Genomic DNA, 57,671 nt, shown 5'->3' with positions numbered 1-57,671 from the left:
CCAGCGGCGCGAAGGCATCGCGCCCGAAGCTCGATCTCGTCCTCGAGCTGCTGCGCGAGGGCGACACGCTCAAGGTCACCCGGCTCGACCGGCTCTCCCGCTCCGTACTGCACCTGGTCACCCTCGGCGCTGACCTGCGCGAGCGCGGCATCGAGCTGCACGTCATCGAGCAGGGCATCGACACCTCCACCATGGAGGGCCGGGCGATGTTCGGGATGCTGTCCGTGCTCGCCGAGCTGCAGCGCGAGCTGATCGTGGCGAACACCAACGACGGGCTCGCCGCCGCGCGAGCCTGCGGCCGCGTCGGCGGGCGCCGGCCCAAGCTCACCCCGGACCAGGCCGCGCTCGCCCAGCGGCTCCACGACGAGCGGGAGAAGACCGTCCAGCAGATCGCCGACATGTTCGGCGTCCCCCGCTCCACGGTGTACGGCCACCTCGACCGCGAGAAGACCCTGCCCCGACAGCCGAAGAAGACCACCGCCAGCAAGCCCATTAGCTACCAGCGGGTTACTTGTCCCCTGGTGTCTCAGTAGCCCGGACGCGCCATGGAGGAAAAGGCGTCGTGCATCCCTCTTGTTCAGGTCGTCGGTGAGCATAAGGGTCGCGGGCGGTGCTCGGTGCTGGTGGAGGATATTTAGGAGGAGAATGGATTCACCGACGCTGGGCAGAAAGGCGAGTACGGTGTCGGGGCGAGTTATCTGAGTGCATGTAGCGACTTGTCTGCCGTTGCTTCGGCAGCAACGCTGACTTCCGTGCAGGATTGCAGAGCAACCCAGGCTGAGTAATCTCAGCACCCTTTAGTTGGAACTTGGCGAGTTTTTCGGGCGCTTCGGCTCGCTAGTTGCCGAGTGGTCATGCCACGCGACGCCCTCCTCCGATCGAGGGAGGGCCCCTTGCGCCCACACCTTGTGGGGGTCTCCCGCAGTTGCACGGGATGGGAGGGTGTGAACGCCGGGTCGCCGAAGGAAACGGAGAACACATGAAGCGCGATGGAGTGTCGGTCGCCATCGAAACTGGATGAGTGTCAACCCGCGCCGGCACTATCAACCGGTCGCTGCCGAGTAAAAGCAAGTGCAAGTCCTTCTGGGTGCAGGGAACCCTCACCTATGTTGCGGTATCCGATTCTTACCAGCACTCGTGGCGGTGGGAACGGGGCAACTACCCGGCATGAGAGAGGAACGTAAACAACGATGAAGCGAAAGACGCTTACGGAGCCGGTCTCATGGCGCCGTCGGCAAGCGCCGAAAACTTCCGAGGTCTACCTTCGAATGCGAGTGGCCAGATAAATGTCTCGGGGAATGAAGTCCCACAAGTACACGGACAAGCAGTACCGCAGCACCTCGCTCCCGAATCTGCGTAAGCACTCCATTCGCGTCACTTACGCGGGCTGCGCGATCTGGAAGGCCCGTGCAGCGGTCAAGTGGGGAAGCAGCGTCGATACGGTCGAGCAGGACGTGGAGGGCTGCAACAAGTCCGTCCTGCTGACTCCCATAGGAGACATGAAGGCGTCCGTCACACTGACCATCCACCTGGAACCCTTGGACCGTACGGGGAGCAAGAGCATCAAGCCGGTCGGCTGATGACCTTTCGTGACTGCACATGACTGTGGCCCGCCGCTACTAGGCGGGCCACAGTCATGCAGGCACCTCGCATCAACTCCCGGACAGTGACGAAGGCTTCATCACGCGCTGGCGCTGGTCCCGTACGAGCCCCCGACCTCAGCCGCATTGAGGTCCTCGACCTCATCGGCACCGACGACGGCCCCGGTGCTCCGCTTGCTGCGCCGCAGCCTGCCCTCCAGCCAGGAGGCGAAGGAGGTGAGGATGAAGTTCAGGATGATGTAGATGACCGCCACCATGATGAAGCTGGGGATGACGTTCGCGTAGTTGGCCGCGAGTGTCTGGCGAGCGTTGAGCAACTCGGTGAACCCGAGCATCACGCCCCCCAGCGCGGTGTCCTTCACGATGACGACCAGCTGGCTGACGATGGCCGGCAGCATGGCGGTGACGGCTTGCGGCAGCAGGATGCTCGTCATCGTCTGGCCCTTGCGCAGGCCGACGGCGAACGCGGCTTCCGACTGGCCCTTGGGCAGGGAGAGGATGCCGGCGCGTACGATTTCGGCGAGGACCGAGGCGTTGTAGAGCACCAGGCCGGTGACGACCGCGTACAGGGGTCGCTCATCGCTCGGGATGCCCGTGGAGCGGACGTAAACCTCGTTGGCGAACAGCATCAGGAGCAGGACCGGAATCGCTCGGAAGAACTCGACCACCGCGCCGGCCGGGACCCTGACCCACCGGTGGTCGGACAGGCGAGCGATGCCGAAGATCGCGCCCAGCGGCAGGGCGATGACCATCGCCAGCGCTGCGGCCTTCAGGGTGTTGACGAGGCCCGGCAGTAGATACGTCGTCCAGGCCTCGGAGGTGGTGAACGGCTCCCACAGGGACCACTGCAGCTGGCCCTTGTCGTCCATCGTCTGCCAGATCCACCACAGCAGCAGGGCGAGCAGGACGAAGAAGACCACCGAGAACAGCAGGTTGCGCCGCTTGGCCTTCGGGCCCGGGGCGTCGTAGAGAACGGACGTCATCGCTTCACCGCCAGTCGCTTGCTCAGCCAGCCGAGGATGAGGCCGGTGGGCAGGGTCAGTACCACGAACCCGAAGGCGAAGATCCCGCCGATGAGCAGCGTCTGTGCCTCGTTCTCGATCATTTCCTTCATCAGGAGGGCGGCCTCCGCCACGCCGATCGCGGCCGCCACGGTCGTGTTCTTGGTCAGCGCGATCAGTACGCTGGCCAGCGGCCCGATGACCGAACGGAACGCCTGCGGCAGCACGATGAGCCGCAGAACCTGGCTGAAGCTCAGCCCGATGGCGCGGGCCGCCTCGGCCTGTCCGACGGGCACCGTGTTGATGCCGGAGCGGATCGCCTCGCAGACGAAGGCCGCGGTGTAGGCGACGAGGCCGAGGACCGCCAGGCGGAAGGCCTTGGCCTTGAAGTCGTCGGGCGCGCCCATCGTCACGCCGAAGATGTTGGCGAGGCCGAGCGAGGTGAAGACGATGATGACGGTCAGGGGGATGTTCCGGACGATGTTCACGTAGGCAGTGCCGAACCCGCGCATCAGCGGAACCGGGCTGACCCTCATGGCCGCCAGCAGAGTGCCCCAGATCAGGGAGCCGATGGCCGAGAAGGCGGTGAGCTGCACCGTGACCCAGAAGGCGCCCAGCAGGGTCGGGTTGTCATAGTCAGAAAGAAAGTCGAACACGATCTCCCGCGCTTCCGGGTGTGTGGCATACGTGGCGGACGTGGCGCGCCGCCGCCAGAGAAGCGGTGGGCGGCGGCGCGTCTGCGGAGTCCCGCGTTACTTGACGATCTGACCGATCTTCGGCGCGGGCTCGTACTTGTAGTTGGCCGGGCCGAAGTTGTCCTTGACGGCCTTGTCCCAGGACTTGTCGCTGACCATCTTCTCCAGCGCGTCGTTGATCTTGTTCACGGTCGCGGTGTCGCCCTTCTTGACACCGATGCCGTAGTTCTCGTTGCTCAGCTTGAGTCCGGCAAGCTTGAACTGCCCCTTGTACTGGTCCTGCGCCGCGAAGCCTGCGAGGATCGCGTCGTCCGTGGTCACGGCGTCGAGAGCGCCGCTCTGCAGACCCGCGATGCACTCCGAGTAACCGCCAAGCTCCTGCAACTGAGCCTTCGGCGCGATCTCGTTCTTGACGTTCTGCGCCGAGGTCGAGCCGGTCACCGAGCAGAGCTTCTTGCCGTTGAGGTCGGTGCCCTCCTTGATGTCGGAGTCCGCCTTGACCAGCAGGTCCTGGTGGGCCAGCAGGTACGGGCCGGCGAAGTCGACCTTCTGCTTGCGCTCGTCGGTGATCGAGTAGGTGGCCGCGATGAACTTCACGTCGCCACGGGCGAGCGCGTTCTCACGGTCGGCGCTCTGGGTCTCGACCCACTCGATTTGGTTCGGCTCGTAGCCCAGTTCCTTGGCCACGTACGTCGCCACGTCCACGTCGAAGCCGGTGAAGGATCCGTCCGGCTCCTTCAGGCCGAGACCGGGCTGGTCGTACTTGATGCCAATCTTGATCTTGTCGCCACCGCCGGAGCCCGAGCCGGTGTTGTTGCCACCGCCGTTGTCGCCGCCACAGGCTGTGGCGGTCACGGAGAGAACGAGGGCGGCGGCCGCGGCGGCGGTGACCTTACGGAGCTTCATGGTGAACATCCTTTGCCGGTGAAGAGAGAGCCGTTGTTGCGGGTGACGCAGATCGTCGCGGGCGCGACGTGCGCCGTCAGTGGTGCAGGATCTTCGACAGGAAGTCCTTGGCGCGGTCGCTGCGCGGATTGCTGAAGAACTGGTCGGGCGCAGCCTCCTCGACGATGCGGCCGTCCGCCATGAAAACCACGCGGTTTGCGGCCGATCGTGCGAAGCCCATCTCATGGGTGACGACGATCATGGTCATGCCGTCGCGGGCGAGTTGCTGCATGACCTCCAGGACCTCGTTGATCATCTCCGGGTCGAGGGCCGAGGTCGGCTCGTCGAAGAGCATGACCTTCGGGTCCATCGCCAGAGCCCGCGCGATGGCGACGCGCTGCTGCTGGCCGCCGGAGAGCTGCGCGGGGTACTTGTCCGCCTGGTTGGCCACGCCGACCCGGTCGAGCAGCTCGCACGCCTTCTCCTCGGCCTTCTTCTTGTCGGCCTTGCGCACCTTGACCTGGCCCAGGGTCACGTTTTCGAGCACCGTCTTGTGCGCGAACAGGTTGAAGGACTGGAAGACCATCCCGACGTCGGCACGCAGCCGGGCCAGTTCCTTGCCTTCGTGGGGCAGTGGCCGGCCGTCGATCGCGATCGCGCCCGAGTCGATCGTCTCCAGACGATTGATGGTGCGGCACAGCGTGGACTTACCGGACCCGGAGGGCCCGATGACCACGACGACCTCACCGCGGGCGATCGTCAGATCGATGTCCTGGAGCACGTGCAACGCGCCGAAGTGCTTGTTGACGCTCTTCAGGACGACCAGTTCGCCGGTCGCGGCCACGTCTTCCTTGGCCACCGATACTTCGGTCATCGCTCTCTGGCTCCGTCCTCCTCGGTTTCGGAGGACAGTAGTAACCCTCTACGACCTGCGTCATTACATCTGAGGGTAATCTGAGCATCACGATCCGGTAGCAATCGGACACGTGTCGTAGCACTTGTGAGCAGGGCTCATATCGGCCGGGTAACGGAAGCGGCGCACAACCGGAACCCTCTTGACGCCGTCCTCATCCATCAGCGTGACTGCACAAGGTGCACGCGCGGGGCGTGCACACGTTTTTGTACAAATCCAGATTGTACGGCCGATGAACCGGAGGGGGCCCGGATGAGACTGCTGCTCGTCGAGGACGACAACCACGTCGCCGCCGCCCTGTCGGCGGTCCTGGCGCGGCACGGCTTCGACGTCACGCACGCGCGCAGCGGTGAGGAGGCCCTCCAAGCACTCGTCCCCGAGGGTAACGGCTTCGGTGTCGTCCTCCTCGACCTGGGCCTGCCCGACCAGGACGGATACGAGGTGTGCGGCAAGATCCGCAAACGCTCCAGCACGCCGGTGATCATGGTCACCGCCCGCTCCGACGTACGCTCGCGCATCCACGGCCTCAACCTCGGCGCGGACGACTACGTGGTCAAGCCGTACGACACCGGGGAACTGCTCGCCCGGATCCACGCCGTCAGCCGGCGCACCGCCCACGAGGACGGCCAGGGCGGCGCCGACACCGAGCTGCGCCTCGGCCCCGTACACATCGAACTGCCCACCCGCCGGGTCAGTGTGGACGGTTCGACCATCCAACTCACCCGCAAGGAGTTCGACCTCCTCGCCCTGCTCGCCCAGCGACCCGGCGTCGTCTTCCGCCGCGAGCAGATCATCAGTGAGGTGTGGCGCACCAGCTGGGAGGGGACCGGGCGCACTCTCGAGGTGCACGTGGCGTCCCTGCGCGCCAAGCTGCGCATGCCGGCGCTCATCGAGACCGTACGCGGCGTCGGCTACCGGCTCGTCGCCCCCGGGTCGTAGCGGGTCCGGGTGCACACACGACTCCTCCCGCTGCTCATCGTCCTGATGGCGGCCGTGCTGCTCGCGCTCGGCATCCCGCTCGCCGCCAGCGTGGCCGGTGCCCAGCAGCAGAACGTCGTCGTCGACCGGATCGACGACACGGCGCGCTTCGCCGCCCTCGCCCAGTTCGTCGAGGACTCGCCCTCGGCCACGGACGAACGCCTGAAGATGCTCAGCGCCGAACTCACCAGCTACTACGAGGTCTACGGCATCCAGGCCGGGGTCTTCTACCGCAACCGTACGGTCATGGCCCATGCGCCGACGACCTTCTTCCTCCAGCAGACGGGCGAAGTCCGCGAGGCCTTCGACGAGGCCCTGCTCAGCCGCCGCAGCCACGACCCGAAGCAGGTGTGGCCCTGGCAGCGCAGCCGCCTCGTCGTCGCCTCGCCGGTGATCCGGGACGGCGACGTCGTCGCGGTCGTCGTCACCGACTCGCCCACCGGGCAGATGCGCTCGCGCACCCTGCACGGCTGGCTGGTCATCGGCGCGGGCGAGATCGCCGCGATGCTGCTCGCCGTCGGCGCCGCGCTGCGGCTGACCGGCTGGGTCCTCAGGCCCGTACGCGTCCTGGACACCACCACGCACGAGATCGCGAGCGGCCGCCTGAAGTCCCGGGTCGCCGTTGCGAGCGGACCACCGGAACTCAGGCGCCTGTCCCGGTCGTTCAACGAGATGGCGGACAACGTCGAGGACGTGCTGGAGCAGCAGCGCGCCTTCGTCGCCGACGCCTCGCACCAGCTGCGCAACCCGCTCTCGGCGCTGCTGCTGCGCATCGAGCTGCTCGCCCTCGAACTGTCCGAGGGCAACGAGGAGATTGCCTCCGTCCAGGCCGAGGGCAAGCGCCTGGCCCAGGTCCTGGACGACCTGCTCGACCTGGCCCTGGCCGAGCACACCGAGGCCGACCTCCGGCTCACCGACATCGGCGCGCTGACCGCCGAGCGCGTCGCCGCATGGTCGCCCACGGCCGAGGCCAAGGGCGTACGACTGAAGGGGGACTGCCCGCCCACCACCGCCTGGGCCGACCCGGTCGCGCTGTCCAGCGCCCTGGACGCGGTCATCGACAACGCGGTCAAGTTCACGCCGAAGGACGAGACCGTGACGGTGACCGTCGCCGCCGACGGCGACACCTCCACCGTCGTCGTCGCCGACCGCGGTCCCGGCCTCACCGACGAGGAACTCGCCCGCATCGGCGACCGCTTCTGGCGCAGCGGCCGGCACCAGAACATCAAGGGCTCCGGCCTCGGCCTGTCCATCACCCGCGCCCTGCTCGCCGCGGGCGGCGGCTCCATCGCGTACGGTCGCCACGAGCCGCACGGGCTGAAGGTGACGGTGTCGGTGCCCAGGTCGGGGGCGTGACACTGCCCTCGGCGCCGCCCGTGAGGTCCTATGGCTTGACGGACCGGTAGTAGCGTCGTGCGCCGTCGTGCAGGGTCAGCGGATCCGTGTAGATCGCGGTGCGTACGTCGACGAGCTGGGCGGAGTGGACGTGGGCGCCGATGCCGTCGCGGCTCCTTATCACGGTCCGGGTCAGCCACTCGGTGAGCCGGGGCTCCATGTCCGCCCGTGTGATCAGCAGGTTGGACACCGCCATCGTCGGGACGGGCGCGTCCTGGATGGTGGGGTAGGCCGACTCGGGCATCTTGGTGGCGCGGTAGTAGCGGGTGGCGCCGCCCTGGGCGTGCAGCTTGGCGACGAGGTCCGTGCCGATCGGCACGAACCTCAGCTTGGCCTGCTCGGTGAATGTCTTCAGCCCGTCCGTCGGCAGCCCGCCCGACCAGAAGAACGCGTCCAGACCGTGCCCCAGCTGCTCGGGACCGACGTCGATGCCGGCCGAGGAGGGCTTGATGTCCTTCTCCGGGTCGATGCCGGCCACCTTGAGCAGCCGGTTGGCGATCAGCCGTACGCCCGACTTGGGGGACCCTATGGCCACGCGCTTGCCCTTCAGGTCCGCGACGGAGCGGATGTCCGAGTCGGTCGGGACGACAAGCTGCACATAGTCGTCGTAGAGGCGGGCGACACCGCGCAGCTGCTCGGCGCCCGGGCTGCCGAGCAGCTTGTACGTCTCCACGGCGTCGGCCGCGGCGATCGCGAAGTCGGCCTGCCCGGTCGCCACGCGCCGCACGTTCTCCTGGGACCCGTCGCTGGAGAGCAGCGTCACCTTCAGGTCGGGCATGTCCTTGTCGAGCGCGTCGCGCAGCAGTACGCCGTACTCCTGGTAGACCCCGGCACGCGTCCCCGTGCTCAACGTGATCGTCCCGCCCGGCGGATCCTCCCCCAGGGGCAGCAGCCACCACAGCAGCAACCCGAGCACGACGACACCGGCGGCCGAGCACTCCAGTGCACGGCGCCTGCCGATACGGGACACGACGTTGAACATGCGCGCGATCCTGCCAGCCGGCATGCCGGCTGACCAGGGGCGGTGAGGGAGCGTGAGGGAGGCCGGGGGCGGGATGTCGGCCGTACGGCGGCCTGCGCGGGTCCGGATGTCGGGTGCCTTCACGGGGCGAGCTGTGGGGCATGGTGTCTTCACAGGGCGAGCCGTTGGCTGCGGGGGCTTGGACCGGGAGTCGGGGTGCGCGGGACGGCGGTTTGCGGCTCTCGGCGCCGGTCGCGACGAACTCCTCACTCGCACCGAGCGGCAGCAGCCCCGCCCTCCCAGTCCGCCCAGTCCGCCTTCCCGAACGGTCGTCACCCACTGCAACTGTCCGTGACGTCATGTGAATTGGGTGAGCGCTTCTCCTGCGCTTCCTCAGCCTTGTACGGGCGCTAACCGGCCTCTCGCAACAGTGGCATCACCGGTTCCCACCTGGGACAACGGACGCCCTCGAACGCAGGGGGCAAATCGGCGCACAACACCGGAAGGGGCACATCATCATGGGTAGTGCCGGACGACCACAGCGCAGGGCTCTCCTCACAGGAGGGCTGGCGGCCACCGCGGCCATGCTCACCGCCTGCTCGACGAAGTCGGACAGCAAGGGCGGCACGGCCACCGGTAATGCGCAGCCCGCCGCGGCGGCGACGACGCCCGCACCCTCGGCCGGCCTGCGGCCGGACTCGCCCTGGGAGGCGTTCGCCCGGCTGATGGACGGCAACAAGCGCTGGGTCGCCGGGAAGCTCCAGCACCCTGACCGGGACCCGGTCCGGCGTCAGTTCGTCTCCCAGGAGCAGAAGCCCTACGGCGTGATCCTCTCCTGCATCGACTCCCGGGTGCCGCCGGAGCTGTTGTTCGACACCGGACTCGGCGACCTGTTCGTGATGCGCACCGGCGGTCAGGTGGTGTCACCGGTGGTCGTCGGTTCCGCGGAATACGGGCCCCTGACGGCGGGCACCCCGCTGATCGTCGTGCTCGGGCACCAGCGCTGCGGCGCGGTCAAGGCCGCGCACAAGGCGCTGAAGGACAACAAGCCACTGCCCGGCAACCTCCAGTCCATTGCCGAGGCCCTGCGCCCCGCCTACCGGGAGATCGCCAATCAGAAGCACGCCGACCCGGTCGACGCCATGACCCGCGTCCACGTCAAGCAGACCGCCGCCGACCTGCGGTCCAACGCGGACCTCTCCCCGCTGGTGCGGAAGGGCGACCTGGGCGTGATCAGCGCCTACTACTCGCTCGACACCGGCCGGGTGGACGTCCTCTCGGGCGCGCCGTCCGCCTGACAGGGGCCACCCCTTGAGTGGCACCGGCGGCCCGGACGTGGTGCACGCGCGCGTGTGCACGTGAGCGACGACCCGCTCGCGCGCACCCGCGCGGCTACGGCTGCGCGGACCGGAGTGTCCGACGCACCGCCTACCCTTGGGGCATGACCACCATCGACCGGAGCCAAGCAGTGGGCGGCACGCGCACGTATGAGGTACGCACCTACGGGTGCCAGATGAACGTCCACGACTCCGAGCGATTGGCCGGGCTGCTGGAGGGCGCGGGCTATGTGCGCGCCCCCGAGGGTTCGGACGGCGACGCGGACGTCGTCGTCTTCAACACCTGCGCGGTCCGCGAGAACGCCGACAACAAGCTGTACGGCAACCTCGGTCACCTCGCCCCGAAGAAGGCGAAGCGCCCCGGCATGCAGATCGCGGTCGGCGGCTGCCTGGCGCAGAAGGACCGCGACACGATCGTGAAGAAGGCGCCCTGGGTGGACGTCGTCTTCGGTACGCACAACATCGGCAAGCTGCCGGTCCTGCTGGAACGCGCGCGCGTGCAGGAGGAGGCGCAGGTCGAGATCGCCGAGTCACTTGAGGCGTTCCCGTCGACGCTGCCGACCCGCCGCGAGAGCGCGTACGCGGCCTGGGTCTCCATCTCCGTCGGCTGCAACAACACCTGCACCTTCTGCATCGTCCCGGCGCTGCGTGGCAAGGAGAAGGACCGCCGCCCCGGCGACATCCTGGCCGAGGTCGAGGCCCTGGTCGCCGAGGGCGTCAGCGAGATCACGCTGCTCGGGCAGAACGTCAACGCGTACGGCTCCGACATCGGCGACCGCGAGGCCTTCAGCAAGCTGCTGCGGGCCTGCGGGAAGATCGAGGGCCTGGAGCGGGTCCGCTTCACCTCCCCGCACCCGCGCGACTTCACCGACGACGTCATCGCGGCGATGGCCGAGACGCCGAACGTGATGCCGCAGCTGCACATGCCGCTGCAGTCCGGCTCGGACACGGTCCTGAAGGCGATGCGCCGCTCCTACCGCCAGGAGCGCTACCTCGGGATCATCGAGAAGGTCCGGGCCGCCATTCCGCACGCGGCGATCACCACCGACATCATCGTGGGCTTCCCCGGCGAGACCGAGGCGGACTTCGAGCAGACCCTGCACGTCGTGCGCGAGGCCCGCTTCGCGCAGGCGTTCACCTTCCAGTACTCCAAGCGCCCGGGGACCCCGGCCGCCGAGATGGACGACCAGATCCCCAAGAGGGTCGTTCAGGAGCGCTACGAGCGTCTCGTCGCGCTCCAGGAGGAGATCTCCTGGGAAGAGAACAAGAGGCAGGTCGGCCGCACCCTGGAGCTGATGGCCGCCGAGGGCGAGGGCCGCAAGGACGACACCACCCACCGCCTCTCCGGCCGCGCCCCCGACAACCGCCTGGTGCACTTCACCAAGCCGCAGCAGGAGGTCCGCCCCGGCGACGTGGTGACGGTCGAGGTCACGTACGCCGCCCCGCACCACCTCCTCGCCGAAGGCTCCGTCCTGGACGTCCGCCGCACGCGCGCGGGTGACGCCTGGGAGAAGCGCAATGCGGAGAGGGCGGCCAAGCCGACGGGTGTGATGCTGGGCCTGCCGAAGATCGGCGCGCCGGAGCCGCTGCCGGTCGCCACGGGCAGCGGCTGCGGCTGCGACTGAGGGTCTGCCATACCGAAGAAGCCGCCCAAGTGCGCCACAGCCTGCCCGCCATCCGGCGTGACGTGCTGATCGAGGGCCGAGGCCCGTACGGTGCCCCGCCGCTGCTCGGCGGCGGGTTACCCTGCCGATCATGCTTGTCGCCGCCGCCGTCTGCCCCTGTCCGCCGTTGCTCGTGCCCGCGGTCGCCGCGGGCGCCGCGCCCGAGCTGGACACCGCGCGCGCCGCGTGCACGGACGCACTGCGCGTGCTCACCGCCGCCCGTCCGGGCCGGCTCGTGGTGGTCGGACCGGGCGAGCGGGCGGAGCCCGAGGCGTACCCGGAGGGCACGCCGGGGACGTTCCGCGGGTTCGGCGTCGATGCCGACGTACGGCTGGGTCCGGACCAGGGCGGCGCGGAGACCGGGCGCGAGCTGCCGTACGCGCTCGCCGTGGCCGCCTGGCTGCTGGAGCGGGCCGGATGGTCCGATGCCCCGATCGAGGGACTCGCCGTGGGGGAACCGATCGCCGTCGAGCGGTGTATCGATATAGGAAGGGAACTCGCCGGACGGGTCGAGCGGGTCGCGTTGCTGGTGATGGGCGACGCCAGCGCGTGCCGCACGCTCAAGGCCCCGGGCTACCTCGACGAGCGGGCGGCACCCTTCGACGAGCAGGTTGCGCGTGCGCTGGGCGAGGCGGACACGGCCGCGCTCAGGGCGATCGACGCCGACCTGGCACGCGAACTCAAGGTGTCGGGCCGGGTTCCCTGGCAGATCCTGGCGGGCGCGTCCGAGGGCACGCACCTCACCGGCGCGCTGCTGTACGAGGACGCGCCGTACGGCGTGGGGTACATCGTCGCGACCTGGTCGTAGCGGCCACGGGGCCCGGTCGGTCGCAGACGTCGTACGGGCGCCGGTTGCAGAGGCCGTACGGGCATGGAAACGGCGGACGGCCGGGAGCTGTCGTGTCCCGCGGCCGTCCGCCGTCGTGCCGGTCAGGAAGCCGGCGGTGGTGGGGTCGGCGGGGTGCCGCCGCCCGTGTCCGTTCCGGAGTCGCCCTTGTGCGCGAGTCGGTCCATGGCCTCCTTGGCCTTGCCCGTGCCCGTCTGGATCCTGTCGCTGTACTTGCCCTTGGTCTTCTCGTCGACCGTCTTCGCGGCCCGGTCGAGACCGTGCTGGACCTTGCCACCGTGCTGCTGCGCGAGGTCCGAGACCTTGCCCTTGGCCGGGGCCAGCTTGGCCTTCAAATTGTCCAGGAAACCCATGGTTCACCTTCCCTCGCGGGCAGTTTACGTGCGGGCGCCCTCGCCGGCCTCGCTGTCGGCCGCCTCCCCGGCGGACTGCTGCTTGGGGATCTCGACGCCGTTGCCGTCGGCGCCGTCGGTGCTCTTGGAACCGTCCTTGGCGTCCTTGGCAGCCGTGGCGTCCTCACCGGCTTCCTCGGCCGCGGGCTCCGCCGCCTCCGAGCTTTGGGCCGTTCCCTTCGCCTCCGCCGTCTCATCCGCCTCCGGCCCGGCTGACTCCGCGTCCCTCCGGTTCTCGGCGGCGCGCGCCTCCTCCGTGGCCTTCGACCTCCCGAGAAGTCGTGCAATAACGCCCATATCGGCTCCATATGTTACTCGTGCGGACGAATTCCCGCCTTGCCCGGTGCGTCCGTTTGCGCAGGCCGGGGCGCCGCCTCCAGTGATCCGGCAGCGGGAATCTCGCAACGGGCAACGACGCCGGGTGCGGGGTGTCACGTAACTCGTTCGAGAGCGGGGTGCGAGGTTTGCGAGACTGGGTCGGTGAGCAGTGCACCCCCCGCCCCCCTCGTCATCGCCGTCGTCGGACCGACCGCGGCCGGAAAGTCCGATCTGGGCGTCTTCCTGGCCCAGCAACTCGGAGGCGAGGTCGTCAACGCCGACTCCATGCAGCTCTACCGAGGGATGGACATCGGCACCGCCAAGCTGACGCCCGAGGAGCGCGGCGGCATCCCGCACCACCTGCTGGACATCTGGGACGTGACCGTCACCGCGTCCGTCGCCGAGTACCAACGGCTCGCCCGGGACCGGATCGACGCACTGCTTGCCGACGGGCGCTGGCCGATCCTGGTCGGTGGCTCCGGACTGTACGTCCGCGGCGCCGTCGACAACCTGGAGTTCCCCGGCACCGACCCCGAGGTCCGGGCCCGGCTGGAGGCGGAGCTCACGCTGCGCGGCTCCGGGGCGCTGCACGCACGCCTGGCCGCCGCCGATCCGGGGGCCGCGCGGGCCATCCTGCCCAGCAACGGCCGCCGTATCGTCCGGGCCCTGGAAGTCATCGAGATCACCGGCAGGCCGTTCACGGCCAACCTGCCCGGTCACGACTCCGTCTACGACACCCTCCAGATCGGTGTCGACGTGTCCCGTCCCGAACTCGACGAGCGGATCGCGCGCCGGGTCGACCGGATGTGGGAGGCGGGCCTGGTGGACGAGGTGCGCGCACTGGAGGCGCAGGGGTTGCGCGAGGGACGTACGGCCTCGCGTGCGCTCGGCTATCAGCAGGTGCTCGCGGCGCTCGCCGGGGAGAGCACGCTGCAGGAGGCGCGGGCCGAAACCGTACGCGCCACCAAGCGCTTCGCGCGCCGTCAGGATTCGTGGTTCAGACGCGATCCGCGGGTGCACTGGCTGAGTGGGGCTGCGGCGGATGTCACAGAGCTTCCGCAGGTCGCGCTGTCGTTGGTCGAACGACCGGTTACAGCCTGATCACGTCATGGCATCGGGACGCCCCGGCCGTCATCCGGGCCTCCGGGGCCGTGCCATCATCGAGCTTCGATCGACCAAGTGGAGTCCTAGTTGGGAGGGCGCGTGGCGATGGAGGCCGGCCCTCGCGACACCGCACAAGGCACCGAGCACGTCACCACTGACCAGGGTGAACGCGAACAGGACGGCGCCCGTCTGAGCCCCGACGGGCCCGACGAGACGCCGGACGGTGTCACAGGCGACGGCCCTGAGCCGGACGAGATGTACACGGGCGGCGACGAGGTCGAGGTCGAGCTGCGGCCGCAGCGCCGGCTCCGGATCTGGCAGCTCGCGCCCATCGTGAGCCTGGCCGCGATCGGCTCCCTGATGTTCGCCTTCCCGCTGGCCTTCGACTTCGGCGACAGCGGAGCCGTGATCGCCATGCTGGGGCTGCTGATCAGCTCGTGCGCGGCCGGCTGGGGCATGATGGCCGCCCGCCGGGTCGGCTACACCTGGCCCGGACTGCCGCAGCGGGGCTCCGGGCGCCGCCCGGACTGGCGGGTGGTGCTGGCGTACGTCGTGGTGGTCGCCGCGGTGGTCTTCCTGGCCGTCTGGCGCGTGGCCCGGCTGCGCTGATCCCCACGCGCGCGTGGGGACGCCGGCCTCCACACACACGTCGGGATGTCGTACCCACCCCGTACGATCGAGGAATGAGCACGCGGATCGCCTTCCTCAAGGGACACGGCACCGAGAACGACTTCGTGATCGTCCCGGACCCCGAGAACGCCATCGACCTGCCCCCGGCCGCCGTCGCCGCCCTGTGCGACCGCCGCGCGGGCATCGGCGGTGACGGCCTGCTGCACGTCGTGCGGTCCGCCGCGCACCCCGAGGCCCGGCACATGGCGGCCGAGGCGGAGTGGTTCATGGACTACCGCAACGGCGACGGCTCGGTCGCGGAGATGTGCGGCAACGGCGTGCGCGTGTTCGCGCGCTACCTCCAGCGCGCCGGGTACGTCGGCGAGGGTGACCTCGCGGTCGCCACGCGCGGGGGTGTGAAGACCGTGCACATCGCCAAGACCGTGTCGGACAGCGGCTCCGCCGCGGGTGATGTCACCGTCGGCATGGGCAGGGCCCGGCTCCCCGAAGGGGACGTCACGGTCGGCGTCGGCGAGCGCAGCTGGCCCGCGCGGAACGTGAACATGGGCAACCCGCACGCCGTGGCCTTCGTGTCCGACCTCGCACACGCCGGCGACCTGTTCTCCCCGCCGCCGTTCAGCCCGGCCTCCGCCTACCCGGACGGCGTGAACGTGGAGTTCGTCGTCGACCGCGGCCCCCGGCACGTCGCCCTGCGCGTGCACGAGCGCGGCGCCGGCGAGACGCGGTCGTGCGGCACGGGCGCGTGCGCGGTCGCCGTGGCCACGGCCCGCCGCGACGGCTTCGACCCGGCGGCCACCGGCACCCCGGCGACGTACACCGTGGACGTACCGGGCGGCACGCTGGTGATCACCGAACACCCCGACGGCGAGATCGAGATGACCGGCCCCGCGGTGATCGTCGCCGAGGGCGAGATCGACGGGGAGTGGCTGAAGGAGGCGGCGGCCCGGAGAGCGTGACCGCGCAGCAGCTGGGCTGACGGTGTGTGAGCCGTGGCACGCGACTGCGGCCGAGGCCGGCTACTTGGCGGGCAGTCACCATCTGTCGACGGGAGACCGGGCGTGATCTTGCCCACCTTCGCACCCGTCTCTCAGGTCACCCGGCGTTCCTCCGCACCCCATGCGCGGCGTCCCCGTGCGCGGTCCGTCGCACGTCAGCGGATCCGAAACCGTAAACCGCCGGACCGTCGCTCGAATGGGTGATCCGTTTCACGCTCGCTGAGAGGCGGTCAGCTGGGCGTGGTGGGCTCGATAGCATCAAGCACCGGCCCGGGCGGGGGACCGATGCCATCCCCTGAGCCGTGTCCGCCCTGGGGCACCCCGTCCGCCGGTCCACGCAGCCGGAGGTGCCCATGAATGCGGAGGCCACGAACCCTGCGACCCCAGGCCCGGTGACAGGCTCAGCGCCTGTGACGCCGACGGCGCCCCGCAGAAAGTCCCGCCCCCGCATCGACCTGCGCCGCCTGGGCCGCGCCGCGCTGCTCGGCCCCGCCGCCCGCCACCGGCTGCCCGACGCCATCAGCCACGTCGTCGAGGCCCACCGCGCCCACCACCCCGACGCCGACCTCGAACCGCTGCGCCGCGCCTACGTCCTGGCCGAGTCCTCGCACCGCGGCCAGACGCGCAAGAGCGGCGAGCCGTACATCACGCACCCCCTCGCCGTGACTCTGATCCTCGCCGAACTCGGCGCGGAGACCACCACCTTGACGGCCTCCCTGCTCCACGACACCGTCGAGGACACCGACGTTACGCTGGACCAGGTCGGCGAGCAGTTCGGCGAGGAGGTGCGCTACCTCGTCGACGGCGTGACCAAGCTGGAAAAGGTCGACTACGGAGCCGCCGCCGAGCCCGAGACCTTCCGCAAGATGCTCGTCGCCACCGGCAACGACGTCCGCGTGATGTCGATCAAACTCGCCGACCGGCTGCACAACATGCGCACCCTCGGCGTCATGCGCCCCGAGAAACAGCAGCGCATCGCCAGAGTGACCCGGGACGTCCTCATCCCGCTCGCCGAACGGCTCGGCGTCCAGGCGCTCAAGACCGAGCTGGAAGACCTCGTCTTCGCGATCACGCACCCCGAGGAGTACGCGCACACACGGGAGTTGATCGTCCGGAACGCCGGCCGCGCGGACGACCCGCTCGCCGAGCTCGCCGACGAGATGCGCACCGTCCTGCGCGACGCCGGCATCCCGGCCGAAGTCCTCATCCGGCCCCGCCACTTCGTCTCCGTGCACCGCGTCTCCCGCAAGCGTGGCCGGCTGCGTGGCGCCGACTTCGGCCGGCTGCTGGTGCTGGTCAACGAGGACGCCGACTGTTACGCCGTACTGGGTGAGCTGCACACTTGTATGACGCCCGTCGTCTCGGAGTTCAAGGACTTCATCGCCGTACCCAAGTTCAACCTGTACCAGTCGCTGCACACCGCCGTCGCCCTCCCCCAGGCTCGAACCGACTCGCCCGGGGGTACCCCCATGGACGGCCAGGTCGTCGAAGTCCTCATCCGCACCCACCAGATGCACAAGGTCGCCGAGGCCGGCGTCGTCGCCCTCGGCAACCCGTACGCGCCCGCGCCCGACGACCCGGCCGACGGCGAACGCGCCGACCCCACCCGCCCCGGCTGGCTCTCCCGCCTCCTCGACTGGCAGCGGGCCGCACCCGACCCCGACACGTTCTGGTCCACCCTGCGCGAGGACCTCGCCCAGGACCGCGAGATCACCGTCTTCCGGCCCCACGGCGGCACGCTCGGCCTGCCCGAGGGCGCCACCTGCGTGGACGCCGCCTACGCCCAGTACGGCGAGGACGCGCACGCGTGCATCGGCGCCCGCGTCAACGGCCGCCTCGCGACGCTGAGCACAGTCCTGAATGACGGCGACACCGTCCAGCTCCTGATGGGGCAGGACCCGGCGTCCGAGCCCTCCAGGGAGTGGCTGGAGCACGCGCACACGCCGGCCGCCCGGATCGCCATCCAGCGCTGGCTGGCCACGCACCCCTCGCAGGACGCCGCGCAGTCCCCGGCCGACGTCCAGGACGAGGCCGTGGCCGCCGCCGCACGCGGTGCCGAGGCGTCGCCCGCGTCCGCCCGGCCCGCCGTGGACGGCCCGGGCGCACGTCCTGCCGGGGCGGACGCCGTGGTCGTCGACCGGCCCGGCGCGACCGTACGGCTCGCCGGCTGCTGCACGCCCGTGCCGCCCGACGACGTCACCGGCTTCGCGGTGCGCGGGGGAGTGGTCACCGTCCACCGCGTCGAGTGCGCCGCTGTGGCGCGCATGACGAGCACGGGGCGCGCGGAGGTCGGCGTGCGCTGGGGCGACACCGCCGAGTGCCGGGTCACGCTGGTCGCCGAATCGTTCGTCCGCCCTCATCTGCTGGCCGACCTCACGGAAGCCATGGCCCTGGAGGGCGCCGAGATCGTCTCCGCGACGGTCGAACCCCCGACCCAGCAGCAGGTACGCCACACCTACACCGTCGAGCTCCCCGACGCGGCGCACCTCCCCAATCTGATGCGCGCCATGCGCAATGTGCCGGGCGTGTACGACGTGACTCGGGCGCAGCCGCAGACCCAGACAGCGCTGCCGGAAGCCTGAGCGGCCTCGGGCATGGCGCCCGCCGGGCGCATGGGGGTGGGGCCTCGGGCGTCACGGTGTGCGCGGGGTGGTGAGGTGAGCCCTGTGTGCCGAGCGCGTGGATCGAGCCTCGTGCGCTGGGCGTGGGGAAGAGCCTTGTGCGCCGGCCGCGCTCGTCACCGGCCGGGCATCCCTCCGTCTCGCCCGCCCGCCGTACCCGTTCGGGTGGGCCGATCGCGCGTCGTCGCCGTCCCGAACGAGCGCGCTGATAGCCGTGGGGCATGCTGCTCACCCCCCGCCCCAGAACCCCCCGCCGGCTGAAGGCGACGGCGCTGCTCTCCTCGGCGGTCACCCTCTGCCTCGTCGCCGCCGGTGGGCCCGCGGTCCCGCTGGGCGTCGGTGACCGCCTCTTCCCGCACCTGGGCAATCCGGGATACGACGTGGCGTCGTACGACATCTCCTTCACCTATCCCGGCAGCAACCGCAAGCCCCTCCAGGCCGTCACCACGATCGACGCCTGGACGACGACCCCGCTGGATCGCGTCAACCTGGACTTCGCCCATGGCGCCGTCGACTCAGTCGAGGTCGACGGCGAGCGCGCCGCGTTCAGCAGCGCCGGCGAGGACCTGGTGGTCACGCCGGAGGTGCCGCTGCCGGAGGGCAGCTGGACACGGATCACGGTGCGGCACACCAGTGACCCCGTGTCCGCGAAAGGCCGGGAGGGCGGGTGGGTGCGCACGGCGGACGGCCTGGCCATGGCCAACCAGGCCGACGCCGCCCATCTGGTGTTCCCGTGCAACGACCACCCCTCAGACAAGGCGATGTTCACCATCAGCGTCACCGCGCCGGACGGCTACACGGCCGTCGCCAACGGTCTGCCGGCCGGCATGGAAAAGACCGGCGCGGCGACCACCTGGACGTACCGCACCCAGCACCCCATGGCCACCGAACTCGCCCAGGTGTCCATCGGCCGCTCCACGGTCCTGCGCCGCACCGGCCCGCACGGACTCCCCGTGCGTGACGTCGTCCCCACCAAGCACCGCGCTGCGCTCGAACCCTGGCTGAGGAAGACCCCCGACCAGATCGCCTGGATGGAGAGCAAGGTCGGGCGCTACCCCTTCGAGACGTACGGCCTGCTCATGGCCGACGCCTCCACCGGCTTCGAACTGGAGACACAGACGCTCTCTCTCTTCGAGAGAGAGTTCTTCACCGAGCCCGCGTACCCCCGATGGTACGTCGAGTCGATCATGATCCACGAGCTGGCCCACCAGTGGTTCGGCAACAGCGTCAGCCCGCGCACCTGGTCCGACCTGTGGCTCAGCGAAGGCCACGCCACCTGGTACGAGGCCCTGTACGCGGAGGAGAAGGAGGACAAGCCGATGGCGAAGCGCATGAAGGCCGCGTACGGCGCTTCCGACCGCTGGCGCGCGGCCGGCGGACCGCCCGCGGCGCCCAAGGCACCCGAGCCCGGCCGGAAAACCGGCATCTTCCGGCCGAACGTCTACGACGGCGCCGCGCTCGTGCTGTACGCCCTGCGCGAGGAGATCGGCCGCCCCGCCTTCGAACGCCTGGAGCGGGCCTGGGTGGCCCGGCACCGGGACGGCACCGCGACCACGGAGGACTTCGTCCGGCTCGCCTCCGACATCTCCGGTCGCGACCTGACGGGGTTCTTCCAGGCATGGCTGTACGGCTCGAAGACCCCGCCGATGCCCGGCCACCCGGAGTGGAAGTCCGTAGCGCCCAAGAAGGCGCCCGCGCGGTAGCGGGTCAGGCTGTACGGTGCCGGGCCGCGCGCGGTGACCGGCGCCCGGACTGTGACCGGTGCCCGGCAATAAAACGGTGACGAGACGGGCCGTGCCGTGCGACCATCTTCGGGTCGGCGCAGCACGGGACACGGGAATCTCCCGGGGTGTTCGTGCGTTGAGAGCAATGACGGACAGGCCTCGCCGCCCGGCTCAGCTCCACTCCGTCGCCGCACAACGGTTTCCCAACAACGTAAGGATCCAATGACCTCCTCTTCTTCCCCTTCCCAGGACACCAAGCGCTTCGCGCACGCCGATCCCGAAGGTCTTCGGGCCGATGCCCTGATGGAAGAGGACGTCGCCTGGAGCCACGAGATCGACGGAGAGTGGGACGGCGACCAGCTCGACCGCTCCGAGCGCGCGGCTCTGCGCCGCGTGGCGGGCCTCTCCACCGAGCTCGAGGACATCACCGAGGTCGAGTACCGCCAGCTCCGCCTGGAGCGGGTCGTGCTCGTCGGGGTGTGGACCTCGGGAACCGTGCAGGACGCGGAGAACTCCCTCGCCGAGCTCGCCGCCCTCGCGGAGACGGCCGGCGCGCTCGTTCTCGACGGCGTGATCCAGCGCCGCGACAAGCCCGACGCGGCGACGTACATCGGTTCCGGCAAGGCCGAGGAGCTGCGGGACGTCGTGCGCGAAACGGGCGCGGACACCGTCATCTGCGACGGTGAGCTCAGCCCGGGCCAGCTGATCCACCTCGAGGACGTCGTCAAGGTCAAGGTCATCGACCGTACGGCCCTGATCCTGGACATCTTCGCCCAGCACGCCAAGTCCCGGGAGGGCAAGGCGCAGGTCGCGCTCGCGCAGATGCAGTACATGCTGCCGAGGCTGCGAGGCTGGGGTCAGTCGCTGTCCCGGCAGATGGGCGGCGGCAGCGGCGGCCTCGCCACGCGTGGTCCCGGTGAGACCAAGATCGAGACGGACCGGCGCCGGATCCGCGAGAAGATGGCGAAGATGCGCCGGCAGATCGCGGATATGAAGGCCGGCCGCGACATCCAGCGTCAGGAGCGCCGTCGCCACAAGGTGCCCTCGGTCGCCATCGCAGGCTACACCAACGCCGGCAAGTCCTCGCTGCTCAACCGCCTCACCGGAGCGGGCGTCCTGGTGGAGAACGCCCTGTTCGCGACCCTCGACCCGACCGTGCGCCGGGCCGAGACCCCGAGCGGACGGCTGTACACGCTGGCCGACACGGTCGGCTTTGTCCGCCACCTGCCCCACCACCTGGTCGAGGCGTTCCGCTCCACGATGGAGGAGGTCGGCGACTCCGACATGATCCTTCACGTGGTGGACGGTTCGCACCCGAACCCGGAGGAGCAGCTTGCCGCCGTGCGCGAGGTGATCAGGGACGTCGGCGCCACCGACGTACCCGAGATCGTCGTGATCAACAAGGCCGACGCGACCGACCCGCTGACACTTCAGCGACTGCTGCGGATCGAGAAGCGCTCCATCGCGGTCTCGGCCCGCACCGGTCGGGGTATCGACGAACTGCTCGCGCTGATCGACAACGAACTGCCGCACCCATCGGTCGAGATCGAGGCGCTCGTGCCGTACACGCACGGCAAGCTGGTCGCCCGTGCACACGACCATGGCGAGGTGATCTCCGAGGAGCACACCGCGGAGGGCACCCTGCTCAAGGTGCGGGTGCACGAGGAACTGGCGGCCGAGCTCGCGCCGTACGTGCCGGCACCGGTCGCCTGACGGCCCGCACACCGGTCGCCTGACGACCCACAGCGGAAAGGCCCGCCCTCTGTTGTCGCAGGGGGCGGGCCTGAACATCTTCAGGCCGTTGTAGGGCGGCGCGGCCGGGTAGCCCCCACGCGCCCATCTTCCCGGCCTCGGTCGCGGACGGGCCGGAGAAGTCCACGTCCAGCGCCGCGCCGACGGTCTCCTCCAGGGACTTGCGCCCTGCTCCGGCTTCACCTGCAGCACGGCGTAGTCGTACGCCGCCCCGTCACCGCCGGTGTCCGAGCCGTCCCGGATCCACTCGTTCGAGGTCGAGGCCCAGTCGGCCCACCAGTTGCCGTACGGGGCGACCTCCGAGGCGCCGGTGTTGCTCAGCTCCGCCTCGGACTTGCCGAGGTCGTTGCAGGCCGGGACGAAGACGATGTTGCGGTACCAGCCGCCGCTGCCACCGGCGTGCACGCAGTGGCCGGCCAACCACACCAGGTTGGACCTGCCCGGATGGTTGACGTCCTTGATGACCGTGCCGGAGCAGACGGCCGGGCCGTCGGGGGAGTCGAAGAAGACCTTGCCGACCGGGGCCGCGTTCTCGTGGTACGGCGTCTTCTGGGCCGTTGCCCGGACGGGCGCCGGCTGCCGGTCGCTGACGCCCTGGCCGGCCGGCGCGTCCTTCGTCGTGACCGTCTTGTCGGCCTCCTTCGCGGACTGCATGCGATGAACCGTGGGTGTGCGGTGAACCCGCGCGTCTACGACGCCGTCACTGACCGGCGGACTTCTCGCTGACCTTGTCGTACACGCCCCTGGCCTCCTCGCCCAGCCGCGGCCCGGCCAGCCAGCGTGTGGATCGCATGATCTTGACTCCCCCTGGTGTGCACTGCCGCGATGATTTCCGCCCGGACTCCAGCACACGGATCCGCCCGCACAGCCCGCTCCGCTGCGCACCACAACCAGAGCCCCGCTGCCCCCTCACGTCAGTCAAAACTCCGCACGCACCGCCCCGATCTCATCCGCCCGATCCAAGTCCCCCTCATCCCAGCCGATTCCACCCAACCGATCCGATCCCGTCCACACCGGACCGATCCGCATCCGAGCCGGCTCGATCCCCATCCGCCCCATTCCGGTCACGCGCAGAGGAGCCTCCCGTCTTGATCCAGCCCGTCGTCCCCGCCTTGATCGCCCGTTTGTCAGTGCTGGGCCGTAGGGTGGTCGCGCTATGACGAAGCCCTCACTCCCCGAACTCCTGCATGCTGCCGTCACTGCTGTCGGCGGTACGGAGCGCCCCGGCCAGGTGGCCATGGCCGAAGCCGTCGCCCAGGCGATCGACGACGGCTCCCATCTGCTGGTCCAGGCCGGCACCGGCACCGGCAAGTCGCTCGGCTACCTCGTGCCGGCCCTCGCTCACGGGGAGCGTGTCGTCGTGGCGACCGCCACCCTGGCCCTGCAGCGCCAGCTCGTGGAGCGCGACCTGCCGCGTACGGTCGACGCGTTGCACCCGCTGCTGCGCCGCCGCCCGGAGTTCGCGATGCTCAAGGGCCGGTCGAACTACCTGTGCCTGCACCGCCTGAACGAGGGTGTCCCGCAGGACGAGGAGGAGGGCCTCTTCGACCAGTTCGAGGCGGCGGCCCCCACCAGCAAGCTGGGCCAGGACCTGCTGCGGCTGCGAGACTGGGCGGACGAGACAGAGTCCGGCGACCGCGACGGCCTCTCGCCCGGCGTGTCCGACCGGGCCTGGTCCCAGGTGTCGGTGTCGTCGAGAGAGTGTCTGGGCGCGTCGAAGTGCGCCTACGGCGCCGAGTGCTTCGCGGAGATGGCCCGTGAGCGCGCCAAGCTCTCCGAGGTCGTCGTCACGAACCACGCGCTGCTCGCCATCGATGCCATCGAGGGCGCACCGGTCCTCCCCCAGCACGAGGTGCTGATCGTCGATGAGGCCCACGAGCTGGTCTCGCGGGTCACCGGAGTCGCCACCGGCGAGCTCACCTCCGGCCAGGTCAACCGCGCGGTGCGGCGCGCCGCGAAGCTCGTGAACGAGAAGGCCGCCGACCAGCTCCAGACCGCCGCCGAGGGCTTCGAACGGCTGATGGAGCTGGCCCTGCCGGGCCGCCTGGAGGAGATCCCGGAGGACCTCGGCTACGCGCTCATGGCGCTGCGCGACGCCTGCCGCACGGTGATCTCCGCGATCGGCGCGACCCGCGACAAGTCCGTCCAGGACGAGGACGCGGTCCGCAAGCAGGCCCTGGCCGCCGTGGAGAACATCCACGACGTGGCGGAGCGGATCACGAACGGTTCCGAGTGGGACGTCGTGTGGTATGAGCGCCACGACCGCTTCGGGGCCTCCCTGCGCGTCGCCCCCATGTCCGTGTCGGGCCTGCTCAGGGAGAAGCTTTTCGCGGACCGCTCCGTCGTCCTGACCTCCGCGACCCTGAAATTGGGCGGCGACTTCAACGGCGTCGGCGCCTCCCTGGGGCTGGCCCCCGAGGGCACGGAGGGCGAGGACCTCCCGCAGTGGAAGGGCGTCGACGTCGGCTCGCCCTTCGACTACCCCAAGCAGGGCATCCTCTACGTCGCCAAGCACTTGTCGCGTCCCGCGCGTGACGGCGACCGCGTCGACATGCTGGACGAGTTGACGGAGCTGATCCAGGCGGCGGGCGGCCGGACGCTGGGGCTGTTCTCCTCGATGCGGGCCGCCCAGCTCGCGGCCGAGGAACTGCGCAGCCGCATCCCCGAGTTCCCGATCCTCCTCCAGGGCGAGGAGACCCTCGGTGAGCTGATCAAGAATTTCTCCGCCGACCCGAAGACCTGCCTGTTCGGCACGCTCTCGCTGTGGCAGGGCGTCGACGTGCCCGGCCCCAGCTGCCAGCTTGTCGTCATGGACAAGATCCCGTTCCCGCGGCCCGACGACCCCTTGATGAGCGCCCGCCAGAAGGCGGTGGAGGACGCCGGCGGCAACGGCTTCATGGCGGTCGCCGCGACCCATGCGGCGCTGCTCATGGCCCAGGGCGCCGGCCGCCTCGTACGGGCGTCGGGGGACCGCGGCGTGGTCGCCGTACTGGATCAGCGGCTGGCGACAGCGCGGTACGGGAGCTATCTGAAGGCTTCACTGCCCGACTTCTGGTACACCACGGACCGTAACCAGGTACGGAAGTCACTGGCCGCGATCGACGCGGCCGCAAAAGCAGACGCCCAGTAAACCCTCGTGCCACGCACCGGAACCATCAATTGAGCAACCACAACGGCGATCAACCAGGTCCGCGAAAGCGGCGCCGGCTTAGGCGCAAAGACAGACCCCGGAACCGGCGCAGGGGTCCCGGGGCCCGGCCAGAGGGCGGGGCGGCGAGGCCCGCCCGGCGCCGGTCAGACGCGGCGCAGTACGGCCACCACCTTGCCGAGGATGGTCGCGTCGTCGCCGGGGATCGGCTCGTACGCCGCGTTGTGCGGGAGCAGCCAGACGTGGCCGTCCTCGCGCTTGAAGCGCTTCACGGTGGCCTCACCGTCGAGCATCGCGGCGACGATGTCGCCGTTCTCGGCGACCGGCTGGCGGCGGACCGTGACCCAGTCGCCGTCGCAGATCGCGGCCTCGATCATGGAGTCGCCGACGACCTTGAGGACAAACAGCTCACCGTCGCCGACCAGCTGACGGGGAAGAGGGAAGACGTCCTCGACCGACTCCTCGGCGAGGATCGGGCCACCGGCGGCGATCCGGCCGACCAGCGGGACATACGACGCGGCCGGCTTGCCGGCGGTGTCCGTGGGCTGCACGGAGGCGGCCTGGTCGGAGCCGCGTACCTCGTACGCGCGCGGGCGGTGCGGGTCGCGGCGCAGAAAGCCCTTGCGCTCCAGTGCCATCAGCTGGTGCGCGACGGAGGAGGTGCTGGAGAGGCCGACGGCCTGGCCGATCTCGCGCATCGACGGCGGGTAGCCGCGTCGCTGCACGGAGTCCCTGATGACCTCGATCACCCGGCGCTGGCGGTCGGTGAGCCCGGAGCTGTCCGCCCGGATGCCTGGAGGTCGGCCCGGCAGGGAGCGCTTGTGCCCCTCGGGATTCGTGGCTTGGTTCATCGCATGCACCGGCTCAAGTCGGCCCTGGGAGCGGTCCTGGGCAGTGATGGTGGCACTGTCTGCGGTGGTGGTCACGTCGGCCCCTCTCGATGGTCTCCCTGCTGGACAACGGTAGTTGCTTTCGAAAGGTTGCGCCAAACACACGTTCGAGTGAAAAAACGCGAATCGTCTGTCGCGATCATGTGTCTGGGTGTATGGCTACCGTGGTGCCTGGCGGACAAAAGGGCCCGTTGTTGTTCACCGCCGGGTGACGACCTCGTGGGTTGGTGCCCCAGTCTGCCACCCGGTATCCCGTCACCCGGGGGCAGGGCCCCATCTGCGCGGGAGTCCCACGTCCCCTCCTCCTGGCGCCCACGGTATCTCCGCATGTGCGGCAGCGATGCGGCCCTGCGCTGCGGATCGGGCGCGGCGCGGCGGGCCGTACGGCGCCTGCCTCTGTGGGTGCGACACGCGCGCACAGCGTGTGTGTATGAGCCAATCCCCACATCTAGTGGTTGGATTGCAGGAGTAGCCCAGAAGTTGTGGTCCCCCGGGTCTTCAGGCCCGAGACGATCGCCTATGCTTGGGGCTGCTTCGTGGGGCCCAAGTGGTCCGCGAGGCTATTGAGTCTGCTGTGAGGAGGGTTGGGAGTTCATGCACTGCCCCTTCTGCAGGCACCCCGACAGCCGTGTCGTCGACAGCCGGACGACCGACGACGGCACGTCGATCCGCAGGCGCCGCCAGTGCCCCGACTGCTCCCGTCGTTTCACGACCGTGGAGACGTGCTCGCTGATGGTGGTCAAGCGGTCCGGAGTCACCGAACCCTTCAGCCGTACCAAGGTCATCAACGGTGTGCGCAAGGCATGCCAGGGACGGCCAGTCACCGAGGACGCGCTCGCCCAGCTCGGCCAACGGGTCGAGGAGGCGGTGCGGGCCACTGGAAGCGCCGAGGTGGCCGCCCACGACGTGGGGCTGGCCATACTCGGCCCGTTGCAGGAGCTCGACCTCGTCGCCTTTCTGCGATTCGCCTCCGTCTACCGGGCGTTCGACTCGCTCGAGGACTTCGAGGCCGCCATCGCGGAGCTAAGGCAGCAGACGGGACACCCCGCCGCTGACGACGAGGACCGCGAGGACGAAGCTGACGCGGGGAGCCAGGAAGGCGACCGCGGGACCGGGGGGACTGCACAGGTCCCCGAGCCCGCAGGCGCCGCCGACTGACCGGCGGGCCGGACCCGGATGCACACTCCGGGCCCGGCCGGGCGGCGGCGAGAAAGACCTGTTGCGGGCAGCAGCGAGGATGCCAGCAACACCAGACAGAACACCGTGCCACGGGAACAACGGGGCACTTCAGGGCGTTTTAGCCCGTACAGGGAGGCGGCATGACAGAGACGGCGAGCGGTCCGGCACGGAGTTCCCGAGCCAAGGGCACCAAGGCGAACAAGGGCCTGCGTATCGAGCGCATCCACACCACCCCCGGCGTGCACCCGTACGACGAGGTGGCCTGGGAGCGCCGTGACGTCGTCATGACCAACTGGCGCGACGGCTCGGTCAACTTCGAGCAGCGTGGCGTCGAGTTCCCCGACTTCTGGTCGGTGAACGCGGTCAACATCGTCACCAGCAAGTACTTCCGCGGTGCCGTCGGCACTCCGCAGCGCGAGACCAGCCTCAAGCAGCTGATCGACCGCATCGTGAAGACGTACCGGAAGGCCGGCGAGGACCACAAGTACTTCGCCTCGCCCGCCGACGCCGAGATTTTCGAGCACGAGCTGGCTTACGCCCTCCTGCACCAGATCTTCAGCTTCAACAGCCCTGTCTGGTTCAACGTCGGCACCAAGCAGCCCCAGCAGGTCTCCGCCTGCTTCATCCTGTCCGTCGACGACTCCATGGAGTCGATCCTCGACTGGTACAAGGAAGAGGGCATGATCTTCAAGGGCGGCTCCGGCGCCGGCCTGAACCTCTCCCGCATCCGCTCCTCCAAGGAGCTGCTGTCCTCCGGCGGCAACGCCTCCGGCCCGGTCTCCTTCATGCGCGGCGCCGACGCCTCCGCTGGAACGATCAAGTCGGGTGGCGCGACCCGCCGCGCCGCCAAAATGGTCGTCCTCGACGTGGATCACCCGGACATCGAGGACTTCATCGAGACCAAGGTCAAGGAAGAGGAGAAGATCCGCGTCCTGCGCGATGCCGGCTTCGACATGGACCTGGGCGGCGACGACATCGCCTCCGTCCAGTACCAGAACGCCAACAACTCGGTCCGTGTGAACGACGAGTTCATGAAGGCGGTCGACCAGGGCGGCAAGTTCGGCCTGCGCGCGCGGATGACCGGCGAGGTCATCGAGGAGGTCGACGCCAAGGCGCTGTTCCGCAGGATCGCCGAGGCCGCGTGGGCCTGCGCCGACCCCGGCATCCAGTACGACGACACCATCAACAACTGGCACACCTGCCCCGAGTCCGGCCGGATCACCGCGTCGAACCCGTGCAGCGAGTACATGCACCTGGACAACACGTCCTGCAACCTGGCCTCGCTGAACCTCATGAAGTTCCTGAAGGACGACGGCCTGGGCAACCAGTCCTTCGAGGTCGAGCGCTTCTCGAAGGTCGTCGAGCTGGTCATCACGGCGATGGACATCTCGATCTGCTTCGCGGACTTCCCGACCCAGAAGATCGGCGAGAACACGCGCGCGTTCCGCCAGCTCGGCATCGGCTACGCCAACCTCGGCGCCCTGCTGATGGCGACCGGCCACGCCTACGACTCCGACGGCGGCCGCTCCCTCGCCGGAGCCATCACCTCCCTGATGACCGGTACGGCGTACCGGCGCTCGGCCGAACTCGCCGCGGTGGTCGGTCCGTACGACGGCTACGCCCGCAACGCCTCCGCCCACAAGCGCGTCATGAAGCAGCACGCCGACGCCAACGACAAGGCCGTCCGTATCGACGACCTGGACACCCCGGTGTGGGCCGCTGCCACCGAGTCCTGGCAGGACGTGGTGCGTCTCGGTGAGAAGAACGGTTTCCGTAACTCCCAGGCATCCGTGCTCGCCCCGACCGGCACCATCGGCCTGGCGATGGCCTGTGACACCACCGGTGTCGAGCCCGACCTCGCGCTGGTCAAGTTCAAGAAGCTGGTCGGCGGCGGTTCGATGCAGATCGTCAACGGCACCGTCCCGCAGGCCCTGCGCCGCCTGGGCTACCAGGAGGAGCAGATCGAGGCGATCGTCGCCCACATCGCCGACCACGGCAACGTGATCGACGCGCCCGGCCTCAAGCCCGAGCACTACGAGGTGTTCGACTGCGCCATGGGCGAGCGTGCCATCTCCCCGATGGGCCACGTCCGCATGATGGCCGCGATCCAGCCGTGGATCTCGGGTGCCATCTCCAAGACGGTCAACATGCCGGAGTCGGCGACCGTCGAGGAGGTCGAGGAGATCTACTTCGAGGCCTGGAAGCTGGGTGTCAAGGCGCTCGCCATCTACCGCGACAACTGCAAGGTCGGCCAGCCGCTCTCCACGAAGAAGTGGGAGGAGGAGAAGGCCGAGGAGCCCGCCGTCGTCGAGCCCCCGGTCGAGAAGGTCGTCGAGTACCGCCCGGTCCGCAAGCGCCTTCCCAAGGGCCGTCCCGGCATCACGACGTCCTTCACGGTCGGCGGCGCCGAGGGCTACATGACCGCCAACTCCTACCCGGACGACGGTCTCGGCGAGGTCTTCCTGAAGATGTCCAAGCAGGGCTCGACCCTCGCGGGCATGATGGACGCCTTCTCCATCGCGGTCTCCGTCGGCCTGCAGTACGGCGTGCCCCTGGAGACGTACGTCTCGAAGTTCACCAACATGCGCTTCGAGCCGGCCGGCATGACGGACGACCCGGACGTGCGGATGGCGCAGTCGATCGTCGACTACATCTTCCGCCGCCTTGCGCTGGACTTTCTGCCCTTCGAGACGCGCTCCGCGCTCGGTATCCACTCCGCCGAGGAGCGCCAGCGCCACCTGGAGACCGGTTCGTACGAGCCGACCGACGACGAGGTCGACGTCGAGGGCCTGGCCCAGTCGGCGCCGCGCGCCCACGACCTGAAGGCCGTGTCCGCTCCGAACGGCACCGGGGTGGCCAAGCCGGCCCCGCAGCAGGCCCACACCAGCGCCGAACTGGTGGAGATGCAGCTGGGCATCCAGGCCGACGCCCCGCTGTGCTTCTCCTGCGGCACGAAGATGCAGCGCGCCGGTTCCTGCTACATCTGCGAGGGCTGCGGCTCGACCAGCGGCTGCAGCTGACACCGGGCAGGGTGACCCTGCCGCCCGGGTAGTTGCGCGAGGGGCGCCGACCATGTGCTGGCGCCCCTCGTCGTCGTATGTCCTCGCGTACGGCGTCAGGACCGGCGTGTCGCGCCCATGGTCCGCGTGAAGTCCGCCGGGTCGCCCTCGAAGCCCTGGATGCCGGGACGGTAGTCCCACGCGCCGGATCCCTCCCGGACGAACTCCGCGACCGTGGCCGCCGTCGCCCCGAGGACCTGGCCGAAGTCGTCCTCGGTCAGGTCGGTGTAGCCCTCACGGATACGCAGGCCGGGGTTGGCCACGCTGACGAAGGTCCGATGTGCGGGGCGCTGCTGGATGGCCACACCGACCACCACGCGCGCGTAGCGGGGGGCCAGGCGTTCCAGCTCCAGCGTCATGACCTCGTCGTAGCCGAAGCCCTTGCCGTCCTTGCTGTCCCGGTTGAGGTAGATGGTGCCGTCGGGGGAGCGGCTGTCGAAGTACACCACGTAGGCGGGATCGCCGTACGGATCGTTCGCCAGGTACGTCGCGGCGACGAGGTCGAGATCGGAGGGCGGCTGTCCCGCCGGACTCGGGTCCCACCGCAGTGCGACCTCGACCTTGCCGATCCCCTTGTTGAGGCCGTTCACCAGACTTCCCCTTCCCCGGTACCGTCGTTCGCTCCAACTGCCGGGCAGTCACAGCTGGTTGTCCATCCTGCCACGCGCGCGCGTGTCCGTGCGGGAGAGCTGTCCGCCCGAGGGTGACCGATGCCACGCTCCGTGGCCTTACGATGGCGCGGTGCTGGTCAAGTGGATTCGCTGCACCGTGGTGGACCGCCGCGGTTTCGAGCGGGGGCAGCGAAAATGGGCGGGGCTTCTGGGGGAGCCGGGTTTTCGCGGACAGGGCGGCGGCTGGAGCCGGGGACGGCCGGACGTGGCGCACATCTTCGCCTTCTGGGAAAGCCGTGCCTTCTACGACTCCTTCATGGCCCGTTCCCACGACCGGCTCGCGGCAGCCCAGTCGGGCACTTTCAAGGACGCCCAGGTCAGGCTCTTCGACTACCGCTTCGACGTGAATACCGGGTTCGAGCCCCGCTTCACGGACGCCGACCTGCTGCGCGTCGCACTGTGCCGCGTGCACGAGGAGCGGACCGAGCACTTCGTGCTGATGCAGGAGAAGGTCTGGAACCCCGCGATGGCCGGCTCGCCCGGCATGATCCGAGGCCTGTTCGGCGAGGCGCCCGGCCACGAGTTCCTGGTGCTGTCGATGTGGCGTTCGGCCGCCGAGCACGGCAAGTACCGCACCGAACGCGTGGAGCGACTCGCGCTCCGCGCGCAGACGGAGGCCGACATCGCGGCGCTCACGGGTGACATCGTGGGCCTCGAACCGTCCTGGATAGTTTGATTGCCGTACGCACCCTTGAGGCGCTCTGGACGCACGCCGGACCGCGTTAATCATGTGGCCTCATGTGAGCCGTGGTGCGGGATCTGTGTGACCTACGCCGTATGAAGCCCGTACGAGTGCTCGATTGTCCCCGACCCGATCTAGGGTTTTGGCATGGCACGACCGCGGCGCATCGTCCTTGTCCGACACGGCGAGTCAACGGGCAATGTTGATGACTCCGTGTATGAACGCGTGCCCGACCATGCGCTGGCACTCACCGAGCGCGGCTGGCGGCAGGCGGAGGAGACCGGCAAGACACTGCGCGAGATCTTCGGCCGCGAACGCGTCAGCGTGTACGTCTCCCCCTACCGCCGTACACACGAGACGCTGCGCGCCTTCCACCTCGGCCCCGAGCTCATACGGGTGCGCGAGGAGCCCCGGCTGCGCGAGCAGGACTGGGGCAACTGGCAGGACCGCGACGACGTACGCCTCCAGAAGGCCTACCGCGACGCCTACGGCCACTTCTTCTACCGCTTCGCCCAGGGCGAGTCCGGTGCCGACGTCTACGACCGGGTCGGCGGCTTCCTGGAGAGCCTGTTCCGCAGCTTCGAGGCCCCCGACCATCCGCCGAACGTCCTCCTGGTGACCCATGGTCTGGCCATGCGGCTGTTCTGCATGCGCTGGTTCCACTGGACGGTGGCGGAGTTCGAGTCCCTGTCGAACCCGGGGAACGGCGAGGTACGGATGCTCGTTCTCGGGGAGAACGGCAAGTACACGCTGGACCGGCCGTTCGACCGCTGGCGCGATCCGGAGCCGTACGGGATCACCGGATAGGGTGGCGGCGCGATGACCACTGACTCCTCTCCCGGCGGGCGCCTGGACCGCGCCCTGACCAGCCTGCGCGGACTGTCGGTGGGGGACGCGCTCGGCTCACAGTTCTTCGTGCCCGCGAACCACGCCCTGCTGAAGGGCCGCGAGCTGCCGCCCGGCCCGTGGCAGTGGACCGACGACACGGAGATGGCCTGCTCGGTGGTCGCCGTCCTGGCCGCCCACCGCCGCATCGACCAGGATGCCCTGGCGCAATCCTTCGCCGCGCATCACGACTTCGACCGGGGCTACGGCCCCGCCGTCAACCGGCTGCTGCGCCTGGTGCGGGAAGGCGGCGACTGGCGCGAGCTGGCCGCCGCGCTCTTCAACGGGCAGGGGTCCTGGGGCAACGGTGCCGCAATGCGCATCGCGCCCCTGGGTGCCTGGTACGCGGACGACCCGGAGCAGGCCACTCACCAGGCCGAGATCTCGGCCTACCCCACCCACCAGCACCGTGAGGCCGTGGTCGGCGCCATGGCCGTCGCCGCGGCCGCCTCACTGGCCGCCGCCCCAGGCGGTCCGCCCGGCGCCGAGTCCCTGATCGACGGGGTCATCGCGCTGGTCCCGTCGAGGAGCGCGGTCGGCGCGGGGCTGCGACGGGCCCGGGACCTGCTCGACTATGCCGACGCGGCCACGGTCGCGGCCGTGCTGGGCTGCGGGCGGCGTACGACGGCCCATGACACCGTGCCCTTCGCCCTGTGGTCGGCCGCGCGGGGACTGCGCGACTACGAGCAGGCGTTCTGGACGACCGCGCAGGTCGGCGGGGACATGGACACGACCTGCGCCATCGTGGGCGGGGTGATCGCGGCCGGGAGGGCGGGGGCGCCGCCCGCCGAGTGGGTGCGGCGGACCGAGGCGCTGCCGGAGTGGGTGCCGATCTCGGCCTGAGAGTCACTTGTCCGGTGCCGGTCGGGGACTGGGAGCCTTTGGAGCGGTGCCGGCATCGCATGGGTGCCCTGGAGAGGTACCCGGCACGGTCTGGGCGCCGCTCGGGAGGTGTGGGCACGGACTGGGTGACTGTCGCCCTGCGTCGGCACGACCTCGGACCTTCCCACCCCTGCGCCGACAGGCACTTATCCGCCCAGCATCTGGTGCCGTCCTGGCTGTGCTGCCCGGTGCCAGGTGCCGCCCCGGCCTGGTTGCTTGCCGCTCGTAGAAACTCTCTGTGCATGTCGGGAACTCTCCGTGACCGGCCGCGCGTTGTCGTGACATCTGCTGTGTGGCACGGAGCCGGATGCGCCAGAGGTGCATGAGCGTCACGGGGGTGGTCATGGAGGTTCTTGTGGACCTGTCGGCCCTGCCGCCCGTCATGTGGGCGGTGTGGGCTTTCGTAGGGCTGCTGCCGGGCACGGACCGGCCCGGCGGCTGCCGACGGGTCCCTGTCAGGCCCGCCGACGAGTCGCCGGGGTCGGTTTCCGGTCTGTTCCGGTCAGCTCACCACCGGCCAGATCGTCCCTGGTCAGGCCATCCCCGGTCCGGCCGAGCCCGAGAGTGCCTCCAGGTCGCTCCTGCGGACCCTGATCACCAACCAGGCGGTGGTCAGGGCGAGTACGGCCATCGCGGCGGCCGGGAGGAACGCCGTGGAGATGCCCTGCGCGAGCACCTCGTGCCGCCAGGGCGCGGGCAGTTGATGCGCCTGGGCGAACTCTGCATTCTGCTCCGCCGAGCCCTCCGCCATGAAGCCCGGCAGCTGCTTCTCCGCCTCGTCCCTGCTGGCCGTGCCGAACGCCGTGGTCAGAATGGCCAGGCCCAGCGAACCGCCCACCTGCTGGGTGGCGTTGAGGAGACCGGACGCCGCGCCCGCCTCGTGCGGGGCGACACCGGAGACAGCGGTGAGCGTCAGTGTCACGAAGTTCAGGCCCATACCGAAGCCGAAGACCAGCATCGGGCCGAGCACCCCGCCGGCATACGAGCTGTCCGAGCTGATGAGGGCCTGCCAGCCCAGCCCGATCGCCGCCAGCGCCGAGCCCACCAGCATGAACGGCTTGGGCCCGAACACCGGCAGGAACCGCTGCGACAGATCCGCGCCGAGCACGATCACCACCGTCACCGGCAGGAAGGCGAGCCCCGCCTCGATCGGGCTGTAGGCCAGCACGTTCTGCACGAAGAGCACGATGTAGAAGAACATGCCGAACATCGCCGCGGCCAGGCAGAGCATGATCACGTATGTGCCCGAGCGGTTGCGGTCGGCGAACATCCGCAGCGGGGTGATCGGCTCCTTGGCCCTGGACTCGATCAGCGCGAAGGCCAGCAACAGGACCACCGCGGCACCGAAGGACCCGATGGTCAGGTTGTCCCGCCAGCCCTCGTCCGCCGCGCGGATGAAGCCGTAGACGAGGGAGGCCATGCCCGCCGTCGAGGTCACGGCGCCCGCGATGTCGAAGCGCCCGGTGTGCCGTTCGGACTCGCTGATGTAGACCGGCGTGAGCATGGCGATCAGTACACCGATCGGCACGTTGACGAAGAGTACCCAGCGCCAGTCGAGCCACTCCGTGAGCATGCCGCCCGCGAGCAGACCGATGGCACCGCCGCCCGCGGAGACCGCTGCGAAGACACCGAAGGCCCGGTTGCGTTCCGGCCCCTCGGGGAACGTGGTGGTGATGAGCGCCAGCGACGTGGGCGACGCAATCGCTCCGCCCATGCCCTGCAGGACACGCGCCGCCAGCAGTTGCCAGGGCTCCTGGGCGAGCCCGCCGAGCAGGGAGGCCAGCGTGAACAGCAGGATGCCGGTCATGAAGACCCGCCGGCGGCCGAGAATGTCGCCGGCCCTGCCGCCGAGGAGCAGCAGACCGCCGAAGGTGAGCGTGTAGGAGCTGACGACCCAGGTGAGGTCGGTGGTGCTGAACTTGAGGGCGTCCTGAATGTGCGGGAGCGCGATATTCACAATCGTCGCGTCGAGTACCACCATGAGTTGGCAGGCCGCGATGACCGTGAGCGCGATGCCGGGACGACCGTCCCGGCGGGCCGCACCTGGCTTCTGGTCCTGAATCAACGGAGAGGTTGTCACTATGGTCCCGCACGAAAGCCGTAGTGAACGCTTGCGTTCACTGTTCCGGCAACGGTAGTGAGCCCCGGTAGTGAACGCAACCGTTCACTACTGTCGTCGTCCGGTGATGCGCCCCCTGGCTGTCGTGCGACGAGTCCCCGCCCCGGAATCCCCGCTTCACCCTGCTCGCTGGAGAAGTTGAGATGGTTACCTCGCGCTGGACGGCCGCCCCCGCTCAGACGGCCTCGCTCCGCCGGCGTGGCGCCGTGCTCGAACGCGCGATCCTCGATGCCGCGCTGGAACAGCTCAGCACGGTCGGCTGGAAGGGCCTCACGATGGAGGGCGTCGCGGCCGCTGCCCAGACCGGCAAAGCCGCGGTGTACCGGCGCTGGCCCTCCAAGGAGGACCTGGTCGCGGACGCCTTGCAGGCCGGACTGCCCAGCTTCGAGGAGGCGCCCGACACGGGTGGCGTGCGCGAGGACCTGCTCACGCTTTGCCGGCGGGCCCGCGAGGCGATGTTCTCCCGCCCGGGATTCGCACTGCGTGCAGTGATTCACGAATGCGACCCGGATCAGGCGGAACGCTTCCACGGTGTGATCATCGGCGGAGTGGTCGAGCCGACCGTCAAATTGCTTCGCGAGATCATCACCCGTGGTGTCGACCGCGGAGAGGTGCGGTCCGATGCGGCGAACGGCTACGTCTTCGACGTCATCCCGGCCATGATGATGTACCGCTCCAAGCTGTGCATGAGCGAATGGAGCGATCGGGAGCTGGAGGAAATGATCGATCAGTTGATGCTTCCGCTGCTCCGGCCGTATGGTGCCTGACCCGAGCGTGGGGCCGCGCCGGGAGCCGCCCGGGGGACCAGGGTGTCGCGACGTGATCGGAGCGGCGTACGCTAAGGACGCCATGCCGTACGAACCTCCTACTCACACTGTCGAGCGCTCCTTGCGGGCCACGACCGGAGCGAAGATCGTCGTGGGCATCGACGAGGTGGGGCGCGGCGCGTGGGCCGGCCCCGTCACCGTCTGCGCGGCCGTCACCGGACTGCGCAGGCCGCCCGAAGGCCTCACCGACTCCAAGCTCCTCACCGTCAAGCGCCGCACCGAACTCGCCGAGGAACTGCGGAAGTGGGTGACGTCGTACGCGCTGGGGCACGCCTCCCCGGAGGAGATCGACGACCTGGGGATGACGGCCGCGCTGCGGCTTGCGGCGGTGCGTGCCCTGGAAACCCTGCCGGTCCGGCCCGACGCGGTGATCCTCGACGGCAAGCACGACTATCTCGGAGCGCCCTGGAGGGTCCGTACGGTCATCAAGGGCGACCAGTCGTGCGTGGCGGTTGCGGCAGCCTCGGTGATCGCCAAGGTTCAGCGCGACAAAATGATGGCCGAACTGGGTATCGACCATGCAGACTTCGGTTTTGTGGACAACGCCGGGTATCCGTCGCCTGTGCACAAGGCCGCACTGGCGGAGCGGGGGCCCACCCCGTACCACCGGTTGTCGTGGGCGTATCTTGATGCGCTGCCCCAGTGGCGGCACCTCAAGAAGGTCCGCAGCTGGGTGGACGGAAGCGTTCCGGAAATCGAGGGTCAGCTCGGCTTCGATTTCTGACGGTTCCGCTCGCGCTGCTGTGTACCCGCCGACGCGCGCCGCACCAACGTTTGATAAACATCAGCCCATGCCTCTCATTCCCGAGGAGCCTCAGATTCACGAGAGTGCCCAGGGTCCCCGCGCCACTCCGGCCAGCGGCCGTACCGCGCCGACCCCCCGCCCCGTACCCGGCCCCCGTCCCGCGGCTTCGTCGCGCCCCGGTCGTCCCGGCCAGGTCCGGCCCACGCCGTCGGCGCAACGCACGCCGCGTGATGTGGCCGCATCCAAGCCGGGGCCGTCGGCCCCGGCCGCCCCGGCCACGTCCGCCCGGGCCACCCCGCAGATCCAGCTGATCCCGGCCTCGGTGCAGGGGGCGCTCGACGCCGCCGAGGAAGCCGTGGACCTGCTCCTGGACTCGGGCCGTGCCCCTGGCGACGTGCTGGTCATCACCACCGGCGAGCAGCACCCGTGGGCCGCCCACGAGCTGTCCTTCGGCGAAGCCTCCTACTGGGCCCAGCACGACGCCGGCGACGACGTCTTCTACGCCGACGCCGCCGTCGCGGACCGTGCGGCGTCGCGGCCCGTGGTCGTGGTCGCCGTCAACGGAGGCACCGAAGCCGCTGCCGCCACCGCCCTGACCCAGGCCCACTCCCGGGCCGGCGCCCTGCTGGTCGTCTGCGGCGATCCGCAGCAGATCAACTCCGTGCTGGGCGCGGGCGTCTGACCCGGCACCGTCGCGTCCGAGGGGACGCCGGCGGTGACGGCGGACGCCGCTCGACGGCATCCGCACGGAGGGGCTTCGACGTGCGCGGCAGGACCGGAGCGGTCGACGTGTGCGTGCCTTCGCCTGGTCCTTGAGCCCGCTGGGTGCCGTGCGCGCCGACGTGTGCGCGGACTTGCGCGCCTGGCCGGCGCGCGCTGCGCCGTGGTGCGGGAGTGCGGGCCTGGTTGTCGTACGGACTTGTCGTGTGCGGCGCGGGCGGTACGGTGCCGTCGTACGGGGCATGGCGAGGTGCTGTCGGCAGGCTGGGAACGGCGGGCGGGAACGCTCTGCCGGGATCAGCGTGCCGCGGCGCGGCGCAGGACCTCTGACGCGGCACCGCCGGTGCGCGGCAGCGGGGGCGGAGACTCGGCCGTGGCGAACGGCTCCGGGGACGAGTCCGCGTTGGGGCGACGGCCGCCGCGGCCCTCGCCGAGCACCTGCCAGCCGTCACGGGTCAGCGTGATGTACGCCCCGCAGCGCAGCCCGTGCAAGGTGCAGGCGTCCCGCAGACCCCACATCCACGCGCCGTCCTCCTCCGTCCAGCGTGCGTCGCCGTCACGGCAGTACAGCAGTACGGCTGTGCGCACCGGGGTACGGCGCCGCAGATCGTGCGGGATGACCCGGCGCAGCTGGGCGAGCACTACGTTGCGGAACATCCAGCCGTCGGCCGAGGCGGCCCTGCGGGCGAACGAGGCGCTCGCACGCAGCCGTTCGTTCTGATCGAGCACGGCCACCACGGCGGTGCCCGGCCTGGGGTGGTGGCGTACGTGCAGCCCGCTGACGACCTCCCGGGGATTGCGCAGCAGCGGGATCCCGGCGGCGGCCCACTCCGCGGGTTCGAGCACGCGATGGGCGGATGCGGTGGACGTCGACAGCGATGCCGCCGAGGACGGAGCGAATCCGAAGGTCACGGTCCTCCCTTCGGCTACGCGCCCACAAGGCGGGCGGGGTCGGATTCGGGGGAGCGCGCACCGCAGCGAAGCCCTACCGGATCACGGACGAGCCGTGCGGGGAGCGGACCTCAATTCTTCCTGTCGAACTTGGATGCGGCAACGAGCAATTGAGGCAGGTGACCGTAATCCGGTGATCTGAGGCTTATATCCCCGCCGGTGTGGCGCCGGGCCACGCATGGGGCGTTCGACGCCGACACGTGCGTACGCCACGGTCATGCGTCTCGTCCAGAGGTGCGCACCCACCGGCCCGGGCGAGGGTACCCCGCCCGGGCCGCACGCGCGCGTGGAACCGTGTTCGGTGCCTGGCGCGTGATCACCCCTGTACGGCCAGGACCAGCGGCAATACTCCCTGCGCGCCCGCGCGCCGGAGCATGCGCGCCGCGACCGCGAGGGTCCAGCCGGTCTCGGTGTAGTCGTCCACGAGCAGGACCGGGCCGTGGGCCTCGGTGAGCGCGGAGGCGAGGGCGGGCGGAACGGTGAGCGCTCCGTCGAGTGCCTTGAGGCGCTGCGCGCTGTTGCTCCGGGAGACCGGGGCTCCGTCGCCGGAGTGCGCCACGGACCCCAGCAGGGGCAGCCGGCCGATCTCCGCGATGCGCGATCCCAGGGAGTGGATCAGCTGCGGCCGGGTCCGCGAGGCGACGGTGACCACGCCGACGGGACGCGGCCGGGCGTCCGCTGCCCCGGGAGCCCAGCCGCCCGGGCCCTTCGCCCAGTCGGCCAGCACACCCACCACGGCCCTGGCCACGTCGTCCGGCACGGGCCCGTCGGGCGCGTGGGACGCCAGCATCGGCCGCAGCCGGTTGCCCCAGCCGATGTCCGACAGCCGCCCCAACGCGCGTCCCACGGCAGCCTGTTCACCCGCCGGAATGCGTCCCTTGAGATCCACGCCGATCGCCGGAAGCCCGGTCGGCCACATGCGGCGCGGCTCCACCTCGACGCCGGCCCGGCCCAGATCGACCCGCGCGGCGTCGAGCGCGTCCTCGGAGGTGTCCGCGGTGAAGCGGGTGCCCGCGCAGTTGTCACAGCGGCCGCAGGGCTTGGCGCCCTCGTCGTCCAGCTGGCGCTGCAGGAACTCCATCCGGCAGTCCGTGGTCGACGCGTACTCGCGCATGGCGTGCTGTTCGGCGGCGCGTTGACGCGCCACCCAGTCGTAGCGCTGCGCGTCGTACGTCCATGGCTGCCCGGTGGCGATCCAGCCGCCCTTGACCCGCTGGACCGCCCCGTCCACGTCTAGGACCTTGAGCATGGTCTCCAGCCGGGACCGGCGCAGCTCCACCAGAGGCTCCAGGGCGGGCAGGGACAACGGCCTGTCCGCGCACGCGAGGACGTCGAGGGTGCGGCGCACCAGGTCTTCCGACGGGAAGGCCAGCGACGCGAAGTACTGCCAGATCGCCTCGTCCTCCTTCCCCGGGAGCAGCAGCACCTCGGCGTGCTCGACACCGCGGCCGGCGCGGCCGACCTGCTGGTAGTAGGCGATGGGGGAGGACGGCGAGCCGAGATGCACCACGAAACCGAGGTCGGGCTTGTCGAAGCCCATGCCGAGCGCGGAGGTTGCAACCAGGGCCTTGACATTGTTGGCGAGCAGGTCGTCCTCCGCCTGCTTCCGGTCGGCGTTCTCCGTCCTGCCGCTGTACGGCGCGACCGTGTACCCGCGCTGCCGCAGAAAGGCCGTGACCTCCTCGGCGGCGGCCACCGTGAGTGTGTAGATGATGCCGGAGCCCGGCAGTTCGCCGAGGTGGTCGGCGAGCCAGGCCATCCGGTGGGCGGCGTCCGGCAGGCGCAGTACGCCCAGGCTCAGGCTCTCCCGGTCCAGCGGGCCGCGCAGCACGAGCGCGTCCGACGTGCCGCCGGTGCCGAGCTGCTCCGCCACGTCTGCGGTCACGCGCGCGTTGGCGGTGGCGGTGGTCGCCAGCACGGGCACGCCGGGCGGGAGGTCGCCGAGCATGGTGCGCAGCCGCCGGTAGTCCGGGCGGAAGTCGTGGCCCCAGTCGGAGATGCAGTGGGCCTCGTCCACCACGAGGAGACCGGTCTCTGCGGCGAGTTCGGGCAGCACCCGGTCGCGGAAGTCAGGGTTGTTGAGCCGCTCCGGGCTGACCAGCAGCACGTCGACCTCGCCCGCGGCGATCTCGCCCTGAACCGTCTCCCACTCCTCGGTGTTGGAGGAGTTGATGGTCCGGGCGTGGATCCCGGCCCGGGCCGCGGCCTCGACCTGGTTGCGCATCAGCGCTAGCAGCGGGGAGACGATCACGGTCGGTCCCGCGCCGCGCGCCCGCAGCAGGGAGGTGGCCACGAAGTACACCGCGGACTTGCCCCAGCCCGTGCGCTGGACGACCAGGGCCCGGCGTCTGTCGGCGACCAGCGCCTCGATCGCCCGCCACTGGTCCTCGCGCAGCCGGGCCGCGCCCGAGTCGTCCCCGACGAGGCGGGAGAGGACCGCGTCGGCCGCCTTCCGGAGATCCGCGTTGCTCGTGTGCTCCATGCGTACATACAACAGGACGGGACTGACAGGCGGGCGGTGGTGTGGACGGAGCCAGGCTGGGTGGAGGGCCCGGTGAGACAGGAGTGGGCAGCCGGCAACGGGCCATGACCGGCGCGGGCCGGTGCATGCCCATGCGGCCGGATGTAACCGGGATGACGTGTCCCTGATCGGACTTATCCACAGGTCAAAACGAAACCTCGCAATCCGCGAGATCGTCTGCGCATGACGAATCACGGCGAAACGACTGGATCCTTCGACGACGGCAACGGCATCGCACGGGACGCCCGCGCGTCCGGGGACGGACACACGTCCCGCGGCGAGCTCCCGGAGCCCGAGACGCACCTCGGCGACACCGCGTACGACGACCAGGGTGAGCACCAGGTCACCCTGCGCACCCCGGCCGAACTGGCCGACGCGCTGCCGTATCTGCTCGGGTACCGCCCCGAGGACAGCATCGTCCTGGCCGCCCTGCACGACAGGGACGGACGCGGCAGGTTCGGCGGCCGGGCCCGACTCGGCATTCCCGCGAACCGGGACGACTGGCCCTCGGCCGCCCGGCAGTTGGCACACGGACTGGTGACCGGCAGCGAGCGCCGAGGTGCCCGGCCCGAGCAGATGGTCGTGTACCTCTGCCAGGAGCCGGCCGAGGGCGAGCCGGGCCGGAAGGTCATGGAGCGGCTGCGCCCGCTGGCGCAGGAACTGCGCCTCCAGTGCGGCTCCCTCGACGTGCCGGTGGTCGAGGCCCTGTGCATCTCGGACGGCCGTTTCTGGTCCTACTGCTGTGACAACGAGGTGTGCTGCCCGGCCGAGGGAATCCCGATGGGCCTGCCCGGTACCTCCGTCCTGGCCGCCGCCGCCACCTACGCGGGCATCCAGGTGCGCGGCACGCTGCGCGAGCTGCGGGCCAGGCTGCTTCCGTGGGAGAACACCGCCGCCCTCGAACAGGAAGTCGCCCTGGACACCGCCAGCATGGAGACGGTCCCCAGGATCCTCGACGGCACGGATCGTGCCGAGGTGGCCGAGGAGACCCTGGAACTGGCCGAGCGGATCATGGGCCGCCTCGCCGAGGCTCCGCCAGTGTCCGGCGCGCTCATGTCGGACCTGCGTGACGACGAACTCATCGGACACGACGAGGCCGCGACGCTGATCCTCGGCCTGCAGGACCGCACCACCCGCGACCGTGCGGCCGAGTGGATGGAGGACGACGAAGCGGATCCCGCGCTGCGCCTGTGGCGGGCCCTGGCCCGCCGGTGCGTCGGGCCGTACCGCGAACACGCGGCGGCACCCCTCACCCTCGCCGGCTGGGTCGCCTGGTCCACCGGAGACGAACTGGAGGCCCGGGAGGCGCTCGCCATGGCCCTGGGCGCGGATCCCGACTACCTTTTCGCCCGCCTCCTGCACCAGGCCTGCAACGAGGGCCTCGACCCGGAGTCGGTCCGCCGCTGCCTGCGCGCCGAACGCAAGGGCCGCGGGCGACCCGGCACCGCTTCGGCCTCCGCCACGGACGATCCCGACGCCGGGACGGCCGCTGCGGACCCGGCCGAGCACGAGGTGGCCGACCCCGCACCGCGGGAGCCGGCGCGCCGCCGGCGCCGGGTACGTGGCGAAGGTGCCTCTTCGGAAGGCACCCCTTGCGAAGGCGCCCCTTGCGAGGAGCGGGCCGAGACCCGCGAGCCGAGCATCCGGACCTCGCCGCCGCGCAGGCCGGCGGACGACACGCGGCCCGGCGGCGGACGGACGCGCAGCACACGCCCGCGTACGCCCGGGAAGGGAGCCGGGCGCCGTCGGGACACCCGCCCGGAGAGCGCGCACCCCGCAAGCCGGAAGGGGGAGGGGTGAGCAGCCGTGCCGTCCCGCCCGGCAGGCCGTACGAGGGAAGGGTGAGCAACCGCCCCAAGCCGGAAGAAGGAGCGGTGGGCAACCGTGCCGTCCCACCCCACAGGGCGGACGGCGGATGGGGCCAGCAACCGTCCGCCGCGCCCCGATCCGTCCGGTCACTCGGCCGTGGGCGTGACCCCGGGTAGGCCCGTGCCGTTCACCTGAGTGGCGGAACGCCTGGACGGGCCGTGACGCCGTATTGCCCATGTCCCGCCGGAGCCCGACGCCCGGCACCGTACTCGCCCGAGGCGCACCGAGCGCAGAGGAAGCCCCCCATGCACCAGCCGACTCGGCCCTCCGCTGCCGACGACGACCGCTTCGTCGTGGGCGGCCCCCCGCCGCCCCTCGGACCAGGCGTCGGCCGCCCCCGGCCCTGGGACGCGGACAGCATCGACCGTCACGCCCCCGGGATCCCGGGAGACTCCCGGCGTTCCGCCCGGCGGGACGACAACCTGCCGTCGCAGCCAGACCGGGCCCGGCAACCTGCCCGGTCGACGGGCCAGGACCGCCACCCCGGTTCCCCGACGGCGCAGCACCGGTGTGCTTCGTCGTCCGTGGGCGAGAGCGGGGCTCCGCCGCGACCAACGGTGGGGGCTCCGCCGCCTCCAACGGCCCCAAAGGGGCGTTCGGCCCCCGCCTCGTCCTGGCCTGCCAGGGGCACCCCGTTCCCGGCGCCCCGACGGTCCGCCGACCTGCCGCCCGCGCACACCGCCCTGATCTGCGTCGCACTCCCGGGTCTCGCCATCTCCACGGAACAGGGGCAGATGACCGGCCGGGGACTGGAGGGCATCTACCGAGCGGGCCGGCGCCTGCTCTCCCGTTGCCAGGTCCGTGTCTCGGGCCGGGAACCGGTCACGGTCCAGGCCCGGATGGCCGCGGCCGACCGAGCCCGCTTCGTGGCCACGCTGCGCACCTCCCCGCACGCGGGCCCGGACCCGGACGTGGTCGTCGAACGCAACCGCCACGCCGACGGCACGGAGCGGATCACCCTGCGCAGTGCCGCCGCCCGCCCGCTGCGCCTGCCCGTCGAGGTGGCCCTCGGCACGGACCTGGCCGACCTGGGGGCCATCGCCTCCGGCAACGCCGGCCCCGAACTGCCCGCCAGCGTCCACGACTCGGGCCTGCGCTGGTCCTGCCCCACCGGAAACGCGTCGGTCACGGCCGACCCGCCGCCCGCCGACGCGCTGGCCTCCGCGGGACTGCTCCGGTGGGAGTTCGATCTGCCTCCCGGCGGAAGCGCGAGCGTCGAGCTGAAGGTGCGGCCGGACCGCGCGGGACCCGTCCGGGCCGTCGGCCGCGCGGCCACCAGCCCCCTCGCCGCCGCGCGTGCGGCAGGCGACGACCCGAGAGGCCCGGCGCTCCTGCGGACGAGCATCGCCGACCTCCAGGCCCTGCTGCTGCGCGACCCCGCCCACCCTTCCGACACCCATCTCGCGGCCGGGGCGCCCTGGCGCTGCGGCCTGGCCCCCGCCGAGGCGCTCGCCGCGGCCCGCATGACGCTGCCCCTCGGCACCGGCCTGGCCGCGGGCACCCTGCGCATCCTCGCCCGCACCCAGTTCCCTGGGCCGGGGCAGCAGTCCGGCGTGATCCCCGGGCCACGACGCGACGCGGGCCCGCACCTGCCCCCGTGTTGCACGGGAACCGAGGCCACGCTGCTCTTCCCCGCGCTGCTCGCCGAGGCCCGCCGCTGGGGGCTTCCCGGACCTGACACGGAAGAGCTCCTGCCCGCCGCGGAGCGCTGCCTGACCTGGCTGCGGACCACCGTGGGAGACGGCACGTACCTGCCCGACCCGTACCCCGGCGGCCCGGTCCGCTGCGAAACACAGGCCCACGCCCACCGCGCCGCCGTTCTCGGCGCCGACCTGCTCGACGCCTGCGGCAGACCGGGCGGCGCGGAGCTGCGGCAGTGGGCGCAGGCGCTGCGGACGGCGTTCCGGCAGGAATTCTGGGCCGAAGACCTGAGCGGCGGCCGGCCGGCGGCGGGACGCGCCCCCGACGGCCGGCTCGTGCCGCACCTGGGCGGGGCTGCCGCGCATCTCCTCGACACCGGACTGCTGGGCGGCGGCGCACAGGCCCCCGGCCTGCTCGACAAGGTGCAGACCGAACAGCTCGCCCGGCTGCTCGGCGGACCTGCCATGGACTCGGGCTGGGGTCTGCGCGGACTGGGCGCGAAGGAGCCGGGACACAATCCGTTCGGCCACCGCGCCGGTGCCGTGCGCGTGCACGAGACGGCGATCGCGGTCGCCGGACTCGCCGCCGCGGGCTACGAGAAGGAGGCCGGTTCACTGCTGCAGGGCACGCTCGCGGCCTCCGAGGCCTTCGGCCACCGGCTGCCCGAGATGTACGCCGGCGAGCGGCGCACCGAGGGGAGCGCTCCCCTCCCGCACCCGGCGGCCTGCCGGCCCGCGGCCACCGCGGCGGCCGCCGGAGCGCTGCTGCTGACCACGCTCGCGGGCATCCGTCCCGACGCCCCGGCCGGGACGGTCACGCTCCGCCCCGTGCGCAGCGCACCCCTGGGCGAGATCGGCCTGACGGGGCTGCGGGTCGCGGGCGCCCCGTTCTCCGCACGCGTCAGCCGGCTCGGCATCGCCATGGTCGAGGAGGCGGCCGACGGACTGCAACTGGGGGCGTGACCGGGCACCACGCGGCACGCGTGACCACCTGAAACACATGGTGGGACGCATATCGGAGCGAAGTGGATCAGCCGTCGATGCGGTCGGCGAAGGGAGTGTTTATCGTCAGGCAGACGACTATGATCGCCGCATGCCCTACGACCCGTCAGCCTTTCCGCCCTTTGCCGTCACCGTGGACCTGGTCGTGCTGACCGTGCGACGCCATGCCCTGTGCGCGCTCGCGGTACGCAGGGGCGAGCCGCCGTTCCAGGGGCGCTGGGCCCTGCCCGGCGGCTTCGTACGGGCCGACGAGGATCTGGCGCAGGCCGCAGCCCGCGAGCTGGCCGAGGAGACGGGACTGCGCGTCCACGACCCGGCCGTCCCCGCCCAGGACAACGGCGCCCACCTGGAGCAGCTCGCGACGTACGGCGACCCCAAGCGCGACCCGCGGATGCGTGTGGTCAGTGTCGCCCACCTTGCCCTCGCCCCCGACCTGCCGGCGCCCCGGGCGGGCGGTGACGCCAGCAACGCGCGCTGGGCGCCAGTCGAGGAGTTGCTGCAGCAGGGCGGGTACGGCCGCGACGGCGAGGCGGTGGCGCCGCTTGCCTTCGACCACGCCCAGATCCTGGCGGACGGCGTGGAGCGTGCCCGCTCCAAGATCGAGTACTCGTCCTTGGCCACTGCCTTCTGCCCGCCCGAGTTCACCGTCGGCGAGCTGCGCCGAGTCTACGAGGCGGTGTGGGGAGTCGCCCTCGACCCGCGCAACTTCCACCGCAAGGTGACGGGCACCCCGGGCTTCCTCGTCCCCACCGGCGGCACGACAACACGCCAGGGCGGCCGCCCGGCCCAGCTGTTCCGCGCCGGCGGCGCCACACTGCTCAACCCTCCGATGCTGCGCCCCGAGGTGTGACACCGGCGCCAGGCGCGTGCCGAACGGCGAACACCGGTCCGGCGGGGTGGACTGCCCTGTCCGCAGCGGGCCTTGCGATGCCCGAAAAAACGGACATAGCACGCTATCTTGCTTCAGGTGATCGAGGCCTTCGGACTGACCAGCAACCAGCGAAAAGAACTCCCGCCCGTTGTCGACGACATCTCCTTCGACGCGCGTGCGGGTCGTGTCACCGCACTGCTCGGGGCAGCGGGCGCGGGCAAGACCACGGCGCTCAGACTCATGCTGGAACTGCAACGGGGCCGTGGCATCACCTACTTCAGAGGCCGCCCCCTGCACCGCATCGCCCAACCCTCGCGCGAAGTCGGCGTGCTGCTGGGCGATGTGCCGGGGCACCCGGCCCGCACGGTCCGCGGCCACCTCCGCATGCTGTGTGCCGCAGCCGGAGTTCCGGTCCGGCGCGCCGACGAAGTCCTGGAAGTGGTGGGGCTCGTGAGCCTGCGCGACGAACGGCTCGGCACTCTCTCACGCGGCATGGACCGCCGCCTCGGCCTGGCCTGCGCCCTGCTCGCCGACCCGCACACGCTCGTGCTCGACGACCCCGCCGACGGGCTCTCGGCTCGCGAGAGCCGCTGGTTGCACAGCGCGCTGCGCTCCCACGCCGACCAGGGCGGCACGGTCCTGTTCACCACCGCCGACCCCAAAGAGGCCGCACGCACCGCCGACCGCGTTGTGACCCTGGATCGGGGCCGGCTCGTGGCCGACCAGGAGGCCGCGGAGTTCGCCCGCACGCGGCTGCGCCCCCGGGTCGCCGTCCGCAGCCCGCACGCAGCCCGCCTCGCGGCCCTCCTCGCCAAGGAGGCCCGTTCGGCACAGCGCTCCGTCGAGGTCGTACGCGAGGGCGGCAACCGGCTGTCCGTGTACGGCAGCACCTGCGCCGACATCGGCGAGACCGCGTTCCGGCATGCCATCGTCGTCCATCGACTCGCCGACGAGACCGGTGACATGGGGCCCGGCGCGGGAGCGGGGCCCACGGGGGAGCCGTACGCCGTCGGCTCCGGGCGCAGGCGCGAGGCGGACGCACACCGCCCGGCCGACCCGCCGCGGCCGCCCGCCGGCGCCCTGGACCGGGACGGCGCCGCGCAGCATCAGGCTCGTACGAGCGCCGCCACCGAACAGCACCCGTCAACTGATGAACACCTTTCCCCCGTCGGGGAGCAGCACCCGTCAGCTGATGAACACCTTTCCCCCGCCGGGGAGCAGCACCCGTCAACTGATGAACATCATTACTCCACCGACGAACTGCAGCCGCCTGCCGAGGAACGCTCCCGCTCCACCGACGGCCAGGACCTGCCGCCCGCGCACCCGAGCGGTGAGGCCCCCGGCGAACCGCACGCCCCGGCCGCAGAACCGGAAGCCGTACCCGCCACGCACGTCACCGACCGCACCCCCGCCGCGCCCCGCACACTCGATGCCCTCCCCGCTCTCCCACCTCCCATCTCCGTCCGTTCCGCCCCCAGCCCCCTGCGCCCCCTGCGCTACGAGATCCGCCGCGCCGCCGGAATCAGCGTCGGGTTCCTCACCGGGGCCGCCGTGCTCGTCGTGTCCGCCCTCACCGCCGTACTGCTCGCCCGCTTCGGTCACACCCCGCAGCCTCGCCTGCTCGCCGCGTGGCCGCAGGAGCTGCCCCTGCCGCCCGCGGCGCTCGGCGCGGGGCTGCTCGGCGCGCTCGCCTTCGGTGACGAGTTCCGCCACCCCGCGCTGGCGGCGGACCGCGGCACCGTGCCCCGCCGGCTGGGGCTGCTCGTGGCCAAGCTCCTCGTCTCCGCGGCCACCGCGCTGCTGCTGGCCGTCCTCACGGTGGGCTGCGACGCCGAAGTGCTCTACCTCCTCTACGGTCGGGAGCTCGCGCAGGTTCCCGCCGACTGGCTTCCGCTGAGCGCGAGTTGGATCGGGCTCGTGATCGGGTGCGCCTGGGCCGGAGTGCTGGCCGCGGGGATCTTCCGTTCCGCCGCCGCCGGGCTCGCGGCGGTGGTCGCCGTACCCGTCCTCGTCGTACCCCTCGTACACAAGATCCTCGAGGGACCGTCCGTGCGGACCGCGGCCGGGGTTTCCGGGAGGATGCGCGAGGTGTTCCTGCTGCAGTGGCCCTTCGGGGGAGAGCGCTACCTGGAGCCGGTCCTGCGAGTGATCGCCCAACCCGTGGGCAGCGCGCTCGCGTTGTCGCTGACCACGCTGGTCTGCGCGTACCTGCTCACGACCCTGCGAAGCAGGGTCCGGTGACTACCCTCCGCATCCGTCCGCTCGGGCCGTGTGCACAACTCCCCGGAGAACGCCCATTTCTTTCCGATAAGGCGTCAATTGCGACGGGGTGAGCGATCACCCTTTCGTGTGCTTTTCACCAAAGACCTCAAGGGAGTTGGAGCCGACGCCGACAAAGGATGCGTGAGTACCCTTGCGCACACCATGATGACCGCCGCCCGCTCCGCCGACTCCGGCCTCACGAGCCCGGGCGAACTCGACCGCTACCCCTACACCGAGGCGTCCGCCCCGGACCGTGTCGGGGCTCCCGCCTGGGAGGGCGCGGATCCGGAGCTGGGCCGTGTCGGCCGGCGTGCCGCGGGCAGCCGCGGGCGCGGGCTGCACGGGCAACTCGTCCAGCAGCTGGGTCAGATGATCGTTTCCGGTGACCTGGGCGCCGACCGTCCGCTGGTGCCCGAGGAGATCGGCCAGCGCTTCGAGGTCTCCCGCACCGTCGTCCGTGAGTCGCTCCGCGTCCTGGAGGCCAAGGGCCTGGTGAGCGCCCGGCCGAACGTCGGCACGCGTGTGCGTCCCGTCAGTGACTGGAACCTCCTCGACCCCGACATCATCGAGTGGCGGGCCTTCGGGCCGCAGCGCGACGACCAGCGGCGCGAGCTCAGCGAGCTGCGCTGGACCATCGAGCCGCTCGCCGCGCGCCTCGCCGCCGGGCACGGGCGCGAGGAGGTCCAGCAGCGCCTGACGGACATGGTCGGGATCATGGGCCACGCCATGAACCAGGGTGACGCGCTCACCTTCTCCCGGGCCGACGCCGAGTTCCATACGCTGCTCATCCAGATCGCGGGCAACCGCATGCTGGAGCACCTCTCCGGGATCGTGTCCGCTGCCTTCCAGGTCTCCGGCGGCCCGGTCACGGGCTGTGACCGGCCGAACGAGACGTCCCTGGCGCACCACGGCAGGATCGTCGACGCCCTCGCCACCGGCGACGGGGCGGTCGCCGAGGCGGCCATGCGGCAACTGCTCACGGTCCACCCCGAGGTAGAGCGCGTAGTGCCCGCCCCGCGCGAGCACTGACGGCGTTCCAGACGCCGCGGCCGACCGGACCACCCCCCTCCTGTGGCACGGCTCGGCCGGCGGGCCGTCCCCCGTCGGACCCCGCGGGGTTCCCCACCAGGACCCGCCGGGTCCGACGGCGCGACGGGCGGCGGAGCCGTTCGGGCGCCCCGATCTCAGCCGCAGGCGACATCTTCTGCCCATATCTGACCGTTTTTGAGCGCTTACGGGGTGTGACTCGGGCCACGCGGATTGGGCGTAACGCTCGAGGGAACAACGCGATGACCTAAGAGGTGACAGCCGCGGAGGGAATACGGACGCCGTTGATGGCGCTGTGCATCTTCCCGGCCCCCGCCCGCGCCGTCGGCCCATCCCCAAGCCGGCGGTCGGCTCCTGTCCGTCGTGGATGGGGCCGGAAGCCGTTTTCCAACGTTCCGAGAGGTTGTTCGTGTCGGCCAGCACATCCCGTACGCTCCCGCCGGAGATCGCCGAGTCCGTCTCTGTCATGGCGCTCATTGAGCGGGGAAAGGCTGAGGGGCAGATCGCCGGCGATGACGTGCGTCGGGCCTTCGAAGCTGACCAGATTCCGGCCACTCAGTGGAAGAACGTACTGCGCAGCCTCAACCAGATTCTTGAGGAAGAGGGTGTGACGCTGATGGTCAGTGCCGCAGAGCCCAAGCGCACCCGTAAGAGCGTCGCAGCGAAGAGTCCTGCCAAGCGCACCGCCACCAAGACGGTCGCGGCGAAGACGGTGACCGGCCGGAAGGCCACCGCCACCGCCACCCCGGCGGCGCCCGCCACCGACACCGCCGTCGAGGAGGAGGCAGCCGCCAAGAAGACGGCTGCCAAGAAGGCAACCGCCAAGAAGACGGCTGCCAAGAAGACGACCGCCGCCAAGAAGACGGCGGCCAAGAAGACCAGCGCGAAGAAGGACGACGTCGAACTCATCGAGGAGGAGGTGCTCGAGGAAACCCCCGCCAAGCCCGGCGAGGAGCCCGAGGGTACCGAGAGCGCAGGCTTCGTGCTCTCCGACGATGACGAGGACGACGCGCCTGCCCAGCAGGTCGCCGCCGCCGGTGCCACCGCCGACCCGGTCAAGGACTACCTCAAGCAGATCGGCAAGGTTCCCCTGCTCAACGCCGAGCAGGAGGTCGAGCTCGCCAAGCGCATCGAGGCGGGTCTGTTCGCCGAGGACAAGCTGGCCAACGCCGACAAGCTCGCGCCGAAGCTCAAGCGTGAGCTGGAGATCATCGCCGAGGACGGCCGCCGCGCCAAGAACCACCTCCTGGAGGCCAACCTCCGTCTGGTGGTCTCCCTGGCCAAGCGCTACACCGGCCGCGGCATGCTCTTCCTGGACCTCATCCAGGAGGGCAACCTCGGTCTGATCCGCGCGGTGGAGAAGTTCGACTACACCAAGGGTTACAAGTTCTCCACGTACGCCACCTGGTGGATCCGTCAGGCGATCACCCGCGCGATGGCCGACCAGGCCCGCACCATCCGTATCCCGGTGCACATGGTCGAGGTCATCAACAAGCTCGCGCGCGTGCAGCGTCAGATGCTCCAGGACCTGGGCCGCGAGCCCACCCCGGAGGAGCTGGCCAAGGAACTCGACATGACCCCGGAAAAGGTCATCGAGGTCCAGAAGTACGGCCGTGAGCCCATCTCGCTGCACACCCCGCTGGGCGAGGACGGCGACAGCGAGTTCGGTGACCTCATCGAGGACTCCGAGGCGGTCGTGCCGGCCGACGCGGTCAGCTTCACACTCCTGCAGGAGCAGCTGCACTCCGTCCTGGACACCCTGTCCGAGCGCGAGGCGGGCGTGGTCTCCATGCGCTTCGGGCTCACCGACGGTCAGCCGAAGACTCTCGACGAGATCGGCAAGGTGTACGGCGTCACGCGCGAGCGCATCCGCCAGATCGAGTCCAAGACCATGTCGAAGCTGCGCCATCCGTCGCGGTCCCAGGTGCTGCGCGACTACCTCGACTAAGTCAAATCCCACTTGGCGCCCCTGACCTGCTACTTTGCAGATCGGGGGCGCTTTGTGTCTCTGGCGCAGCGCTCGTACTCCAGATATTGATCGGGCGTCTCTGGCATATGCTCGTGACATGAGCGCAAATCCGGACATAGCCTCACTCCTCGACTCTAGGCTCCTCCACCTGGCTGCCGAGAGGAAGAGTCCACAGACACGGAAGACCTACGGCGACGGGGTTCGAGCCTTCCTGACCTGGGGTGATCGGACCGGTGCCGAGCCGGTGCTCGATCGGCCAACAGTCAACGCCTTCGTGGCCGCGTTGATCGACGCAGGAGCTGAGCCGTCCACGGCCCGCTCCCGGCAGCTCGCACTCCGTCGCTTCAGCGCATGGCTGGCCGACGAAGGAGAGATCCCCGCCGATCAGCTGGTGAACCTAAAGCCGCCCAAGCTCGACGCAAAGGTTGTACGCGAGCTGGATGAGGGCCAATGCCGAGCGCTGATCAAGGTGTGCAAGGGGGGTGAGCTGCGGGACCGCCGTGACGAGGCGATCGTGCGGCTCATGATCGAGACGGGTGTCCGTGCCGGAGAGGTCATCGGCATGAGCGTGACGGACGCGGATGTCAAGGCAGGTATGGCCGTGGTGCAGCGGGGTAAGGGCGGCAAGGGCCGGACAGTGCCATTCGGGCCGCAGACCGCCCGTGCCGTTGACCGTTACCTGAGAATCCGACGTACCCACAGGCTTGCCGGGACCCCCGCGCTATGGCTTGGGGAGCGTGGAAAGAACTTCACGTACGACGCGCTGTACTCCGCACTACGCGGCCGGGCGCAGATGGCCGGTATCGATGGATTCCACCCTCATGTGCTCAGGCACACCGCAGCGCACCGGTGGCTCGCAGCCGGAGGCTCAGAGGGCGGGCTCATGGCTGTGGCCGGATGGTCACGCCGCGACATGCTCGACCGCTATACGAAGGCGTCGTCTGAGCGCCGGGCTGCGGAGGAAGCGCGCGCGCTCAACCTGGGGGATCTATGAACGCGATACGGCTGCTGAACGTGTGGTGTGGTCAGTGCAAGTCGGAGAAGAGGCGTGATCCTGGGCGGCTGGGAGTGGTCGAGCGTACCGCGAAGGGGACGGTGCGCTGGCGGGTGGAGGCGAAGCGGTTGGCGAGACTAAATCGTCCCGGCCGTTGGAGGGGATGGCGTGGAGGCGTCGTACTTGAGCACCCGTCCTACTCGCATCTGGAGGTGCCCGATCGACTGGTTGCCCTCTGTCCCGTCCATGGGCACGGGCGGGTGCGCACTGTAGACGTGCTCGGGCAGCGTGGTAGCGTAACGCTCACTTTCATAGCCAGCGGCTAAGCCGCGAACCGGTGTCGGCAACCCGGACTCAGCCCACGGAGGCTAGTTCGTGTTTGCCATGACACCAGAGCAGCGTCATCTCCGCGCTCAGATTGCAGCCCACGCTATGTGGGCCAAGTGTGACGACCCCGCTGCTCACACTGCACCAGCCCGCGAGGCGTTCCTCGACCGCTTCGAGCGCCAGGTCGACCCCGAACGGGTATTGGCCCCGGAGGAGCGCGCGCGCCGCGCTGAGCATGCTCGCAAGGCGTACTTCAAGCGGCTCGCTCTCGCCAGTTCAAGGGTCCGCGCCGCCAAGGTCGCCGGTCGCGCCTTGGGGGGTGGCCGGGATGCCGCATAACAGCGCTGGAGCCGCGACCCCGGGCAAGGGAAGCGGCTCCGAAAAGATCAACGACCGGGCCACGGCATCGATCACAAACAGGGTAAACCGTTGCGACTTCTGCGGCGACCCACGTCCGACCTGGAAGTACACAGCCGAGTCATTTACGCGTTCCATAGCTGGTTCGCCCGTGGCCATCAAATTCGATGGGCTGTGGGCCGCGTGCGACGTGTGCCACCGCCTCATCGAGGCCGACCAGTGGGCGAGGCTGCTGAGGCGGTACAAGCGGCTGAACCCGCAAGCGGACATCACCGCCGTCATAACTGACGTCGCAGCTCTCTGGCAGCAGTTTCGGATCCGCCGTATCGGACCGGCGGAGGTGGTGGGGTCATGAATGCCAACCTTCACCAGATCCTGCTCGCTGTCGACTGCGTCACGGACCGGCCCCTTGCCGTAGGGGCCCCGATCCTCGCCGCTGCCGGCCTCTACGTGTTTCCCATCGGCGGTGACAAGAGGCCGCTTGTGAGGTGGGGTTCCCAGGCCACCACCGACGCGGGCACAATCGCGCGTTGGGGGCGCCAGTGGCCAGATGCCGGCGTCGCCGTCGCCTGCAAGCCCTCAGGGCTGCTGGTCGTCGACCTGGACGTCAAGCACCCGCCGGTCAACGGCCGCGAGTCGTGGGCGGAGCTGACCGCGGCGAGTGGTGACCCCGAAGCGGCGCCCGCCTGCCTGTACGACCGCACCACGCTGATCAGGACCCGCAGTGGCGGCCTCCACTTGTGGTTCCGCGACGTGGAAGGCATCCCTGGCCGCGACTACCTGTTGCCCGGCATTGACGTCAAAGCGAGTCAGGGTGACTGCGGCGGGTTCGTCGTCGCGCCGCCCACGCCTGGCTACACGGTGCTTGCGCCCAAGCCGCCGATGCGGGTGCCGGGATGGCTGCAGTTGATCCTCGCGCACGACGACAAGCCGATGCGGGCCCCGGTCCAACTCCCCTCGAAGACCAACGTGGCACCGCCGTTCCTACAGCCCCACCCGCCCGCCGGAGGGCGGGCCAAGCCCGTGAATTTCCTGGCGACTCTTCAGGACATCCCACCTGGCCGACAGGACAACAAAGGGATGGGCGCAGCGACGACCCTGCTGGAGAACGGATATTCGCCATCGGACGTCGCACAGTGGCTATGGGAGATCGCGGAGGGTTGGTCGACGGACGGGCGCCCTTGGACACCCCGTGATGTCGAGCGCTGGGTCCGAAGCGGAATGAGCCTGATCACCCGGCGAGGTGCGGCGTGAGCACTGAGCCCGACTTCAGCCACCTGGGGGCAGACCCGGTCGTGCCCGTGCGGCCCCGCAACCTCTCCGACAGATTCTGGGCTGCGCACGAGGTGCTGGCGGAGATCCGCCGAACCGCGCGCGCCCGCATGGTGTGCCCCGACTCGGTGCTGGGTGTGCTGCTGGCACGGACGGCGGGCTTCCTCGACCCCCGCCACCTTTACGTCGACACCGGCGTGGACGACCGCACCAGTCTCAACCTCATCGTCGCAAACGTCGGCCAGCCGGGCATCTCCAAGTCGCAGTCCTCCGCGCTGGGCCGCCGCCTGTTGCCAAGCAGAGAGTTCCCGCACGTCCGACTAGGTAATGCGGGCTCAGGCGAGGGCATCGCCGAGGCGTACATGGGCGAGGTCGAGACTGGCAAGACAACCAAGGCGGGCAAACCCATCACCGAACGCTCCCAAGTGCGGCATAGCGCTTTCCTGGAGGCCGACGAGGGAGAGCTGATCGCGAAGCTGGGCGAACGGTCTGGCTCGACCCTGGGCGCCACACTGCGGTCCACCTTCACGGGAGCGCCGCTGGGGCAGATGAACGCCACCAAGGAGCGGCAGCGGGACGTACGTAATTACGCCCTGGGCCTGGCTCTGTCCTTCCAGCCGGAGACACTCCGCCCGCTGCTGGCCGAGGCGGCCCAAGGCACCCCGCAGCGGCTTCTGTACCTGTCAGCGGCCGATCCGTCCATGCCGCCGCCGGCTCGGCAAGAGGTGGCCTTCGGAACGGCGGAGCCTCCCGCACCGACCCCGTCGTGCCAGGGCCTTACCGAGCGGCTGGTCGCCAACGTGCAAGCTGCGATCGGTGTGCCGGCCAGCATCACCTTCTTCCCGGACGTGGTGTACGAGGTGCGAACGCAGAGACACCTGGCGCACACCGAAGCCCTTCCCGACCAGAACCCACTAGATGGGCATCGCACTCTGCTACGGCTGAAGGTCGCCGCCCTGCTGACGATCCTGCTGGGGGACGTAAAGCCGGGGCCAAACGTGGTGTCAGAGCGGACGTGGGAGCTGTCCGGAGAACTCCTCGACGTGTCGTGCAACCTGCGGGACGCCCTGGTGGAGCAGGCCAGAGCCGACGAACGCGGGCGCGTGGAAGCAGGCGTCCAGCGACACATCGACCGAGAGGTGCGTACCGACCACGCGAAGCACGTCGCGAAGGTCGAGCGACTGGCGAAGCGGGTCAGGAAGCACGCCGCACAGGCCGGCGCAGGCGGCCTGCCGCTTAGCGGTCGCGACGGGTTGCCCCGGAGGTTCGACAACCGCGAACGGGGCCTTCTCGGCGAAGCTCTCGATCACGCGGTAAACGCGGGGTGGATCAAGACCGACCAGGTCCGAGTCTATGGGGGAGAGGTGGGAGAACTCCCACCGGGGGCATCTCGCGCGATGCGCGAGTAGAAGGTCGATTTCTATTTCTCCAGTTCAGCGCTTGATCGAGAACTTCAATATCTCGGAATTGCGCAGTACGCCATCGTTGGAGTTCTCCCATCTCCCGCTTCTCCCACTCCTCAACATAGAAGAGATCACTGCCCGATACGGAGGCGACCAAGGCCAGGACAGAGTGAGTGGCGCACATGACCCCCATCTCGCTCCACCATCCTGCCCACTGCAGCTCCCTGTGGTGTGCAGTAGGTCTGGCCCCTGGTGGTGCTCGAATCGAGATAGGCGCTGCCAGCCCACTCGTGGTGCCAGCCTCCATGGCAGGTATTGAGACTCGATAAGTCAGACACTCGTTTAGTAAGTTGAGATTTTGCTGATTCATGAAATCTCGGAAATCGGCAAAGTGGATTCATATTCAGGTTTAAATGTGCGGAATTAGGTGAATCTCGCCTGATGTGGTAAACGAGTGTCTCGCGTGACCCGGCGACGATATGATATAGGCTCGCTGGTGACGCTGAGAGAGGTGTTCGGCTTCGTCGTCAACCTACGTCTGAGCAGTAGGGTCCCATGCGTGCGGCTAGGAGCTACGGCCACCTTCCATGGGGACCCGTCGAAACGGGTTTAGGGCCGTTTGCATGCCTTTACGGGGTGCGCCACCCCCCAAACAGGAGGGGGGAGGGGGTGTCCCGTGACCATCGGCAGTCGACTCACCCCGCGCACTCATTTATTTCTCTCTCTACTGAAAAATCCCGCACGGGCGACGCCGGCCAGTGCGAGCGCCAGTCCATATGTGGCCTCGCCAGGAGACCTCGAACCGAGGCGAGTCGCGGCCGTGCTGCGGGATCGCCCCGGCGCGAGGCATGATCACTGCATGAAAGGCGGGGTGACTCACAGAGCTGTCCTGCGCCCATTAGTGTCCGGGATGTGCAGCGCCTCCTGGTTTTCTTCGACCTCGACAACACGCTCGTGGACCGGCGGGGTGCGCTCGCCGACTGGCCAGCTCCGCTCCCTGCTCCGGGGCCGCGCCCATGACGCGCTCCCTCCGCACGGCGAGTGCGCCGTCCACCTCACCGCTGCTCACCTCTGCGTCTGCAGCTTCGCCGTCCGCCATCAACTGCACCGCGACGCCGGCCGGATTGGACAGGTCACCGGCGGAGGCGCACGACGCGACAGGGGCAGGTACCCCTGCTTCGGAAACGATGATCGACGCACCGAGAATCACATCGCCCGCCAGCCGCATCGGCAGGTACAGCTCCAGCGCCTTGGCCTTCCGCGCGTCGGGCTACGGCTGCCCTCAGTCGGCGTTCGAGTTCGAGCCGCATCGGGCCATGACACGTCAGCCGGTACGCGGGTGGAGGCCGAGGTACGACGGAACGTACGGCCTCCGTATCTCCTTGCCGCAGCGGGACCTGGATCCAGTCCGAAGGGTTCATCCGCGGCAACTCGGCCGCGCTCTAGTTGTGCTGTTCGGGGACGTTGGTGACGGGCGACTGTGAACGATCACGTAATTCCCCGGGCCCGGCGTCACGTAATTCCCCAGGTCCTGACCTCGTCCATGTCTACTTGATCGAGGGCTTG

Annotated in this window: 44 protein-coding genes and 1 pseudogene (1 of these 45 running past the window's edge); 32 read left to right on the top strand and 13 right to left on the bottom strand. The window is 70.0% G+C overall.

The genetic code is table 11. The features are described 5' to 3' along the window. A protein-coding gene (locus H8R17_RS28045) for a recombinase family protein (RefSeq protein ID WP_187826013.1) crosses the window boundary here: on the top strand, nucleotides 1-533 show its 3' portion. The gene continues 115 nt to the left of window position 1, outside the view; the window shows 533 of its 648 coding nt (coding positions 116-648); its start codon lies beyond the left edge, outside the window; the stop codon is at nucleotides 531-533. Between the two features lie 765 nt (nucleotides 534-1,298). Then, nucleotides 1,299-1,580 (top strand): hypothetical protein, encoded by a 282-nt coding sequence (locus H8R17_RS28040; RefSeq protein ID WP_187826010.1) that lies wholly within the window; start codon nucleotides 1,299-1,301, stop codon nucleotides 1,578-1,580. A 101-nt stretch (nucleotides 1,581-1,681) separates the two neighbouring features. Here the strand turns inward: H8R17_RS28040 and H8R17_RS28035 are convergent, their stop codons facing one another. The 4 genes from H8R17_RS28035 to H8R17_RS28020 all read right to left on the bottom strand — a co-directional run bounded on the left by H8R17_RS28035 (nucleotide 1,682) and on the right by H8R17_RS28020 (nucleotide 5,056). Beyond that, nucleotides 1,682-2,584, bottom strand: a complete 903-nt coding sequence (locus H8R17_RS28035; RefSeq protein WP_187826009.1) for an amino acid ABC transporter permease — start codon at nucleotides 2,582-2,584, stop codon at nucleotides 1,682-1,684. Then, entirely contained in the window at nucleotides 2,581-3,258 is a 678-nt protein-coding gene (locus H8R17_RS28030) for an amino acid ABC transporter permease (RefSeq protein WP_187826008.1), read from the bottom strand. Before H8R17_RS28030 ends, H8R17_RS28035 begins: the two co-directional genes overlap by 4 nt. Nucleotides 3,259-3,354: 96 nt before the next feature. Then, nucleotides 3,355-4,203 carry a glutamate ABC transporter substrate-binding protein gene (locus H8R17_RS28025; RefSeq protein ID WP_187826007.1) on the bottom strand — a complete coding sequence of 283 codons (849 nt, stop codon included), beginning with the start codon at nucleotides 4,201-4,203 and terminating at the stop codon, nucleotides 3,355-3,357. Between the two features lie 76 nt (nucleotides 4,204-4,279). After that, the gene (locus tag H8R17_RS28020; RefSeq protein WP_187826006.1) at nucleotides 4,280-5,056 is read right to left on the bottom strand and encodes an amino acid ABC transporter ATP-binding protein; all 777 of its coding nucleotides are present in this window, start codon (nucleotides 5,054-5,056) and stop codon (nucleotides 4,280-4,282) included. 291 nt (nucleotides 5,057-5,347) lie between these two features. On the opposite strand from H8R17_RS28020, the gene H8R17_RS28015 reads away from it, so the two are divergent. Next, nucleotides 5,348-6,034, top strand: coding sequence for a response regulator transcription factor (locus H8R17_RS28015; RefSeq protein WP_187826005.1), 687 nt, complete (start codon nucleotides 5,348-5,350; stop codon nucleotides 6,032-6,034). 9 nt (nucleotides 6,035-6,043) lie between these two features. Further along, nucleotides 6,044-7,429 carry an ATP-binding protein gene (locus tag H8R17_RS28010; RefSeq protein WP_187826004.1) on the top strand — a complete coding sequence of 462 codons (1,386 nt, stop codon included), beginning with the start codon at nucleotides 6,044-6,046 and terminating at the stop codon, nucleotides 7,427-7,429. Nucleotides 7,430-7,457: 28 nt separating this feature from the next. On the opposite strand, the gene H8R17_RS28005 is transcribed toward H8R17_RS28010, so the two are convergent. After that, on the bottom strand, nucleotides 7,458-8,450 hold the full coding sequence (locus H8R17_RS28005) for a TAXI family TRAP transporter solute-binding subunit (protein WP_187826003.1): 993 nt from the start codon (nucleotides 8,448-8,450) through the stop codon (nucleotides 7,458-7,460). A gap of 497 nt (nucleotides 8,451-8,947) precedes the next feature. Between H8R17_RS28005 and H8R17_RS28000 the strand changes: the two genes are divergently transcribed. The 3 genes from H8R17_RS28000 to H8R17_RS27990 all read left to right on the top strand — a co-directional run bounded on the left by H8R17_RS28000 (nucleotide 8,948) and on the right by H8R17_RS27990 (nucleotide 12,238). Then, nucleotides 8,948-9,727, top strand: coding sequence for a carbonic anhydrase (locus H8R17_RS28000; protein WP_187826002.1), 780 nt, complete (start codon nucleotides 8,948-8,950; stop codon nucleotides 9,725-9,727). Nucleotides 9,728-9,870: 143 nt separating this feature from the next. Beyond that, entirely contained in the window at nucleotides 9,871-11,391 is a 1,521-nt protein-coding gene (gene miaB / locus H8R17_RS27995; RefSeq protein WP_187826001.1) for a tRNA (N6-isopentenyl adenosine(37)-C2)-methylthiotransferase MiaB, read from the top strand. A gap of 130 nt (nucleotides 11,392-11,521) precedes the next feature. Continuing rightward, nucleotides 11,522-12,238 (top strand): class III extradiol dioxygenase subunit B-like domain-containing protein, encoded by a 717-nt coding sequence (locus tag H8R17_RS27990; protein ID WP_187826000.1) that lies wholly within the window; start codon nucleotides 11,522-11,524, stop codon nucleotides 12,236-12,238. 122 nt (nucleotides 12,239-12,360) lie between these two features. On the opposite strand, the gene H8R17_RS27985 is transcribed toward H8R17_RS27990, so the two are convergent. Together H8R17_RS27985 and H8R17_RS27980 are read right to left on the bottom strand one after the other, a co-directional pair. Continuing rightward, a complete protein-coding gene (locus tag H8R17_RS27985; protein ID WP_187825999.1) occupies nucleotides 12,361-12,630 on the bottom strand; it encodes an antitoxin in 270 nt (89 codons plus the stop codon). A 24-nt stretch (nucleotides 12,631-12,654) separates the two neighbouring features. Further along, a complete protein-coding gene (locus H8R17_RS27980) occupies nucleotides 12,655-12,966 on the bottom strand; it encodes a hypothetical protein (RefSeq protein ID WP_187825998.1) in 312 nt (103 codons plus the stop codon). A gap of 183 nt (nucleotides 12,967-13,149) precedes the next feature. Here H8R17_RS27980 and miaA point away from each other — a divergent pair, with 183 nt between their 5' ends. From miaA to hflX, 6 genes are all read left to right on the top strand, one after another. Then, the gene (gene miaA, locus H8R17_RS27975) at nucleotides 13,150-14,088 is read left to right on the top strand and encodes a tRNA (adenosine(37)-N6)-dimethylallyltransferase MiaA (RefSeq protein WP_187825997.1); all 939 of its coding nucleotides are present in this window, start codon (nucleotides 13,150-13,152) and stop codon (nucleotides 14,086-14,088) included. A 108-nt stretch (nucleotides 14,089-14,196) separates the two neighbouring features. Further along, a complete protein-coding gene (locus H8R17_RS27970) occupies nucleotides 14,197-14,700 on the top strand; it encodes a hypothetical protein (RefSeq protein ID WP_187826012.1) in 504 nt (167 codons plus the stop codon). Between the two features lie 74 nt (nucleotides 14,701-14,774). Beyond that, nucleotides 14,775-15,677 carry a diaminopimelate epimerase gene (gene dapF / locus H8R17_RS27965; protein ID WP_187825996.1) on the top strand — a complete coding sequence of 301 codons (903 nt, stop codon included), beginning with the start codon at nucleotides 14,775-14,777 and terminating at the stop codon, nucleotides 15,675-15,677. Between the two features lie 392 nt (nucleotides 15,678-16,069). Then, nucleotides 16,070-18,298 (top strand): bifunctional (p)ppGpp synthetase/guanosine-3',5'-bis(diphosphate) 3'-pyrophosphohydrolase, encoded by a 2,229-nt coding sequence (locus H8R17_RS27960; RefSeq protein ID WP_187825995.1) that lies wholly within the window; start codon nucleotides 16,070-16,072, stop codon nucleotides 18,296-18,298. Nucleotides 18,299-18,558: 260 nt separating this feature from the next. Beyond that, nucleotides 18,559-20,040 carry a M1 family metallopeptidase gene (locus tag H8R17_RS27955; RefSeq protein ID WP_187825994.1) on the top strand — a complete coding sequence of 494 codons (1,482 nt, stop codon included), beginning with the start codon at nucleotides 18,559-18,561 and terminating at the stop codon, nucleotides 20,038-20,040. A 243-nt stretch (nucleotides 20,041-20,283) separates the two neighbouring features. Continuing rightward, the gene (hflX, locus tag H8R17_RS27950; protein WP_187825993.1) at nucleotides 20,284-21,774 is read left to right on the top strand and encodes a GTPase HflX; all 1,491 of its coding nucleotides are present in this window, start codon (nucleotides 20,284-20,286) and stop codon (nucleotides 21,772-21,774) included. 69 nt (nucleotides 21,775-21,843) lie between these two features. Here hflX and H8R17_RS47470 read toward each other — a convergent pair. Then, a pseudogene (locus H8R17_RS47470) lies at nucleotides 21,844-22,470 on the bottom strand (trypsin-like serine peptidase); the annotation flags it as partial. A 499-nt stretch (nucleotides 22,471-22,969) separates the two neighbouring features. Between H8R17_RS47470 and H8R17_RS27940 the strand changes: the two are divergent. After that, on the top strand, nucleotides 22,970-24,943 hold the full coding sequence (locus H8R17_RS27940) for an ATP-dependent DNA helicase (RefSeq protein ID WP_187825991.1): 1,974 nt from the start codon (nucleotides 22,970-22,972) through the stop codon (nucleotides 24,941-24,943). Nucleotides 24,944-25,107: 164 nt separating this feature from the next. Here H8R17_RS27940 and lexA read toward each other — a convergent pair whose 3' ends face one another. After that, the gene (lexA, locus tag H8R17_RS27935) at nucleotides 25,108-25,887 is read right to left on the bottom strand and encodes a transcriptional repressor LexA (protein ID WP_187825990.1); all 780 of its coding nucleotides are present in this window, start codon (nucleotides 25,885-25,887) and stop codon (nucleotides 25,108-25,110) included. 558 nt (nucleotides 25,888-26,445) lie between these two features. Between lexA and nrdR the strand changes: the two genes are divergently transcribed. Continuing rightward, nucleotides 26,446-27,009, top strand: a complete 564-nt coding sequence (nrdR, locus tag H8R17_RS27930; protein WP_187825989.1) for a transcriptional regulator NrdR — start codon at nucleotides 26,446-26,448, stop codon at nucleotides 27,007-27,009. 161 nt (nucleotides 27,010-27,170) lie between these two features. Then, nucleotides 27,171-30,050: a vitamin B12-dependent ribonucleotide reductase gene (locus H8R17_RS27925; RefSeq protein WP_187825988.1), complete on the top strand. Its 2,880-nt coding sequence runs from the start codon at nucleotides 27,171-27,173 to the stop codon at nucleotides 30,048-30,050. Nucleotides 30,051-30,145: 95 nt separating this feature from the next. Here H8R17_RS27925 and H8R17_RS27920 read toward each other — a convergent pair whose 3' ends face one another. Further along, on the bottom strand, nucleotides 30,146-30,679 hold the full coding sequence (locus H8R17_RS27920) for a TerD family protein (protein WP_187825987.1): 534 nt from the start codon (nucleotides 30,677-30,679) through the stop codon (nucleotides 30,146-30,148). 151 nt (nucleotides 30,680-30,830) lie between these two features. Here H8R17_RS27920 and H8R17_RS27915 point away from each other — a divergent pair, with 151 nt between their 5' ends. The 3 genes from H8R17_RS27915 to H8R17_RS27905 all read left to right on the top strand — a co-directional run bounded on the left by H8R17_RS27915 (nucleotide 30,831) and on the right by H8R17_RS27905 (nucleotide 33,170). Further along, a complete protein-coding gene (locus H8R17_RS27915; protein ID WP_187825986.1) occupies nucleotides 30,831-31,436 on the top strand; it encodes a YdbC family protein in 606 nt (201 codons plus the stop codon). Nucleotides 31,437-31,589: 153 nt separating this feature from the next. Continuing rightward, the gene (locus H8R17_RS27910) at nucleotides 31,590-32,249 is read left to right on the top strand and encodes a histidine phosphatase family protein (RefSeq protein WP_187825985.1); all 660 of its coding nucleotides are present in this window, start codon (nucleotides 31,590-31,592) and stop codon (nucleotides 32,247-32,249) included. A 12-nt stretch (nucleotides 32,250-32,261) separates the two neighbouring features. After that, nucleotides 32,262-33,170 (top strand): ADP-ribosylglycohydrolase family protein, encoded by a 909-nt coding sequence (locus H8R17_RS27905; protein ID WP_187825984.1) that lies wholly within the window; start codon nucleotides 32,262-32,264, stop codon nucleotides 33,168-33,170. Between the two features lie 571 nt (nucleotides 33,171-33,741). Here H8R17_RS27905 and H8R17_RS27900 read toward each other — a convergent pair. After that, nucleotides 33,742-35,289 (bottom strand): MFS transporter, encoded by a 1,548-nt coding sequence (locus H8R17_RS27900; protein WP_187825983.1) that lies wholly within the window; start codon nucleotides 35,287-35,289, stop codon nucleotides 33,742-33,744. A gap of 182 nt (nucleotides 35,290-35,471) precedes the next feature. Between H8R17_RS27900 and H8R17_RS27895 the strand changes: the two genes are divergently transcribed. The 3 genes from H8R17_RS27895 to H8R17_RS27885 all read left to right on the top strand — a co-directional run bounded on the left by H8R17_RS27895 (nucleotide 35,472) and on the right by H8R17_RS27885 (nucleotide 37,582). Then, a complete protein-coding gene (locus H8R17_RS27895) occupies nucleotides 35,472-36,095 on the top strand; it encodes a TetR/AcrR family transcriptional regulator (protein ID WP_187825982.1) in 624 nt (207 codons plus the stop codon). Nucleotides 36,096-36,177: 82 nt separating this feature from the next. Beyond that, complete coding sequence (locus H8R17_RS27890) at nucleotides 36,178-36,879, top strand: ribonuclease HII (protein ID WP_187825981.1); 702 nt, start codon at nucleotides 36,178-36,180, stop codon at nucleotides 36,877-36,879. A gap of 67 nt (nucleotides 36,880-36,946) precedes the next feature. Further along, nucleotides 36,947-37,582 carry a hypothetical protein gene (locus H8R17_RS27885; protein WP_187825980.1) on the top strand — a complete coding sequence of 212 codons (636 nt, stop codon included), beginning with the start codon at nucleotides 36,947-36,949 and terminating at the stop codon, nucleotides 37,580-37,582. Between the two features lie 335 nt (nucleotides 37,583-37,917). On the opposite strand, the gene H8R17_RS27880 is transcribed toward H8R17_RS27885, so the two are convergent. Next, nucleotides 37,918-38,532, bottom strand: coding sequence for a hypothetical protein (locus H8R17_RS27880; protein WP_187825979.1), 615 nt, complete (start codon nucleotides 38,530-38,532; stop codon nucleotides 37,918-37,920). A 355-nt stretch (nucleotides 38,533-38,887) separates the two neighbouring features. Further along, a complete protein-coding gene (locus tag H8R17_RS27875) occupies nucleotides 38,888-41,053 on the bottom strand; it encodes a RecQ family ATP-dependent DNA helicase (RefSeq protein WP_187825978.1) in 2,166 nt (721 codons plus the stop codon). Between the two features lie 222 nt (nucleotides 41,054-41,275). Here H8R17_RS27875 and H8R17_RS27870 point away from each other — a divergent pair, with 222 nt between their 5' ends. The 10 genes from H8R17_RS27870 to H8R17_RS27825 all read left to right on the top strand — a co-directional run bounded on the left by H8R17_RS27870 (nucleotide 41,276) and on the right by H8R17_RS27825 (nucleotide 56,111). Beyond that, nucleotides 41,276-42,892, top strand: coding sequence for a DUF4192 domain-containing protein (locus tag H8R17_RS27870; protein ID WP_187825977.1), 1,617 nt, complete (start codon nucleotides 41,276-41,278; stop codon nucleotides 42,890-42,892). A gap of 803 nt (nucleotides 42,893-43,695) precedes the next feature. Then, on the top strand, nucleotides 43,696-45,564 hold the full coding sequence (locus H8R17_RS27865) for a glycogen debranching N-terminal domain-containing protein (protein ID WP_399477371.1): 1,869 nt from the start codon (nucleotides 43,696-43,698) through the stop codon (nucleotides 45,562-45,564). 130 nt (nucleotides 45,565-45,694) lie between these two features. Then, complete coding sequence (locus tag H8R17_RS27860; protein WP_187825976.1) at nucleotides 45,695-46,453, top strand: NUDIX domain-containing protein; 759 nt, start codon at nucleotides 45,695-45,697, stop codon at nucleotides 46,451-46,453. Between the two features lie 117 nt (nucleotides 46,454-46,570). After that, nucleotides 46,571-48,715: an ATP-binding cassette domain-containing protein gene (locus H8R17_RS27855; RefSeq protein ID WP_187825975.1), complete on the top strand. Its 2,145-nt coding sequence runs from the start codon at nucleotides 46,571-46,573 to the stop codon at nucleotides 48,713-48,715. 162 nt (nucleotides 48,716-48,877) lie between these two features. Continuing rightward, nucleotides 48,878-49,765 carry a FadR/GntR family transcriptional regulator gene (locus tag H8R17_RS27850; RefSeq protein ID WP_187825974.1) on the top strand — a complete coding sequence of 296 codons (888 nt, stop codon included), beginning with the start codon at nucleotides 48,878-48,880 and terminating at the stop codon, nucleotides 49,763-49,765. A gap of 427 nt (nucleotides 49,766-50,192) precedes the next feature. Next, nucleotides 50,193-51,731, top strand: coding sequence for an RNA polymerase sigma factor (locus H8R17_RS27845; protein ID WP_316959548.1), 1,539 nt, complete (start codon nucleotides 50,193-50,195; stop codon nucleotides 51,729-51,731). A 118-nt stretch (nucleotides 51,732-51,849) separates the two neighbouring features. Next, a complete protein-coding gene (locus H8R17_RS27840; protein ID WP_187825972.1) occupies nucleotides 51,850-52,746 on the top strand; it encodes a tyrosine-type recombinase/integrase in 897 nt (298 codons plus the stop codon). Nucleotides 52,747-53,581: 835 nt separating this feature from the next. Continuing rightward, nucleotides 53,582-53,785, top strand: a complete 204-nt coding sequence (locus tag H8R17_RS27835; RefSeq protein WP_187825971.1) for a hypothetical protein — start codon at nucleotides 53,582-53,584, stop codon at nucleotides 53,783-53,785. Next, on the top strand, nucleotides 53,782-54,684 hold the full coding sequence (locus H8R17_RS27830) for a bifunctional DNA primase/polymerase (protein WP_187825970.1): 903 nt from the start codon (nucleotides 53,782-53,784) through the stop codon (nucleotides 54,682-54,684). The genes H8R17_RS27835 and H8R17_RS27830 overlap by 4 nt, the downstream gene beginning before the upstream one ends. Before the next feature lie 47 nt (nucleotides 54,685-54,731). Continuing rightward, nucleotides 54,732-56,111, top strand: a complete 1,380-nt coding sequence (locus H8R17_RS27825; protein ID WP_187825969.1) for a DUF3987 domain-containing protein — start codon at nucleotides 54,732-54,734, stop codon at nucleotides 56,109-56,111. Nucleotides 56,112-57,671 lie beyond the last annotated feature (1,560 nt).

The sequence above is a fragment of the Streptomyces sp. TRM68367 genome, from assembly GCF_014495685.1.
Classification (GTDB): Bacteria; Actinomycetota; Actinomycetes; order Streptomycetales; family Streptomycetaceae; genus Streptomyces.
This window is presented reverse-complemented; position numbering and strand designations above follow the sequence as displayed.

Excerpts from the sequence above, each read along its gene's own strand:
- H8R17_RS28040 (WP_187826010.1), top strand. The coding sequence starts at position 1,299 with ATGAAGTCCCACAAGTACACGGACAAGCAGTACCGCAGCACCTCGCTC.
- H8R17_RS28035 (WP_187826009.1), bottom strand. The coding sequence starts at position 2,584 with ATGACGTCCGTTCTCTACGACGCCCCGGGCCCGAAGGCCAAGCGGCGC.
- H8R17_RS28025 (WP_187826007.1), bottom strand. The coding sequence starts at position 4,203 with ATGAAGCTCCGTAAGGTCACCGCCGCCGCGGCCGCCGCCCTCGTTCTC.
- H8R17_RS28020 (WP_187826006.1), bottom strand. The coding sequence starts at position 5,056 with ATGACCGAAGTATCGGTGGCCAAGGAAGACGTGGCCGCGACCGGCGAA.
- H8R17_RS28015 (WP_187826005.1), top strand. The coding sequence starts at position 5,348 with ATGAGACTGCTGCTCGTCGAGGACGACAACCACGTCGCCGCCGCCCTG.
- H8R17_RS28005 (WP_187826003.1), bottom strand. The coding sequence starts at position 8,450 with ATGTTCAACGTCGTGTCCCGTATCGGCAGGCGCCGTGCACTGGAGTGC.
- H8R17_RS28000 (WP_187826002.1), top strand. The coding sequence starts at position 8,948 with ATGGGTAGTGCCGGACGACCACAGCGCAGGGCTCTCCTCACAGGAGGG.
- miaB (WP_187826001.1), top strand. The coding sequence starts at position 9,871 with ATGACCACCATCGACCGGAGCCAAGCAGTGGGCGGCACGCGCACGTAT.
- H8R17_RS27990 (WP_187826000.1), top strand. The coding sequence starts at position 11,522 with ATGCTTGTCGCCGCCGCCGTCTGCCCCTGTCCGCCGTTGCTCGTGCCC.
- H8R17_RS27985 (WP_187825999.1), bottom strand. The coding sequence starts at position 12,630 with ATGGGTTTCCTGGACAATTTGAAGGCCAAGCTGGCCCCGGCCAAGGGC.
- H8R17_RS27980 (WP_187825998.1), bottom strand. The coding sequence starts at position 12,966 with ATGGGCGTTATTGCACGACTTCTCGGGAGGTCGAAGGCCACGGAGGAG.
- H8R17_RS27970 (WP_187826012.1), top strand. The coding sequence starts at position 14,197 with ATGGAGGCCGGCCCTCGCGACACCGCACAAGGCACCGAGCACGTCACC.
- dapF (WP_187825996.1), top strand. The coding sequence starts at position 14,775 with ATGAGCACGCGGATCGCCTTCCTCAAGGGACACGGCACCGAGAACGAC.
- H8R17_RS27960 (WP_187825995.1), top strand. The coding sequence starts at position 16,070 with ATGAATGCGGAGGCCACGAACCCTGCGACCCCAGGCCCGGTGACAGGC.
- H8R17_RS27955 (WP_187825994.1), top strand. The coding sequence starts at position 18,559 with ATGCTGCTCACCCCCCGCCCCAGAACCCCCCGCCGGCTGAAGGCGACG.
- hflX (WP_187825993.1), top strand. The coding sequence starts at position 20,284 with ATGACCTCCTCTTCTTCCCCTTCCCAGGACACCAAGCGCTTCGCGCAC.
- H8R17_RS27940 (WP_187825991.1), top strand. The coding sequence starts at position 22,970 with ATGACGAAGCCCTCACTCCCCGAACTCCTGCATGCTGCCGTCACTGCT.
- nrdR (WP_187825989.1), top strand. The coding sequence starts at position 26,446 with ATGCACTGCCCCTTCTGCAGGCACCCCGACAGCCGTGTCGTCGACAGC.
- H8R17_RS27925 (WP_187825988.1), top strand. The coding sequence starts at position 27,171 with ATGACAGAGACGGCGAGCGGTCCGGCACGGAGTTCCCGAGCCAAGGGC.
- H8R17_RS27910 (WP_187825985.1), top strand. The coding sequence starts at position 31,590 with ATGGCACGACCGCGGCGCATCGTCCTTGTCCGACACGGCGAGTCAACG.
- H8R17_RS27905 (WP_187825984.1), top strand. The coding sequence starts at position 32,262 with ATGACCACTGACTCCTCTCCCGGCGGGCGCCTGGACCGCGCCCTGACC.
- H8R17_RS27895 (WP_187825982.1), top strand. The coding sequence starts at position 35,472 with ATGGTTACCTCGCGCTGGACGGCCGCCCCCGCTCAGACGGCCTCGCTC.
- H8R17_RS27890 (WP_187825981.1), top strand. The coding sequence starts at position 36,178 with ATGCCGTACGAACCTCCTACTCACACTGTCGAGCGCTCCTTGCGGGCC.
- H8R17_RS27885 (WP_187825980.1), top strand. The coding sequence starts at position 36,947 with ATGCCTCTCATTCCCGAGGAGCCTCAGATTCACGAGAGTGCCCAGGGT.
- H8R17_RS27875 (WP_187825978.1), bottom strand. The coding sequence starts at position 41,053 with ATGGAGCACACGAGCAACGCGGATCTCCGGAAGGCGGCCGACGCGGTC.
- H8R17_RS27870 (WP_187825977.1), top strand. The coding sequence starts at position 41,276 with ATGACGAATCACGGCGAAACGACTGGATCCTTCGACGACGGCAACGGC.
- H8R17_RS27865 (WP_399477371.1), top strand. The coding sequence starts at position 43,696 with ATGACCGGCCGGGGACTGGAGGGCATCTACCGAGCGGGCCGGCGCCTG.
- H8R17_RS27860 (WP_187825976.1), top strand. The coding sequence starts at position 45,695 with ATGCCCTACGACCCGTCAGCCTTTCCGCCCTTTGCCGTCACCGTGGAC.
- H8R17_RS27840 (WP_187825972.1), top strand. The coding sequence starts at position 51,850 with ATGAGCGCAAATCCGGACATAGCCTCACTCCTCGACTCTAGGCTCCTC.
- H8R17_RS27830 (WP_187825970.1), top strand. The coding sequence starts at position 53,782 with ATGAATGCCAACCTTCACCAGATCCTGCTCGCTGTCGACTGCGTCACG.